Annotated in this window: 38 protein-coding genes; 26 read left to right on the top strand and 12 right to left on the bottom strand. The window is 62.6% G+C overall.

Going from position 1 to position 45106, the window contains the following annotated elements; translation table 11 throughout:
- Positions 1–91 precede the first annotated feature (91 nt).
- Genes AB1792_09380 through AB1792_09370 form a run of 3 tightly spaced genes read left to right on the top strand, consistent with a single transcriptional unit; the run spans position 92 to position 1721 of the window.
- Positions 92–895, top strand: coding sequence for an endonuclease domain-containing protein (locus tag AB1792_09380; GenBank protein ID MEW5702427.1), 804 nt, complete (start codon positions 92–94; stop codon positions 893–895).
- Positions 896–904: 9 nt separating this feature from the next.
- Positions 905–1306 (top strand): pentapeptide repeat-containing protein, encoded by a 402-nt coding sequence (locus AB1792_09375; GenBank protein ID MEW5702426.1) that lies wholly within the window; start codon positions 905–907, stop codon positions 1304–1306.
- Entirely contained in the window at positions 1257–1721 is a 465-nt protein-coding gene (locus AB1792_09370; GenBank protein ID MEW5702425.1) for a toll/interleukin-1 receptor domain-containing protein, read from the top strand. The genes AB1792_09375 and AB1792_09370 overlap by 50 nt, the downstream gene beginning before the upstream one ends.
- 4 nt (positions 1722–1725) lie before the next feature.
- Here AB1792_09370 and AB1792_09365 read toward each other — a convergent pair whose 3' ends face one another.
- A complete protein-coding gene (locus tag AB1792_09365; GenBank protein MEW5702424.1) occupies positions 1726–2946 on the bottom strand; it encodes an aminotransferase class I/II-fold pyridoxal phosphate-dependent enzyme in 1221 nt (406 codons plus the stop codon).
- 167 nt (positions 2947–3113) lie between these two features.
- On the opposite strand from AB1792_09365, the gene AB1792_09360 reads away from it, so the two are divergent.
- From AB1792_09360 to AB1792_09315, 10 genes are all read left to right on the top strand, one after another.
- Positions 3114–4127: an NAD-dependent epimerase/dehydratase family protein gene (locus AB1792_09360; GenBank protein ID MEW5702423.1), complete on the top strand. Its 1014-nt coding sequence runs from the start codon at positions 3114–3116 to the stop codon at positions 4125–4127.
- A 180-nt stretch (positions 4128–4307) separates the two neighbouring features.
- Positions 4308–4724 (top strand): hypothetical protein, encoded by a 417-nt coding sequence (locus AB1792_09355; GenBank protein MEW5702422.1) that lies wholly within the window; start codon positions 4308–4310, stop codon positions 4722–4724.
- Positions 4725–4945: 221 nt separating this feature from the next.
- Positions 4946–6118: an aminotransferase class V-fold PLP-dependent enzyme gene (locus tag AB1792_09350; protein ID MEW5702421.1), complete on the top strand. Its 1173-nt coding sequence runs from the start codon at positions 4946–4948 to the stop codon at positions 6116–6118.
- Positions 6119–6153: 35 nt separating this feature from the next.
- Positions 6154–7620, top strand: coding sequence for a hypothetical protein (locus AB1792_09345; GenBank protein MEW5702420.1), 1467 nt, complete (start codon positions 6154–6156; stop codon positions 7618–7620).
- Between the two features lie 203 nt (positions 7621–7823).
- Positions 7824–9356 (top strand): TlpA disulfide reductase family protein, encoded by a 1533-nt coding sequence (locus AB1792_09340; protein MEW5702419.1) that lies wholly within the window; start codon positions 7824–7826, stop codon positions 9354–9356.
- A 673-nt stretch (positions 9357–10029) separates the two neighbouring features.
- Positions 10030–11532: an RNA polymerase factor sigma-54 gene (rpoN, locus tag AB1792_09335; protein MEW5702418.1), complete on the top strand. Its 1503-nt coding sequence runs from the start codon at positions 10030–10032 to the stop codon at positions 11530–11532.
- A gap of 292 nt (positions 11533–11824) precedes the next feature.
- A complete protein-coding gene (glpX, locus tag AB1792_09330; GenBank protein ID MEW5702417.1) occupies positions 11825–12790 on the top strand; it encodes a class II fructose-bisphosphatase in 966 nt (321 codons plus the stop codon).
- Between the two features lie 66 nt (positions 12791–12856).
- Positions 12857–13216, top strand: a complete 360-nt coding sequence (raiA, locus tag AB1792_09325) for a ribosome-associated translation inhibitor RaiA (GenBank protein ID MEW5702416.1) — start codon at positions 12857–12859, stop codon at positions 13214–13216.
- Between the two features lie 49 nt (positions 13217–13265).
- A complete protein-coding gene (hprK, locus tag AB1792_09320; protein MEW5702415.1) occupies positions 13266–14234 on the top strand; it encodes an HPr(Ser) kinase/phosphatase in 969 nt (322 codons plus the stop codon).
- Positions 14235–14353: 119 nt separating this feature from the next.
- Entirely contained in the window at positions 14354–15256 is a 903-nt protein-coding gene (locus tag AB1792_09315; GenBank protein MEW5702414.1) for an MlaD family protein, read from the top strand.
- 67 nt (positions 15257–15323) lie between these two features.
- Here the strand turns inward: AB1792_09315 and AB1792_09310 are convergent, their stop codons facing one another.
- A complete protein-coding gene (locus AB1792_09310; protein MEW5702413.1) occupies positions 15324–15803 on the bottom strand; it encodes a Mut7-C RNAse domain-containing protein in 480 nt (159 codons plus the stop codon).
- A 330-nt stretch (positions 15804–16133) separates the two neighbouring features.
- On the opposite strand from AB1792_09310, the gene AB1792_09305 reads away from it, so the two are divergent.
- The 4 genes from AB1792_09305 to AB1792_09290 all read left to right on the top strand — a co-directional run bounded on the left by AB1792_09305 (position 16134) and on the right by AB1792_09290 (position 22545).
- Entirely contained in the window at positions 16134–17939 is a 1806-nt protein-coding gene (locus AB1792_09305) for an ABC transporter ATP-binding protein (GenBank protein MEW5702412.1), read from the top strand.
- 82 nt (positions 17940–18021) lie between these two features.
- Positions 18022–19863 (top strand): ABC transporter ATP-binding protein, encoded by a 1842-nt coding sequence (locus tag AB1792_09300; GenBank protein ID MEW5702411.1) that lies wholly within the window; start codon positions 18022–18024, stop codon positions 19861–19863.
- Between the two features lie 123 nt (positions 19864–19986).
- On the top strand, positions 19987–20805 hold the full coding sequence (locus AB1792_09295) for an inositol monophosphatase family protein (GenBank protein MEW5702410.1): 819 nt from the start codon (positions 19987–19989) through the stop codon (positions 20803–20805).
- Between the two features lie 12 nt (positions 20806–20817).
- The gene (locus AB1792_09290; GenBank protein ID MEW5702409.1) at positions 20818–22545 is read left to right on the top strand and encodes a cation:proton antiporter; all 1728 of its coding nucleotides are present in this window, start codon (positions 20818–20820) and stop codon (positions 22543–22545) included.
- A gap of 118 nt (positions 22546–22663) precedes the next feature.
- Here the strand turns inward: AB1792_09290 and AB1792_09285 are convergent, their stop codons facing one another.
- From AB1792_09285 to AB1792_09275, 3 genes are all read right to left on the bottom strand, one after another.
- A complete protein-coding gene (locus tag AB1792_09285) occupies positions 22664–22849 on the bottom strand; it encodes a hypothetical protein (GenBank protein ID MEW5702408.1) in 186 nt (61 codons plus the stop codon).
- 1104 nt (positions 22850–23953) lie between these two features.
- Positions 23954–24769: a response regulator gene (locus AB1792_09280; protein MEW5702407.1), complete on the bottom strand. Its 816-nt coding sequence runs from the start codon at positions 24767–24769 to the stop codon at positions 23954–23956.
- A gap of 14 nt (positions 24770–24783) precedes the next feature.
- Positions 24784–26184: a phosphomannomutase/phosphoglucomutase gene (locus AB1792_09275; protein MEW5702406.1), complete on the bottom strand. Its 1401-nt coding sequence runs from the start codon at positions 26182–26184 to the stop codon at positions 24784–24786.
- Positions 26185–26307: 123 nt separating this feature from the next.
- On the opposite strand from AB1792_09275, the gene AB1792_09270 reads away from it, so the two are divergent.
- Both AB1792_09270 and mutM read left to right on the top strand, forming a co-directional pair.
- On the top strand, positions 26308–27447 hold the full coding sequence (locus AB1792_09270; GenBank protein ID MEW5702405.1) for an ABC transporter ATP-binding protein: 1140 nt from the start codon (positions 26308–26310) through the stop codon (positions 27445–27447).
- An 8-nt stretch (positions 27448–27455) separates the two neighbouring features.
- The gene (gene mutM / locus AB1792_09265) at positions 27456–28322 is read left to right on the top strand and encodes a bifunctional DNA-formamidopyrimidine glycosylase/DNA-(apurinic or apyrimidinic site) lyase (GenBank protein ID MEW5702404.1); all 867 of its coding nucleotides are present in this window, start codon (positions 27456–27458) and stop codon (positions 28320–28322) included.
- Positions 28323–28611: 289 nt separating this feature from the next.
- Here mutM and AB1792_09260 read toward each other — a convergent pair whose 3' ends face one another.
- The 7 genes from AB1792_09260 to AB1792_09230 all read right to left on the bottom strand — a co-directional run bounded on the left by AB1792_09260 (position 28612) and on the right by AB1792_09230 (position 35593).
- Positions 28612–29145 carry a hypothetical protein gene (locus tag AB1792_09260; protein ID MEW5702403.1) on the bottom strand — a complete coding sequence of 178 codons (534 nt, stop codon included), beginning with the start codon at positions 29143–29145 and terminating at the stop codon, positions 28612–28614.
- A gap of 12 nt (positions 29146–29157) precedes the next feature.
- The gene (locus AB1792_09255; GenBank protein ID MEW5702402.1) at positions 29158–29709 is read right to left on the bottom strand and encodes a hypothetical protein; all 552 of its coding nucleotides are present in this window, start codon (positions 29707–29709) and stop codon (positions 29158–29160) included.
- A 162-nt stretch (positions 29710–29871) separates the two neighbouring features.
- On the bottom strand, positions 29872–30708 hold the full coding sequence (locus AB1792_09250) for a GAF domain-containing protein (protein MEW5702401.1): 837 nt from the start codon (positions 30706–30708) through the stop codon (positions 29872–29874).
- Between the two features lie 84 nt (positions 30709–30792).
- The gene (locus AB1792_09245; protein ID MEW5702400.1) at positions 30793–31704 is read right to left on the bottom strand and encodes a squalene/phytoene synthase family protein; all 912 of its coding nucleotides are present in this window, start codon (positions 31702–31704) and stop codon (positions 30793–30795) included.
- 25 nt (positions 31705–31729) lie between these two features.
- Positions 31730–31951 (bottom strand): SelT/SelW/SelH family (seleno)protein, encoded by a 222-nt coding sequence (locus AB1792_09240; protein MEW5702399.1) that lies wholly within the window; start codon positions 31949–31951, stop codon positions 31730–31732.
- 283 nt (positions 31952–32234) lie between these two features.
- On the bottom strand, positions 32235–33008 hold the full coding sequence (locus AB1792_09235; protein MEW5702398.1) for an SDR family oxidoreductase: 774 nt from the start codon (positions 33006–33008) through the stop codon (positions 32235–32237).
- A 26-nt stretch (positions 33009–33034) separates the two neighbouring features.
- Complete coding sequence (locus AB1792_09230) at positions 33035–35593, bottom strand: pitrilysin family protein (protein MEW5702397.1); 2559 nt, start codon at positions 35591–35593, stop codon at positions 33035–33037.
- 419 nt (positions 35594–36012) lie between these two features.
- On the opposite strand from AB1792_09230, the gene secD reads away from it, so the two are divergent.
- From secD to AB1792_09195, 7 genes are all read left to right on the top strand, one after another.
- Positions 36013–37710, top strand: a complete 1698-nt coding sequence (gene secD, locus AB1792_09225) for a protein translocase subunit SecD (protein MEW5702396.1) — start codon at positions 36013–36015, stop codon at positions 37708–37710.
- 29 nt (positions 37711–37739) lie between these two features.
- Positions 37740–38666, top strand: a complete 927-nt coding sequence (gene secF / locus AB1792_09220) for a protein translocase subunit SecF (GenBank protein ID MEW5702395.1) — start codon at positions 37740–37742, stop codon at positions 38664–38666.
- Between the two features lie 110 nt (positions 38667–38776).
- Entirely contained in the window at positions 38777–39265 is a 489-nt protein-coding gene (locus AB1792_09215; GenBank protein ID MEW5702394.1) for a cupin domain-containing protein, read from the top strand.
- A gap of 93 nt (positions 39266–39358) precedes the next feature.
- Positions 39359–40051, top strand: coding sequence for a DUF4159 domain-containing protein (locus AB1792_09210; protein ID MEW5702393.1), 693 nt, complete (start codon positions 39359–39361; stop codon positions 40049–40051).
- Between the two features lie 105 nt (positions 40052–40156).
- Positions 40157–40543, top strand: coding sequence for a VOC family protein (locus AB1792_09205; protein ID MEW5702392.1), 387 nt, complete (start codon positions 40157–40159; stop codon positions 40541–40543).
- 186 nt (positions 40544–40729) lie between these two features.
- Entirely contained in the window at positions 40730–44122 is a 3393-nt protein-coding gene (locus AB1792_09200; protein ID MEW5702391.1) for a DUF4175 family protein, read from the top strand.
- Positions 44123–44535: 413 nt separating this feature from the next.
- The gene (locus AB1792_09195) at positions 44536–44736 is read left to right on the top strand and encodes a hypothetical protein (GenBank protein ID MEW5702390.1); all 201 of its coding nucleotides are present in this window, start codon (positions 44536–44538) and stop codon (positions 44734–44736) included.
- Positions 44737–45106: the final 370 nt, after the last annotated feature.

The raw sequence follows: 45106 nt of genomic DNA, 5'->3' as shown, positions 1-45106 counted from the left end.
GAGAAGGCCCCCCCTCTAACTCCCCCGTCCACGGGGGGAGAACCATGCTCCCTCCCCGTTGACGGGGAGGGCCGGGGTGGGGGACAAGCCGATGCACGAGAGACCGCGCCTGATCCCCGTCCAAGACCTCGCCCCAGGTGGTTTCGTCTGCACCGCCGCTGGCACGGCCGCGACCGTCGCTCGCGTGACGAAGCGACGCTACCAGGGTCCTGTCATCGGTCTTCGCCACACTCTCTCTCCGACCACGCTCTGGCTTACGCCAGACCATCAGGTTCTCTGCCGTCCGGCGCCACGGACAATGGGCGGCCAGATGGATTGGAGCGGCTCGCCGTTGTCCAGTCTGGAGAGACGTCAACGACTCCGTCGCGAGATGACGCCGCCCGAACGGATTCTCTGGAAGCGCCTGCGTAGTGAGCAACTCGGTGTCAAGTTCCGGCGGCAGCATTCGGTCGGTCCGTACATCGCCGATTTCTACAGCCGTGCGGCGAACCTTGTGGTCGAAGTTGATGGCGCAGCCGTGCATTCCGGGGTTGGTCAGCAGGGGTACGATCGTGCCCGTGATGAATTCATGCGCGCCATCGGCTTGACGGTGATACGATTCAGTGCGTCACAAGTCGTCACTGATGCCAATGCCGTCGCCGAGGCGATCCGTGCAGCGTGCACTTGTCCGCCGGTCGCGCCGGATCAGATGCAGTGGATCAAAGCGGCGGATGTCCGTGAAGGCGATGTCGTACTATTCGGGATTGACCGAACAGCAGTGGTTCTGAGTGTTGTGGAGTCGAAGCAGGTCGAAGCCGAAGTGTCTGAAGTTGTGGTTGAGAATCGCGATTCACTGTCGACGGAAGTGTGCGCGGTGCAGGCGGGTGTTGAGCCGAAGCACCCCGGAAGAGTGTGAGGTCAGGCCATGGCGAATCCAGAGCATGTAAGGATTGTGAAGCAGGGGGAGGAGGCGATTGAGAAGTGGAAAAGACAAAACCCCGACGTGCTGTTCGATCTATCCGGTGCAGAGCTGTCCGGAATCCAAATTGCCGACTTGGGTTCCTGCCCGGCGTTTGTCAAAGCTGACCTCCGAAATGCAGTGCTGCGTGACGTCTTCTTGGGAACCACGTACATGACCGGGGCAGATCTACGCGGGGCATCTCTCGACTACGCCCGCGTCTATGATTGTGCTCTAGACCGTGCCAATCTTCGAGGTGCCCACTTGGGTGGTGCCCGCTTCGAGTACGCGGACTTCGTCGACTCCGATTTGAGTGAGAGTGATTGTCACTCAACGACCTTCATACACCTGCTTCATCTCATTCAATGACGCAGACGATACCTTCAGCGAACGGCTGTACGATGACCTCCAGGCCAAAGGCGTACGCTGCTGGCGGTGGAAGGAAGATGCGCCGTGGGGCAAGACGTTGATGCGGTCCGTGGACGAAGCGATTCGGCTCTACGATAAGCTGATCGTCATTTGCAGCGAGCATTCGCTGAAGGCGGAGCCGGTTGTTCGTGAGATCGAGCGGGCGTTGCAGAAGGAGCAGAGAGAGAACAAGGAAGTCCTCTTCCCCATTCGCGTAGACGATGCAGTCTTCTCGTGGAAACATGAGCTTCAAGCCGATGTTGCCCGAAAGTACATCGGTGATTTCACTCACTGGCACGAACCCAAAGCCTACACGAAGGCACTCGAACGCCTAATCCGCGATCTGCGGACTGTGACGATTCCGAGTCCGGCGTGACACTTCAGCCGATCACGCCGAGTTTCTTGCCGACTTTGGCGAAGGTGTCGAGCACGAACTCGAGCTGCTCGTCGGTGTGGGTGGCGGTGTAGGAGGTGCGGATCAGGGCCTGGCCCTTGGGAACGGCGGGGGAGACGATCGGATTGGCGAAGATGCCGCGGTCGGTGAGTTCCTTCCAGAATTGGAAGGTGAGGACATCCTCGCCGATGAGGATCGGAATGATCGGTGTCTGGGTGACGCCGATGTCGAAGCCGAGGTCTTTGAACCCGCGGTGCATGTAGTGGGTGATTTCCCAAAGCCGCGCACGCCGTTCCGGCTCGTTCTCGATGATGTCGAGCGCCGCCAGGCAGGCCGCCACCGACGCCGGCGGCATCGAGGCCGAGAAGATCAACTCGCGCGAGAAATGCTGGACATAGTGCAGCACATCCTCATCGCCGACGATGAACCCGCCGAGTGAGGCGAACGACTTCGAGAAGGTCCCCATCGTGATGTCGGTCTGATCGATCAGATCGAAATGCTCGGCGGTGCCGCGCCCGCCGGGGCCGAGAACGCCGATCGAGTGGGCGTCATCGACCATCACCCGGGCACTGCTTTGACGCGCCAGCCGAATGATCTCCGGCAGGTTCGAGATATCCCCTTCCATTGAGAAGACGCCGTCCACGACGACCAGCCGCCCGCCGCCGTTGCTTGTGGTCGACAGCGCCCGGTCCAAGTCGGCCATATCGTTGTGGGCGAACTTGATCGTGCGGCCGAATGACAACCGGCAGCCGTCGACGATGGAGGCATGGTTGGACCGGTCGGCAAAGATCGTATCGTTGCGCCCGACCAACGCCGAGATTGTGCCGAGATTGGTCTGAAACCCGGTCGAGAAGACGAGCGCGGCCGGTCGTTTCATGAACCGGGCGAGCCGGTTCTCCAGTTCGACATGCAGATCGAGCGTGCCGTTGAGGAAGCGCGACCCGGTGCAACCGGAGCCATAGCGGTGGGTTGCCTCGGCGGCGGCTTCGACCACCTTCGGATGATTGGTCAACCCGAGATAGTTGTTCGAGCCGATCATCAGCAATTGCTGGCCGCCGACGGTCACGACGGTGCCGGGAGCCGAGGTGATGACGCGGAAATAGGGGTAGATCCCCATCGCCATGAATTCCCGCGCGGCGGTGAATTCACGGCACTTGGCAAAAAGGTCGGCGGGAGAGACCTGGGTTTCGGTCTTCAACGTTGCCAAAGGGCGTATCCGTCTGTTGATTGCGGCCGCTATCGCTGCTCCGGTCGGCGGGCGCCGGCCCAGCCGCGCCCAACATCAGAATTTGGACCCATTCCACTCGGAAAGCAGTCCGGTCGAAAGAACCTCTGCCGCGCAATCGAGTCAAGCCCTTTTCCCGATTCCTTCCCATGAACACGGTCCCGCCGGCACAGAAGTCCTCACGCGTCGTCTTCTTGACGGGGGCCAATGGATTCGTGGGATCGCACTTGGCGGCGGCGCTGTTGGCACAGGGGCATCGCGTGCGAGCGCTGGTGCGTCGGAATGCCGATCGGAGCCGTGTCCGAGACTTGGACATCGCGTGGATCGAGGGCGATCTGAATGATCACGCCGCTTTGCGGCGTGGATGCGAAGGTGCTTCCTGGGTGATTCACTGCGCTGGGCGGGTGAAAGCGCCCGATCCCGAATCGTACATGCATGCCAATTGCACGGGGACGGCCAACCTCCTTGAGGCAGTGCGCGAAAGCAGCCCGAAGCTGGAGCGCTTCGTCTATGTCTCCTCATTGGCTGCAGGCGGACCGGCGCGCGATGGCCGACCGCGCACGGAAGACGATCCGGATGCACCGCTGACGCCATATGGAAAAAGCAAGCTGGCCGGCGAGCAGAAGGTGATGGAAACCGCCGGTGAATTGCCCGTCGTGTCGGTCCGACCGCCGGCGGTATATGGTCCCGGAGACACGGAGGTGCTGGGATTCTTCCAGGCGGTGCGCTGGCATATCAAGCCGCAGTTCGGTCGGCGCATGCAGCGGGTCTCGCTCGTCCACGTCGGCGATCTGGTGCGGGGAATTCTCCTGGCGTGTGAGTCACCGGAGTCCGTGGGCCACACATTCTATATCGCCGAGGACCGTCACTACACGTTGGCGGAGCTGGAGGACATGATCCAGGCGGGACTGGGGACATGGGCGTTGCGGGTGCGCATACCTCGCAGCGTGCTCTTGCCGATCGCCTGGTGTGCCCGGTGGGCCGGGACGATCGCCGGTTTCACGCCGAGACTGAATCCTGATAAGGCGCGTGACTTTCTCGTGACGGACTGGACGTGCTCCACCGCGAAGGCCAATCGGATTTTGAGATACCGATCGCAGATTCCATTCGAGCGCGGCGCCCGCGAGACGGCGGCGTGGTACCGCACGAACGGGTGGCTCTGAGGGGTTTGCTGGGAAGGATTGACCGATGTCATTCCGGGTCCCGCCGCTCTTGGGCGGGCGGGGAATCTGTGGTCCCCCGACAGGAACAACAGCAGATCCCTCAAGTCGTTCGGGATGACGGACGTAGGCAGATGATCACGTCCAGGTGTTGCAACACCGACTTCTCGGTAGGATGAGACAATGTCCGACGGCTTCCTCCACGGTATCTGGGTCATCCTCCCTCCATGGATTTGGGCGGTCGTCATCACCGCTCTGGGGCGATGGGGTGAGGGGCGCCTGTCACGTCTTCTCTCTCGTGATCGGGTGCCGATTGCCGATGCGCCCGGCAACCCGTGGTGGAGTGTGTTGATCACGAACCTCGTGTTTCTGTCGCTTCTGCCGACACTGGTCTTGTCGTTCTTTCAGTTCATGCTGCCCTTCGAGGGAGCCCGTGCCGGGCTGGCGGTCGGGATCGCGGCGTTCGTGTTCGGGATTGCACCGGTGCGGTTGATCGACCGCATTGAGATCGGCTGGGATCGGACGGCGTGGCGCCTGCTGGTGGATCTGCTGCGGGTCGGCGGGGCGCTGATGCTGGTCGGATGGCTGGTGGCGCCGTGAGGGGAGCGGTGTCGAATTCCGGTCCCCTCACCCTACCCTCTCCCCAGAGGGGAGAGGGGAAGAACGCGCCCCCCTCCCTCATCAGGGTGAGGGTTGGGGTGAGGGTGATACCGGAGCCATCATTCCATCCATTCAAAGGGATAGTGAGTCAGGTGCTCCGTGCCTTGCCACAAGCCGCTGACGACGATACCGTTCCGGCCAGCAAACGGCGCAAGTGAAGCATGCCATCGGCTATCCCCGATTCCACTGTGCGCTCCTGGCGTCGCGAGTTTGAGATCACCCGCGGCGTCACGTTCCTGAACCACGCCTCTTTCGGGCCGGTGCCGCGTAGGGGACGTCAGGCAGTGGAGCGGCTCCTCCATCGGCAGGGGTGCATTCCCCGCGACCCCAACGTTGACGACGAGACCTTTGCCACTGTGGCGGCCGCCAAGAGAGGCTTCGCGCGGCTTGTCGGTGAGCAAACCGCACGGGTGTCGTTTGCGCCCAATGCCTCGTATGGGCTCAACGCCGTCCTGTGGGGTACCAGACTGAAGCGCGGGGAACGCATACTGGTTCCGGAGAGTGAATTCCCCGCGGTCGTATATACCGTGCGTCATCTGGCCGAGCGATTGGACCTCACAGTCGTTCCGATTCCCTGCCCGGACGGGTACTTCACGGCAGGGGCGTTGCGGCGGCAACTGCGACGGAAGTCGGCGATCCTGGCCTGTTCCTGGGTGCAGTACTTCAATGGGTACCGCTATGATCTGAGGGAGCTCACTGGACTCTGCCATGCGCACGGGTGCCTGGTTCTCGTCGATGGGACGCAGGGGATCGGCGCGATTCCGATGCACATGCGCCGTGACGGATTCGATGCTGTTGTCTGCGGCGCACAGAAGTGGCTATTCGGTCAGACCGGTGCCGGGTTCTTTGCCATCGCTCCCGATCCGGTGCGCCGAGTCGAGCCGCTCTACTCCGGATGGTTGGCGTACGATTGGGGATATCGGTTCGAGGATCTGCAGCACTGGGACCGGCCCGCATACGACGATGGACGCCAATGGGAGGTCGGCACCTATCCCTTCTATTCGGTGCGTCTGGCCGAGGCCGGTGTGGCGCTGATCAACCGCTGCGGGATCGAGAATGTGTGGCGGCACCTCCAGGATTTGATCGGGCGGTTGGCCGAGGGGCTGTCCGGGACCCGTTACGAGGCAAGGCGGTTCCCCGAGCCGATTCATCGCTCCGCCATCGTGGCGGTCGGCGGTCCACAGACGGCGGGACTGTACCGGCACTTGTGGGGGCGCCGGATTTATGTTTCCCTGCGCGAGGGGAACATCCGCGTGTCACCACACCTATACAACACGAGGGCGGAGATCGACAGACTCGTGGAGGAGATCCGACGATACGATCGCGCGCGATAGGTCCGGGGCGGACTGCGTCGGTGGTCTGTGGCGCCGTGACATGTCTGGTCTTCTCGGTGTGGACGCATCACGCTCTGGCCGATCCTGATCCCCGCTACCGGCCCGGGGATTGGCGGGGCTACACCACGGTGCGCTATGTCACGTCGGTGGCCTTCACACCCGACTGGCTCTACTTCGGTACCCGCGGCGGCATCGCCCGCTACGATCGCAACCTCGACCGCTGGGTGGTGCCGTTTACGATCTCAGAGGGACTTCCCGCCAACGCCGTTGTCCGCTTGGCCTATGATCCGCTCACGGATGAATTGTACGCCGAGACCACGCGCGGATACTCGCGGCTCAGTCCGATCTGGCATGAATGGCGCGACGTCTCAACGTTCCCCGATTCGCTGGTGCAGGGCTGGCAGTCGGTCGACCTGACGCGCTATCAATTGCCCGTCGGCTTCGACGCCCTCGATCCGGGGTACCTCACCGATCCGCATCTGCGCGCCTATCGGATCATCGGCGGGGAAGAGGACTCGCGCGGGACGCTGTGGCTGGGGACCTGGGGGGAGTTTGTCTGGAAGCTCCCCTGGGGCGTTATCACGGTCGAGCCGCAGTCCTGGGGTCTGTTTCACGACAACGTCGAGGCGATCTTCGTCGATTCCAGTCGCGTGTATTTCGGGGGAACCAACTACTACGCCAACGAGGGCGCGTTGAGCATCTATGACACCGTGGCGTCGCGCTGGACATATGCCGAAGCACGGTTCACGTCGGGTTTCACCTCCGATCACATCCACCAGTTCGCGGGTGAACCCAACGGGCGGTTTCTTTGGATGGCGACCGATGCCGGTGTCGTGCGCCTGGACCGGCGCACCATGCAATTTCGCACCTTTGGGCAGCGTGAAGGGTTGACAGACGAGCGCGTCTGGTCCCTCTGCGTCGACGGCGACATCGTCTGGGTGGGGACGGAAACCGGCGTCGAGGGGATCTACATTCCCTCCGATTCCGTCTTCTTTGCCACGACCGCCCCGGTGGTCAACGCGCGTGTGGCGGCGATCGATGTCACCGGCGACGTTGTCTGGCTGGGCACTGACCGGGGGTTGTTTCGCCTCGTCAAGCCGGTCCCGGAATGGCAGTTCTTCTCGTTGCCGACCGGGCCGCTCTCGGGACGGGTCCGGGCGATCCGCCACGACGATCACCAGGTGTATGTCGGGACCGAACGCGGCATCGTCGTGATCGATCGGCTCGGCACGCACCTGCCGGTGGGATATGATCGGAGCGAAGGACTCCCGGATGACAATGTCTTTGATCTGGCGGTGACAGACAGCATACTGTGGGCGGCGACGCGGAGCGGACTCGTGCGCTTCGTCCCGGCCACCCGTGAACGACGGGTGATCACCGCCGCCGATGGACTGTTGGACCCGCTGGTACAGACGATCGTCGTCGATGGGGATTACCTCTGGCTGGGGACCGAACACGGGGCCAGTCGGTTCCGGTGGAACAACCCTGAGCGCATCGACTGACGCGCGGGTCGAATGCCACGGCTGAGAGTCTGTAACAAATGGGATTTGGTCAGAAGAGGCAGACCCCTCGCTGCGCTCGGGGTGACAGGGGTATGTCTGATTCTCACTGCGAAGTTGCCCTTCCGAGCGGAGCGAGGAAACCGCTTCTTCGCATATGATAGTGCTCAGTCTGGAGTTGTTCGAAGCCCCAAGGAGGATCTGCGATGATCATTCGGAGAGTGACCGGTTCGGCATTGTTGCTGGTGGTGCTCGGTGCCGCCGGTTGCGCGCAGAAGGTCGAGACGCCGGCCGTGTCGGCGGTGAGTATCCCCGCGGTGACGTTCTATGACCCCCAACTTGTAGGTTTGTACACGGCGGTGGGTGACTCGGGGCATGCGCGGTGCGTTGACGGGAAAAACCTGGAGGCGGTCCCCTACTTCCGTCGACAAATGGAACTAATCCCGGCGGGGAAGTGGGGTGCCTACAACGTGGCCTGTGCACTGGCGCGGGCGCAAGAGGATGATTCCGCCTGGGCGTGGCTGACAAGAGTCGTCGATGCGGGCTGGGATGATCCCGACCAGCTTCTCTATGATACCGACCTCGATTCATTGCGGGGCGACCCGCGCTTTGCCCCGCTGGTGCAGCGGACCCGGGCGTCGCGTGATCGCCAGGAGGCGCCTTTTGCCCAGGGTTTGCCTCGTTATGACAAAGCGCCGGTGACTTTCTTAAGCTTGGACAGTCTGGATGATTGGAGCAAGTCCCGCCTGGATGCGATGCGAAAGAACCGGGGCATCTGGTATGGCTGGCAGGCGACCGCCGTGCGCATCGAGTTCGAAGGCCAACGTCTGGCGGCTTTGCGTGAATTGAAGCGGGACGATCCCACCTTCGACTACGGTCTGGAACGTGTCCGCGCTTTGGCGAAAGTCAAATCGATCTGGGGTCCGTGGGGTTCGGTCGCCGACGGCGTCCACCGGGAGGCGCAGGATTACCTGGCGGCCAATCCATCCCCGGAGGGCCGGAGCGAGGCACACTACTGGGCGGCCGTGGCGGGGTTCTGCCGGACCAGGCCCGAAGGAGCGGAGGATTCACTCTGGGCGGCGGCGGTCGGGGCGGCGCGACCGGACTTCCGTCAGGTCGACAGCGCCACGACATACTACGGCGCCGCGCAGGCATGGCTCTTGATGATGGACCTCGCCGAAGCGGGCGACAACAAGACTGCGCTGTTGCCACGCGTCCGCCACTTTGCCGAGGCCTTCGGTTCTGATGAGAAGGCCAAATCAATTGCCGGCTCCTTTTTCCAGGGCGAGATGGTCGCGGCGATGTGGCCGATCCCGGTGGATGGCGTCGATCTGGATAACAAGCCGGTGTCGCTGGCCGACTACAAGGGCAGAGTCGTTCTCGTGGATTTCTGGGCGACTTGGTGCGGTCCGTGCCGGGGCGAGTTGCCGCACATTCTCGCGGCCTATGAGAAGTACCATCCGGACGGATTTGACGTTCTGTCGATCTCGCTCGACTACGCCGACAAGACCACGACCGATGACTATCGCAAGTGGATCGCTGAGAAGGGCATGAACTGGCGGCACATCTACGACCAGCAGAACTGGGAGGGGCCGTTGGTGAGCGCCTTCATGGTGCAGGGAATACCGAGTCCCTTCCTCGTTGGACGCGACGGCAGTCTCGTGGCCTCCGGTGATGATTGCCGCGGTGACAACCTCGCGAAGCTGGTCGAGGGCGCCCTCAAGGCCAAGGGCGCATAGGCACCGTAATCCACATGGCATTCGATTTCTGTGACGAACGTAGGGGCGTATGGCCATACGCCCCTACCGTCTAATCCCGCCATCCGCCATCCTGTAGGGGCGACCCGCCGGGTCGCCCTTTCCACATGCAAGCGAAGGGCGAGGCGCCGCCTCACCCCTATACCAAACGTGGCCATTCTGCACCGACGTAGGGGCGCATCGCGATGCGTCCGTCTGTCTCGTCACAGGTCGGGCCGTTCGCGAACGGCCCCTACACCCGCTGTTGTGTGCCCGTGACCTTGGGCACGGCCGATCAGGACAAACCCGGCGCCACAGGGAGCCAACAAAACCTGACAGGGGGTTCTTGGGACGGCGGCGTCGGCTTGGGAATCGACAGCGGGCTGTTCGCGAACGGCCCCTACAACAGGTTCGCAGCGCGGTCAAACACAGTCGCGTTTCTTCCGATACTACCTTTGGGTGGACGCCGCTGTGAGGCGTTTGCGCCGGACCAGCCACGGGGGATATAACGCATTGATTGGGATGGAGTTGGAGCGACGCTCTTTTGTCTTGCCCGCGACGGCACAGAGGGTATATTTTTGTGGAAACCCGTTGTGGCGGTTTCCGATGCTTGCGGCCAACTTGCTGGCTGCCAGCGGTATAGGGTCAAGAGTCCGGCCCGGCAGAGGATGATGCCTTGAAGCTTGAGCTCCGATTGGGTCTCCGTCAGGTTCTGGCACCGCAGCTTATTCAATCGCTGAAGATGCTGCAGATGCCGGTGCTCAAGCTGGAGCAGACCCTCCGGCAGGAGTTGGCGACCAATCCTCTGCTGGAGGAGATCGAAGCGGTCGAGACCGAGGAGATGTCGGAAGAGCGGGAGCTCATCGACGAGAGCACGGCTGGCGAGACGCCGAAGACTGAGGCGGCCGCCGAGCAGCAGTTCGACTGGGAGTCGTATTTCGAGGAGGGCTCGGAGTTCGTCCCCCGACGCGTCACCGAGCAGACGGACGAGACGCTGGAGCGGACCCCGGTGGCGGAAACCTCGCTCTACGATCACCTGATTGAGCAGTTGCAGTTGGCCAAGATGCCCGACGACGAGCTGGAAATCGGCGAGTACATCATTGGGAACATCAACGACGACGGTTTGCTGCCGATCAGCGTCGAGGAAATGGCGGCCGATCTCAAGGTTCCGATCGAGAAGGTGGCGACTGTCCTGAAGCTTGTGCAGACGTTCGACCCGCCCGGTGTCGGCGCGCGTGACCTGAAGGAATCGCTTCTCATCCAACTGTCCCAGAAGGATCAGGGCGAGTCGCTGGCGGCGCGGATCGTGCGTGAGCACTGGCATGAGCTGGACCGCAAGACGCACATGCAACTGGCGCAGGCGCTGGGGGTCCCGCACGAACGGATTCAGCAGGCGATGGAGGACTTGCGGACACTCTCCCCGCGTCCGGCACAGGGGCGGTTCACCGTCGGAGCCCGTCCCGTTGTCCCTGATCTGATCGTGGACCGGATCGACGAGGAATATGCCGTCTATCACAATGACCGGAATGTTCCCCGTCTACGGATCAACAACGCATACAAGGACCTGCTCCGACGCGGGCAGAGCGTGCCGACCGAGACCAAACAATATGTCCGCGAGAAGCTCGAGCAAGCGCGCTGGCTGCTCAATGCGATCAATCAGAGGCGCTCGACGATGATCCGGGTCATGGAAGCGATCGTCGAGGAGCAAAAGGACTTCTTCGAGAAGGGGCCGGCGTTTTTGAAACCGTTGATCATGGAGGACGTGGCCCGGAAGGTCGGTGTCAATGTCGCGACGGTCTCGCGTGTGGCCAACGACAAGTATGTGCAGACCCCGCAGGGAGTCCGCGAGATCAAGTTCTTCTTCAACTCCGGGGTGGCGCGTACCGACGGTGAGCAGATGACCAAGCCGACGGTGAAGCAACGCATCAGCGCGATCATTGATGGGGAGGATCCGGGCCGCCCGCTGTCGGATCAGGAAATCTACCAGAGACTCCAAGCGGAAGGGATCAAGTTGGCCCGGCGGACCGTGACGAAGTACCGCGAGGAGCTGCATCTTCCCGCGGCTCGATTCCGCAAGCGCGTCTTTGACAAGCCGGCCAAGCCGGCTGCCACCGACCGGGATTCCGCCGAGTCCCCATCGAATTCCCCCGCGCCGGCGGCGACGGGGCTCTGGAGTTGAGAGTTATCGAGGCGGTATGGCCATGTCTGCGCGCGGGGATGGCGCGGTACACGGGACGGACGTATCATGGCGTTCGTCCCGTTGCTTTTCGGGTTTGCTGATCACATGACGACAGCATCTGCCAGCAGAACGAGGGGATGGGCCGCGGTCGTGGAAAAGCAGGTTCCTCGCTTCGCTCGGAACGACAACTCCACCTTGAAAGTCGGGGGGACCTCCTGTCACCCCGAGCGGAGCGAGGGGTCTGCTTTTCTTGGGATGAACGAAGTGTAATCGATGCCACAAGGACACAGCGATGGATCGCAACCTGGCCCTGGAAATGGTCCGAGTGACGGAGGCCGCGGCGCTGGCCAGCGCGCAGTGGCTGGGCAAGGGTGACAAGAATGCCGCCGACCTGGCGGCGGTACGCGCCATGCGCTCGGTCTTCAACGATGTGGACGTGGACGGCACGGTCGTGATCGGTGAGGGGGAACGGGATGAGGCGCCGATGCTCTACATCGGCGAACGGGTGGGAACGGGTCACCCACCGGAGATCGACATCGCCCTCGATCCGCTCGAATGCACCAACTCGGTCGCGTATGCACGGCCGAACGCGCTGGCGGTGATCGCGGTGGGTCGGCGGGGGCATTTCCTGCATGCCCCAGACACCTACATGGAGAAGATCGCGGTCGGTGAGGCGGCGCGGGAGGCCATCGATCTGCGAGTGTCTCCAGCCGAAAACCTCCGTCGCATCGCCAAGACCCTGGGGCGGTCGCTGGAAAACCTGACCGTAGTGATTCTCGACCGCGAGCGGCATGAGTCGTTGATCGACGAGGTGCGGCAAACCGGGTGCCGGATCCAGCTGATCCCCGACGGCGACGTGTCGGCGGCGATCGCCACGGCGCTGCCGAACACCGGCGTCGACGTCCTGATGGGGACCGGCGGCGCGCCGGAGGGTGTCTTGGCCGCCGCGGCCCTGCGCTGTGTCGGCGGCGCGATGCAGGCCCGACTGCGGCCGCGCAACCAGCAGGAGATCGATCGCGCGCACGCCATGGGGATCCGCGATCTCGACCACATCTACACGGAACAGGATCTGGCCCGGGGCGAGAACATCATGTTCGCCGCCACCGGGGTGACCAACGGCGACATGCTGCGCGGCGTGCAGTTCACACACGACGGCGCGGTCACGCACTCGATCGTGATGCGTTCCTTGACGCGCACGGTGCGCTTCATTGAGACACACCATTCCTTCGTCAACCAGACGGCCTTCGCGCCGTCATGAACCCACGGCTCCAAGAGGCGAATGAACCTGTCCCTTCGCGGGACGACAGTGGGAAAGGACCCAGCGATGCCCGTACGGATGACCGCCCGTCACTGCGAGCTGACCAGCGATGACAAGCGCCAGGTCGAGACCCGCTCCCGGCAGTTCGAGCGATTCTTCGACAACATCATCGACCTCCATTGGGTTCTGGAAGTGGACAAGCATCGCCATGTGGCCGAGACCTCGGCCAAGGTGCATGGCACCGTGCTGACCGGACGCGGCGAGGCGACAGACATGCGTTCCGCCATCGATGAGGCGGCCGGCCGGATGGAGGCGCAACTGAAGAAATATAAGGACCGATTGAAGAGTAAGGATGCCCGTGCGATCGCGGGCGCGAAGGGCACCGTTTCCCGGCCGGAGACGGTTTCTTCCGACGAGGAGTATTGAGTCGTCGACCCAGACGACCCGTGGTCGACGACCGGAGGTCAGCAACGCCATGGAAGTCGTGACCGTCGAGAAACTCCTGGAGGATCGACGACAGCAGTTCGAGCTCCATGTCGTCGGGGGTCGTGCCGGCATCAAGCGGCGCCTCCAGAACACCGAGATCCACCGGCCCGGTCTGGCGCTCTCCGGCTATGTGGACCGCTACCCGCACGAGCGGACCCAGGTCATCGGCGAAACCGAGATGACCTATCTCAATTCGCTGTCTCCTGAGCGCCGGCGCATCGTTCTGGAGTCGATCTACCGGCTGGGGCTGCCGATGGTCGTCATCACCAAGAATCTCCCCGCCCCTCCCGAGATGGAAGCGCTGGCCGATCAGTACCAGACGCCGCTTCTCAGCACGCGCCTGTCAACGACGGAGTTCATCAACCGTCTGGCCGTCTACCTCGACGTCCGTTTTGCACCCACGACGCAGCTCCACGGCACGCTGGTCGACGTCTATGGTGTTGGCCTGCTCTACACGGGGAAGTCGGGAGTCGGCAAGTCGGAGGTGGCGCTCGATCTGGTGGAGCGCGGCCACCGGTTGGTCGCCGATGACGTCGTCAAGATCACGCGGCGGGCGCCGCGAGTGATTATCGGCTCGCCCGGCGAGCATCTCGGACATCACATGGAGATTCGCGGCGTCGGGATCATCAACATTGAGAAGCTCTTCGGCATCCGCTCCGTGCGGCTGCAGAAGCGCGTCGAGGTGGAGGTGCGCCTGGAGTTGTGGCGCGAGGACGCCGAGTATGAACGCCTTGGGTTGGAGGATAAGTTCACGACGATTCTCGGCGCGGAGATTCCCCTGGTGACGATCCCGTTGTCGCCCGGCAAGAACATCACGGTCATCTCGGAAGTGATCGCCATGAATCACATGCTCAAGATCTACGGCGTGCACACGCCGCGGGAGTTCTCCCGTTCCCTGGCCGAGGAGATGATGCGCCGTCATGCCACGTCGCAGTACCTCGAATCGGATACCGAGTAGCGGGCGGGGACCGGCACGATCCCTTGCGGCACGGGGCCCATCCTGTCGATACAAAGAACATGACGTGACCCCCCCGACTGCCGCGGGATGGAGTAGTCGGGGCGGGTAGAAGACCGCACATGGACAGCTCCCGGGCCGAGTTGAAAGTGGGCGCCACGGTCCTCGTGGCGTTGGTCGTCTTGGTGGCGGGACTCTTCTGGCTCAAGGGGTTCCGGTTGGAGAAGAGCCGCTACCGTCAGGATGTCTGGTTCCCGAATGTCGGTGCCCTCAATGTCGGCGATCCGGTCTCGGTCTCCGGAGTCACCAAGGGGAAGGTGGCCTCGATCGCCTTGGATGGCGGCGGCGTACGCGTCGGGCTGTATCTGGCCAACGACGTGGCCTTACGGCGCGACGCCTTGTTCACGATCAAGAACGTCGGCCTCATGGGGGAGCGGTTTGTCGACGTGCAGACGGGCACGGCGGCGGAGTTTCTGCCGCGCGATTCGCCGGCCCGCGGCGAGTACGACACGGGCATTCCCGAAGTGATGGGTTTGATGGGGCGGATGACGCAGGAGGTCCGTGATCTCGTGCGCGCCGTCCGTACTTCCGTCGGCTCCGACTCGGCGCTGGCGCGTCTGAATGCCATTGCCGCCAGTCTCGAAAAGGTCTCGGCGCAGACTGCCGACCTGGTGGAACAGCAGCGCGGCGATGTCTCGCAGGCTGTGACCGATCTCGGCGCGGCGGCCGCCGGATTGCGGCGCACCGTGGAACAAAACGAAGCGACCGCCGCCCGCGCCGTCGAGCGGGTCGACTCCGCCGCCACGGTGATCATGGCCTTTGCCAATCGCCTGGACTCGATTTCCGATGATGTGCAGCACGTCGTCACCGAGATGCGCACCGGCGCGGGCTCATTGCCCCGGCTGATCCACGACGATCAACTGCTGCGTCGTTGGGAAGAAACCGCCAGTGAGATCGATGCCTTGGTGAGTGACATCCGCGCCAATCCGCGCAAATACCTCTCTGTGCACGTCTCGCTGTTCTGAAGGCAGCTTACAATCGTTGCCATTGTTGTGATGTCCCTCGCGGGGAGGGGGGCATTGCAATACGCCCCTACGCCCAGGGGATGATCCCCGTCGCCTGTAACCGCTTGAGCATTCGCTGCACGTGGGTGCCGCGCCAGAAGACGCGGCCACAAGATGGGCACAGGCGGAACGTCGTCTGCGTCTTCTGGACGTAGGGTGGAACACGGTCGATGACCGCGGCGAGTTCGGTCGGATCGGTTGGCTGGTTGCAGAGGGTGCAGCGGGTAAAGAGACGGCCGTCATCGACAGTGGTTCGCGTGTCTTGCAGGACCTGGACCACCTGCTTCAGAGGGTCGGGGGAATCCAGTAGAATGCGACGGCGGGCCAACGTCCGTTCCGCGAGGCGAGCGTCCCGTGTGAGAATGATGCGCTCTTCGGCCAGCGCCGCCGTCAACAAGGCGGCATCGGTGATCGTCTGATCGTGGGTGCAGTCGAAGCCGAGGATGCGCAGCCAGCGCGCCAGGCGACCGCAATGGTCATCGCAGGCGAATTTCGGTTCCGAGCCCATGGGACAGCTCTCCACACGAGTCTGTCAAACTACATACGTCCGTCATTCCGAATCCGCCGCGGCGGATGAGGAATCTGCTGTATCCGAGATCCGGAGGACGAACGACAACAGCAGATCCCTCTCGTCACCCTGCCGCCAAAGGCGGCAGAATTCGCTCGGGATGACATGGGTACGGTCATGCGGGGCGTTGGGGTGACGCTGACGCACGTCGATGGGATGAGACTGGTATGAAATACCTCCAACGATGAGCGTCCCGCCACGTTAAATTCATTCTGCCACGTGGATGTCACAAGACAGACACACGGCAGCCCGGGCGTGGGCAGGAGTCGCATGTACCGCTACTTGTATCTGATCCGGCCGTATCTGGTCCGTTACCAGAGATATTTCTGGTGGGGTCTGGTATCGATTGCCATCACCAATGCCCTGACGATGGTGGCGCCGTTGATCTTGCGCCGGGCCATTAATCGGATCGAACATGGCGGCGACGCTCGTCTTCTGGTCTGGGACGCCGCGCTGGTCGTGGCGCTGGCGGTCGTGGCGGGCATCTTTCGCTTCCTGATGCGACGCACGGTGATTTGGGCCTCGCGTAAGATCGAGTATGATCTGCGCGGCGATCTCTTCGCACACATCCTGAAGCAGGATGGCGGCTTTTTCGACCGCACGCCGACCGGCGACATCATCACGCGGGCGACCTCGGACGTCGAGCAGGTGAGGATGCTGGTCGGCCCCGGCGTGATGCAGGGGGCGAACACGATCATGGTGGCGCTGGTCGCGGTGCCGCTCTTGTTACACCTGGATGTCCACCTGGCGCTCTGGGCCCTTCTGCCCCTGCCCATACTGGCGATCCTGACGAACCTTCTCGGGGGCGTGGCGCACCGTCGCTACCTGGCGATCCAGGAGTCGTTTTCCCGATTGTCGGCCTCGGCGCAGGAGTCGCTGGCGGGGATTCGCGTCATCAAGGCCTTTGCCACCGAGCCGGACCGCAGTCGGCGCTTTCGCGACGAGAACCGCGATTACTTCCGCAGCAACATGCGCCTGATCCAGATGTGGGGCGCCTTTCTGCCGCTGATGAGCTTGATCTCCGGCTCGGCGATTATCGTGGTGCTCTACATCGGCGGCCGCTCCGTCATCGACGGTCGCATCGATCTCGGCACGCTGGTGGCGTTCACGGTCTACATGGGGATGTTGATCTGGCCGATGATCGCCCTTGGCTGGGTGGTGTCGCTCTATCAGCGCGGTTTGGTCTCATTGCGGCGGCTGGCGACGATCTTCGAGACCAAGCCCGCTGTAGCCGACCCGACCGCTGACCGTGCCGTCACCACGATTCCGCGTGGATCATTGGAATTCCGGCATTTGTCGTTCACGTATTCGGGGAACGGCAGGGGAAACGGCAACGGTTCCGGGGACGTCGCCGCCGGAACCGACAGTGGCGCCGGGCGCGTGACCTTGGCCGATATTTCGTTTGCCATTGTCCCAGGCGAGACGGTGGCTTTGGCAGGGCCCACGGGTAGCGGCAAGTCGACGGTCGCGCACTTGATATGGCGACGCTATCCGGTGCCCGATGGCACCCTGATCATGGGCGGCGTGGATGCCAACACCGTTCCCGTGAGTGTCTGGCGCTCCCAAGTCGCGCTGGTGGGGCAGGAGCCGTTCCTCTTCTCCGACACGTTGCGTGCCAACATCGCCGTGGGGAAAGCCGGGCTGTCTTCGGAAGGGCTGCACGAGATCGCGGAGCGGGCGGCACTGGCGAAGGATGTGACGGAGTTCCCGGAGACCTATGAGACGATCGTCGGTGAGCGCGGCATCACCCTTTCGGGGGGGCAGAAGCAGCGTGTGACGCTCGCTCGGGCCTTGGCCTCCGATGCCCCGATCCTCATCCTCGATGACGCCTTCAGTGCGGTCGATGCGGAGACGGAGCAGGAAATCACCGCGCGCGTCGGCGCACTCTTCGGTACCAGGATTCTCATTCTGATCACGCATCGCCTATCCACCCTGCGGCGGGTCGACCGGATCCTGTTCTTCGACCGGGGTGAGTTGGTTGATTCGGGGACGCATGAGGAGATGCTGGCGCGCGGCGGCGCCTATGCCCGCTGGGTGGCGAAGGAGGCGCTGCGGGAGGAGCTGGAGCGGTTGTAGCACGTCGCGTCTCGTACCGGCAAACAAGGAGCTTAAGCCCCTTGCCAGCGGGCCTTGAGCGAAAGGCATACGAACAGATACAATGACTGAGCAGTTCTTCGAAGACGAAGCCCTCGGGAAGGCGTACGACCACCGGCTGATGCGCCGGTTGCTGGGGTATCTGCGTCCCTACCGTGCCGTGGTGGCGTCCGCGTTTCTGCTGCTTTTGGTCATGTCGGCGCTGCAGATCGCCGGGCCGTGGGTGATCAAGCGGGTCATCGACGGTCCGATTGCGCAGCGCGACCTGCATGGGCTGGTGGTCTGGATCGCCGTCTATGTCGGCATTCTCGCCCTCGAGTTCGCGGTGCAGTATGCGCATATGGTCATGACGCAGTGGATCGGGCAGAAGGGGATGCTCGACCTGCGAACCCAGGTGTTTGATCATCTCATGCGCATGGATATGCGGTTCTACGACCGCAATCCGGTAGGGCGGCTCTTGACCCGTGTGACCGGAGACGTCAACGCGCTCAATGAGCTCTTCGCCTCCGGCGTCGTGACGATCTTCGGCGATGTCTTCACGCTTCTGGCCATTGTCGTGGCGATGATTCTCCTGAACGCGAAGATGGCATTGGTGACATTCATCGTGCTGCCGCTGCTCTTCGCCGCCACCTGGATCTTCAAGCAGCATGTCCGCCTCACCTATCGCGAGGTGCGCCGTCTCGTGGCCCGCATGAACGCCTACTGGCAGGAACGCGTGACCGGAGTGGCGGTCGTGCAGGGATTCAATCAGGAGGAGGCCACCCAGGCCAAACACCAGGCGATCAACGCCGAACTGCGCGGGGCGCACCAACGTTCGGTCTTGCAGTATGCGGTCTTCTTCCCGGTGGTGGAGTTGATCGGGGCGATCTCGCTGGCGCTGATCATCTGGTACGGCGGCGGTAAGGTCGTGACCGGGGCGATGACGTTCGGCGCGCTCGCCGCGTTCATTCAATACGCGGAGCGGTTCTATTCTCCCATCCGCGACCTGGCGGAGAAATACAACATCCTGCAAGGCGCGATGGCGTCGGCGGAACGCGTATTCAAACTGCTCGACACGACTCCGGCGATCGGTAGCCCGGCGAATGCGCATCCGGGGCCGGTGCCCTCCGGTCCTGCGGTGGTTCGTCCGTCCGCGGGTGAGGGAACGGTTGTCTTCGACCATGTGTGGTTTGCCTATAATCACGAAGATTGGGTGCTGGAGGATGTTTCATTCACGGTCGCGCCGGGGGAGATGCTGGCATTGGTCGGCGCCACCGGGGCGGGAAAGTCATCGATCGCCGGACTGATGACGCGACTCTATGAGTTCCAGCGCGGGTCGATCAGCGTCGATGGCGTCGACATCCGCGCCTGGGACATCCGGGCGTTGCGGCGGCGAGTCGGTCTCATTGCTCAAGATGTCTTCCTGTTCTCCGGTGATGTGAAGGACAACATCCGACTGGACGTCGCCACTCACGACGATGAGACAATCGCGGCGGCAGCGCAGCGGGTGGGACTGGGACGTCTGGCGGGAAACGGCGGCAGCGCGCTTGCGCGTGCCGTGGGCGAGCGCGGCTCCGGTCTCTCGGTCGGGGAGAAGCAACTGGTGGCGTTCGCCCGGGCGGTGGCATTCGATCCGGGGATTCTCATTCTCGACGAGGCCACTTCTTCGGTGGACCATGAAACTGAGGCGCGGATTCAGGCGGCACTCTCCGCCGTGTTTGCCGGACGGACCAACATCGTGGTCGCGCACCGTCTCTCCACGATCCGTGCCGCCGACCGGATCATCGTTCTGCACCATGGGCGCGTGCGGGAGATCGGCAGCCACGATGAGTTGCTGGCCCTTGACGGGATCTACGCGCGGTTGTATCGTCTGCAGGAAGAGCCGGAGGAGGCAGTTGAAACTGCTGCCCCGCGCGTGACGGTGTGAATTCGGGGTGCGTTGCATGGTGCCCCACAGCTTGCTGTGGGAATCGCCGCCATGCAACGTACCCCACGGCAAGCCGTGGGGCACCGGAGGTTATCGTCTCTGTTCAAGGGGAAGGTTGAGTTGATGCGCGACGGTCCGATGACATCCGATCCGGTCTGGCATGAATATCTGCAGGCCGCGCTGCCGATTGCCCGCGCTGCGGGCGATCTGTTGGCCGAGCACTTTGGACGTCGGCGCACCGTGGAACTCAAGGGCCAGATCAATCTGGTCACGGAGATGGATCGGCGGGCCGAGGAGTTGATCGTTTCACGGCTGGCGGCGGCATTCCCTGAATTCGCCATTATCGCCGAGGAGGGATCGCGGCAGAATGCGTCCGGCGAGTATGCCTGGTATGTCGACCCGCTCGATGGCACGACGAACTATGCCCACGGGCTGCCGATCTTCTGTGTCTCGTTGGGCCTGTGGCGCGGCGACGAGCCGATCTGCGGGATCGTCCATCATCCGCTGGGCGGGGAGATGTTCACCGCCGTGCGCGGCGCCGGGGCATACCTTGGGGAGAAGAAACTGTCGGTCTCGACGACCGCCGAGCTCGGCTCGGCGATCCTGGCGACCGGGTTCCCCTACGACATTCGTGAAACCAATATCGACAATCTCGATCATTTCGCCCGCTTCGCCAAGTCGGCGCGTGCGATTCGCCGCATGGGCGCGGCCGCGCTCGATCTGGCCTGGACCGCCGCCGGGCGGTTCGATGGCTTCTGGGAGATGAAGCTCTCGCCGTGGGACTTTGCCGCCGCAACGCTGTTGTGTCTGGAGGCGGGTGCACTGGTGACCGATTTCACCGGGGCGCCGTTCACACTGAAGCATGGGCAGGCGGTCGCGGCCAATGCGGCTTTGCATCGGCAGATGCTGGCGGTCATCCGCGCAGGCCGATGCCCTACCTAAGCGGGGCGGCTGATGCACGACCTCGTCATTCTCCGTGACTTGGCGGTCATTCTGACGGCCGCGGTCCTCGTCGTCTCTTTGCTGCGCCATCTTGGCATCCCGGCGATCGCCGGGTTCATTCTCGTGGGGACTCTGGTCGGTCCGCGCGGTCTGGGCCTGATCGGAGACGTAGACCAGGTGACTCTGATGGCCGACATCGGGGTCGCGCTCCTGCTGTTTGGGATCGGTCTGGAGTTGTCGTTGGACCGGTTTCGCCGGTTGTGGCGGGTGATTCTCATCGGGGGAACGCTGCAAGTCGGGATCACGGTCGTCGCCGTCCTGCTTTCCGCCCCGCTGCAGGGAATCTCCTTCCAGCAGGCATTCTTGCTGGGCATCATCGTTTCTCTGTCCAGCACGGCGATCATCCTGCGCGGACTGCAGCAACAGGATGAGTTGGATGCTCCCCATGGGCGTCTGGCCATCGGCATCTGCTTCTTCCAGGACCTGTTGTTGGTACCGGTGATGCTGGCGATCCCGTTTCTAGCCGGGACGACGGCGGCCGGATCGTGGTTTTGGATGGCCGCCGTCATCAGCATCGGCGCCCTGCTTCTGATCCTGGCGGCCGCGCACCTGGTTGTGCCGCGCTTACTGCACTGGGTCGCCGGGACGCGTCAGCGTGAGTTGTTCATTCTGACCGCGCTTCTGGTTTGCATCGGCACCGCTTGGCTGGCCACGCTGGCGGGAGTGTCACTCGCGCTCGGGGCGTTTCTGGCGGGGCTGATCGTCGCCGGGAGCGACTATCGCCATCAGGCCATGGCCGAACTCGTCCCGTTTCGTGACGTGCTGTCCAGTGTCTTCTTCATCTCCGTCGGGATGTTGTTGGATCCCCGTCTGGCCGCCCGTGATTTTGGGGCGATCGTCGCCCTACTGGCGATGATCCTCTGCGGGAAGTTCGTGATCGTGATGCTCACATCGTGGGTGATGCGTCTGCCTTTGCGCACGTCCGTGATGGCCGGAATCACGCTGGCCCAAGTGGGCGAATTCTCCTTTGTCCTCTACCGGGCGGCGGAAGGCACCGACCTGGTGGCGCTCAGGTTCCGGGAGCCGTTTCTGATGGCCATCATCCTGTCGATGATCGTGACGCCGTTCCTGATGCGACTGGCACCGCGTTTGGCGGAGTCTGCCGCACGTGTTGGTCTTCTCCGCCGGATGTTTCGTGGCACGCAGATACCGGGGTCCTCTGGGGCAGCGGATGCGCGCCACGACCACATCATCATTGCCGGATGGGGTGTCGCCGGCCAGGAACTCGGTGCCGCATTGAAGGCCGCCGGCATTCCATATGTCGTCGCCGATCTGAATCCGCAGACCGTGCGCACGGCCGCGCCGGCCGGCGAGCCGATTATCTACGGGGACGTCACCAGCCTGGAGCTTCTGGAACATCTGGGGATTCACTCGGCGCGCATGATGGTCTTGCTTGTCAATGACCCGGCGGCGGCGGCCACAGCCATCCGTCGGGCACGGCAAGCGACCCCCACGCTGCCCATTCTGGTGCGCACGCGCTATCTGGCTGAGATCGATGCGCTTTTGCAGGCGGGGGCGACCGATGTTGTCCCCGCGGAACTCGAGGCGGCGGTCGAAGTGGCCGCGCGTGTCTTGTCCGCTTGTGGCGCGGATACGCGCGTGATCGCCGATGAGCGCGCACGCATCCGTTGCCGCCGCGAAGACAACGAGTGCGCCCCGAACGGCGGAGAAAAGGCGTAATCTGTCTTGTGGATACCATCAGCCGCAGGGGGCTGGAAACTCCCGCCCGCAGGGGGCACGTCGACACGTGAGGTACTGAGAAGGCGAACGGGCAGGTGACCCACCTTCCGATCTCATGTCATTGCGTTACGCACGGATTGCACAGCACCGGATAGCCGGTCTGGACATGGAATGCCAGAATCACGATGTCGACAATTGTCTCACGTCCATCGCAATCCACATCGCCGCGTGAGTAGTGAAAACAGGTGGAATCCGCAGGAAGCGAGGACCCGCCCCGGTACAGGTAGTTCACGAGTCCCCGCACATCTGCCGTCGTGATGTTCCCATCGCTGTTGATGTCCCCTTGATGGGAACAGTCGCAGGCGGGGCAAGTGGCCGTCCCGTAGCACGTCTCCCAGGGGGAACAGGTGGGTCGACCGCACGTCGCAGCGTACGCGCAGGTGGGTCCGGAGCCGCAGGTGGAGAGTCCTGTACACGTTGTCCAATTGCAGGTCGGAGCATAGGAACACGTGGGATAGCAGGTTGGTGCCGGTGGGCAAGTGTTGCCCCAACATGTCTCTTGAGGGGAGCAGGTTGGGGTGCCGCACGACATTGTCGGCTGCCAGTAACCCGGACACGAGATTCCACCCGCGCAGGTCGAGTTCCGGCAGGTGGCTGCGTTGCACGTTGCCATGCCGGGCATTGTACACACCGAATCGTTGCAGAACCCAGAGCTCTCTCCGACCGGTATCCGGGGAAGGTCCGTTTGTCCACATTCAACGTACTGCCAGATTAGGCATACTGACGCCAGCTTGACTTCCCAATGCCTGACGCAGTCGTAGTAGTCGAAGTTGCAGTTCAAGCCTCTCCGGCGCATGCCGACTTGGAAACCCAAGCTGGCCAGTGTATCTGGGTCGCCTGAGGCGCAGATCAATTCATATATGCAGCAGACGCATGTGTCGCCTTCTTGGCTTTCCGTCACCACGGCCGGCATCACGACATGACTATTGGGTACCGCTGGTGCCTGAGCGCCATTCCGCTGCTCGAAGCCCTGAATCGAGGCCGTGAGCGATTGCTTGAACAGAGGCGACGGATCGGGATCAGTTGTTGCCCACGACGCTGGCGGGAGAAGCAACACGAGGCAGCAGACGTGTGCGGAAGTGAGAATGATTCGTCCGCAAGGGTGGGTATTGTGGGTGTCCGCAGGCATCGCGCACTCCACAATGGACAGCCATCGCCATACAACGGGATAGCGCCTCCAATCACAATATAGTCCTCCGGCAGAGTTTGAGAAGCGGGAAACAAGGCGCGTAGGGCGGGCTTTGCCCCCCCATGGGGCTGAAAGCCCCCTGTTCTCAATAGGTTCGGCTGCATGCAGCAAGGGGCTGAACCCCCTTGTTTACCACATGGAGTTGGAGTGGAGATGGAGCTACGCCGTCGGCGGGGCTTCCAGCGACTTGAGGATATCGCCGATGCGGTCGATGCGGAACGGCTTCATGAGAAAGGCATCGGCGGCACCGTCGGCAAACTCCTTCCCGGACAGCGAAGGGGCATAGCCGGTAATCAGAATCACGGGGAGGTCGGGACGGGTGGACTTGATGGTCTGCAGAAGGTCTTCCCCGCTCATACCCGGGAGTTTGTAGTCGGCGATCACGGCGTCGGGGCGGTGTTGCGCGATTCGCTCCAGCGCGGTTTCCGCCGTGGCGACACTTTGGACGTTGTAACCCATCGCCTGCATGACCTCTTCCATGATGACGCGAAACTCGGCGTCGTCGTCGACGATGAGTACATTGCGGATGGCGCGCGGCGCAGGGGTCGCACTGTCGTCGGCGGGTCGAGCGAGGACACGCGTGAGGACGTCCTCGATCTTTGCCAGACGGAACGGTTTCATCAGGAAGCCATCGGCGCCGGCGTCGGCGGCCTCGGCCTTGTGCTGCTGGAAGGCAAAGCCGGTGATCATGACGACCGGGAGTTGGGGACGCTCGGATTTGAGATGGTGCAGGAGGGTGAGCCCATCGATCTCCGGCATCTTGATGTCGGCGATCACGCAGTCGACGTTCTCGCGGCGGGCAATACCGAGGGCCTCGCGGCCATTGGCGGCCTCGATTGTGTGGTAGCCCAGTGCGTCGAGCGCCTGGGTCAACAGCCCGCGGATGCGGGGATCGTCATCGACGATCAACAGTGTCTTGATGCCAGCGTCCACTTCCGGTCCCCCCGGCAGAATGGAAAACGACGCGTCCGGCATCAGGCCCAGGGTGATCAGCGCGATTTGGGCTTGGCTGATGCTGTGCGCTTCCGGCCGCGGATCACCCGCAGGAGCTCCGCGGTCTTCTCTTCCAGTAGTTCGGCGGAATCGGCCTCAACATTAAGCCGCAACAGCGGTTCGGTGTTGGAGGGGCGGGCATTGAACCACCAGTCTTCATAGGTCACGGTCAGTCCATCGGTGCGGTCGATCACCCGGTCAGGAAAGGCCGCACTGATTCTCTCCAGCGTCTTGGGGATGCTGGCGACCTTCGTGTTGATCTCGCCGGAGCGGACGTACGGGTCAACGGAGCGCACGAGCTCCGAGAGAGGGGCTTGGGATTCAGACAGGACCTCCATGGCCATCAACATGGCGATCAGCCCGGAGTCGGCATACCAGTTTCTCTGGAAATAGAAGTGTCCGGAATGTTCACCGCCGAAGAGGGCGTTGTCTTTCTTCATCAGGGGCTTGATGATCGCATGACCGACCGGAGTGCGGACCGCCCGTCCGCCGGCAGCCGCGATGGCCTGAGGTACCGCCCGGGAGCAGATCAGGTTGTACAGAATCGTCGCCCCAGGGTTCTTCGCCAGGATGCTGCGAGCCACCAGCAGGGTGACGATGTCGCCTCCCAGGGCCCGACCCTGCTCATCGACCAGGAACATCCGATCGGCGTCACCGTCGAAGGCGACACCGAAGTCCGCCTTCTCCACCAGGATGCGTTGTTGCAGATCCTTGAGATTCTCCGGCTCGATCGGATTGGGTGGATGATTCGGAAAACTGCCATCGGGGTCGAAGTACATGGGAATCAGACGGCAAGGGAGATGCTCAAAGACAAGGGGTAGCACCGTTCCCGCCATGCCGTTGCCCGCATCGACGACGACCGTGAAGTTCCGCAGTTTGGTTACGTCGACAAACGAGAGAACGTGTTCGGCGAAGGCGGGGAGGATCGACTGGCCCTCGCGTGAGCCGGGAGCTTCCGCGGCGTCGAAATCGCCGAGGGCGATCGTCTCCTGCATCCGCGCGATGCCATCGGCGCGCGACAACGGCTCCGCGTTCTTGCGGCACAGCTTGAAACCGTTGTATTCGGGCGGGTTGTGCGAGGCGGTGACCATAATGCCGCCATCGGTCGCCAGATGTCCGACCGTGAAGTACAGGGCATCGGTCGGGACCTGTCCGACATCGATCACGCGGCGGCCGCTGTCGACGAGACCATCACACAGGGCCGACGTCAGTTCATCGGATGACAGCCGCATGTCGCGTCCGACGGCCACGGCCGACCCCGGCACCTCGTGCGCGAAGGCCCGGCCGACGCGGTAGGCGACATCGGCGTTGATCTGTTCGGGCGTGATGCCCCTTATGTCGTAACTCTTGAAGATATCGGGATCGACCGGTGTTCCCACCGGGGCGCGCTTCTTCACGGTTTGCATCAGTTCGTCGCTCCATCTGCCCGGGCATCCGACCCCGGCAAGTCCTCAAAATCGTCAGTCGACGGGGGAGAAATCAAAGACTATTGCGATTTTTCGCGCCGACGGGGCCGCGCCTTGACCCTCGCCGCTTTTCGGGCGACCTTGGCGGCGGTCGGTGTCACCGATCGGGATCATGTCATGGCGGCCGTGGAGTTCATCTCAGTAGACAAATCATTCGACGGCGTCGCGGCGCTGCTCGCGGTCAGTTTCCGGGCTGCCGAGGGGGAGTTTCTGGTGATTGTCGGACCCTCGGGATGCGGGAAATCGACGATTCTGCGTCTGATCGCCGGGCTGGAGATCCCGGATTCGGGGAGCATTCTCATTGACGGCGAGGATGTGGCGGGGCGACCGCCCAGGGCCCGTGGGTGCGCCATGGTGTTTCAGTCTTACGCATTGTATCCCCATTGGAGCGTGTTCGACAATCTGGCGTTTCCCCTGAGAATTCGCCGCGTGGGAAGGTCGGAGATTGCGCGCCGGGTGCGCGAGATCGCCGCGTCGCTGCGCCTGACCGATCAACTGGCCAAGCGTCCTAGGGCGCTCTCGGGCGGCCAGCGGCAACGCATCGCCCTGGGACGCGCCATCGCCGCCGATCCACGCATCCTTCTTTTTGATGAGCCGCTCTCGAATCTCGATGCGCCTCTGCGCGCCGAGATGCGACAAGAGATCGTCGCCCGACAGAAGGCGCTGGGCCGGACCGCGCTGTACGTCACGCATGATCAGACCGAGGCGCTGACCATGGGGGATCGGGTCCTTGTCCTGAATGGCGGGATCACGATGGGGTGCGGCACGCCGACGCAGCTCTATGATGATCCTCCGAATCGCTTTGTCGCTGCATTCCTGGGACGTCCGACGATCAACCTGCTGGCCGGTGGACTGCAGTCCGAGGGCGACGCGTTGGTGTTTGCTCCGCTGGGATCGGCTGTTCCCCCGGAGTTGACGGCGAAGCTCGGATCGAGTGATTCGCGCCATGTGGAAGTGGGCATCCGTCCCGAGCACGTTCGACTCGTCAGCGTGGCCCCCGAATCGCCATGGCGGGTTCTCGCGCACGAGTTCCTCGGTGACCGGACGCACTACAGCGTAGGCGATGGTCGCTTCACGCTGACGGCGACCGGCAGCCGGGAGGCCGTTATTCCCATCGACACACCGGTTCGACTCGACATAGCGCGCGGGCGCATGTTGTTCTTTGATCCCGTCGACGGGCGACGGTTGGCGTGATGTTTTTGGTGGGCGAAGAGCACCCACCCTTGAATCTCCCGATGCCGGAACTCCCCGAAGTCGAAACCGTCGTCCGGGCCTTGCGCGCGGCGGCCACCGGAGCGCGGATCGAAGGGATTGTCCATGCCTCCCGTCGTGTCGCGCTCGGCAATCGTCCCGGCTGGCGACGACAGATCGTCGCGCGGACAATCGCAGCGGTCTCGCGTCGCGGCAAGTACATCATCATCCGAATGACCGGCGGATGCCACCTGGTCATTCACCTGCGTATGACCGGGCATCTGCGATTGCGTTCGAACCGGATCGGTCGTGGCCCGCACGACCGGCTGATCCTGACGCTGCGTGGCCCCGGTTCACGGAGATCACGGCAACTGGTGCTGGTTGACACCCGGCAGTTTGCCCGTGCCGACTACTGTCCCCCGGGAGGACTGTTGCAGCACCAAGGTCTGTCGAGACTGGGACCGGAGGCGACCGACATCGGCGACGAGGAGCTCCACGGCATCGCGGCGCGTTCACGGCGCTCGATCAAGGCGCTTCTTCTCGATCAACATGTGATGGCGGGGTTGGGGAACATCTATGCAGACGAGGCACTCTTTGCCGCCGGGATACACCCCGCCGCGTTGTGCCATCGGCTGGGCCGAACGCGCCTGATCCGGCTGCGGACTGAGATGGAGCGGATTCTGGCCGCGGCGATTGCGGCCTGCGGGACGACATTCGACACATTCTCCGATCTGACGGGGCAGGCGGGGGGATTTGCGCCGAAGCTCATGGTCTATGGGCGGACGGGTGAGCCGTGCCGAGTCTGTGGCCATTCGATCAAGCGCATGGTCATCGTCGGCCGGGGGACGCACTACTGTCCGGGGTGCCAGCGCAGATAGGCACTTGCGTCATCGTGTCCTGACCGCTGGGAAAACAAGGGGCTTAAGGGCGTGTTGAAAAAGCCACCGTTTCCGTGGCGCCGGGTGCCCACACCCGGCGCAAGTGGCTGTACATCAACGGTCGGGTGTGGGCATCCGACCGCACATGTGCGGAATTGGGAGGTTCTTCAACAAGCCCTTAAGCCCCTTGTCCTCTTACGGGGGAGGTGTTCCCGTAATGACCTCCACAGAAGACCGGCCCCGTAAACGCGCACGGGGCCGTTGTCGTCTCGACTCTGTCTCGCGCCGGTCAACCGGCGGAGAAGGTGACCATCAGCCGGGCACCGGGACGGATCGTGATCGAGAAGGGGGTCTCCGCAATCCCGTAGACGTAGAACGTCCCGGTCTCAAGCAGATCGAGGACGCCCGGACTGAGTTCCGGCATGTAATCGGCCGATTCCGTGAAGGTGATCTGGACGCTGTCGTTGCCGGGGATGAGAATTCCGCTGAGCACGCGGAAGGCGCTGTCGCGGACTTCCTGCGGCGTCGTGTACTCCCGCGCGGCAAAGAAGACTTCGCCGTAGGCCGAGTCTTCGAGGTTGTTGAGAATCGTCGCTTCGAACTTCACATCGACGATGTTCTGGATGTCCTCTTCGTGGTCCTTCCAGGTGTCGTTGTCGGTCAGATCAATGTACGCCGAATTCAATGCCTGATGCGTCGACACAATGGCATTGTCGATGTTGAGAACGATGATGAACTGGCCGGAGACGATGCAACCGGTGACGATGACCGCCAGAACCGCCGGCAGAGCGGAGAGGCGGATGATCCCTGGTCTTGTCTTCATGATTCCCTCCGCCTATCGGATGCCGAAGTAGTAGTTCAGACCGCCACGAATGTGTGCCCACTTGCGGGAACCGCCGCCGTCGAGAGGCAGGACCTCACCGGAGGCACGGATGTCGATGCCGAGCGATCCGGCGCCGATTTCCAGCCCCATGCCGGCACACCAGCCGATGTGCGAGTCGCTGAAGTCGCGGAAGTCGTTCTTCTCATTGTAGTACTTGGCACCGGCGAATGGGAAAAACCGGAACCCGGTAACCGGTCCAGCGGCGCCGAGGATCAGGTTGACGCCGACCGACGTGAACTTCGAGCCGTCGAATGTCTCACCGGGGGCATCATCGATCTCCCAATCGCCGTTCTTGAAATAGATGAAGTTGGGTTCGATCCCGAGCATTCCACCGATGGAGAGCCGCAGGTGGGCGCCATACAGGGTCCCGCGCGTGGCATCGTCCTGAACCAGCGGGATCGTGACACCGCCGAACCCACCCACGCCCCATCCGGTCGCATTGGCGACGCCAGCCGTTCCCAGGATCAAGACGGCTACCGTCGCGATCATCCTCGCCTGTTTCATTCCCGCTCCTTTGCGTGTTGGCTGAAAGCAGACCTTCCCATTCCCAATGAGGACAGGGAGGTGGAAAGCGTCAATGGAAAAAAGACGCGGTGAGATGTCTCCGCGCTCGCCGCGCGCGTAGAGCCGCCGCCCGTGCGGCCGGTATCGGAGGTCGATATTGCCTTAGATGGGGACCTGGCTGGCCAGGCAGTGGGGACAGAGGACATGTCGCGCGGGTCGAACTGACCAGGAGGTCCCCTGTAAGTCCCGGTGTGCTCGATCTTCCCAGCCGCCGCGGACGCGAAGCCGTCCGCACATCGGGCAGGATGCCGGTGATTCCGCTGCGCCCGATGGTGTCCACGGTGATGGCCAAATCGAGTCGAAGAACAGGGCGCGACCGATTTCCCCGGCCATCGCTTCCAGGATCGCGATGCGCGCAGGATGGAAGTGGTGGGGCCGGGGATCGGCGCAGTGAATCAGACCGAGTGGGAATCCGGCGCCACGAACCGGAACCAACGCCATCGAGGCGAAATCGGGATCGGGGCAGAACAGGTGCGCGGGCTGATCGGGAAGGTGACTGTGCGCGAATCGGAGTTCAGCGGCGGTGCCGAAGACCAGCGAACCGCTGGGAGTCCTCCCGGGGCACTCCGGATCGACCGTCTCCGTCAGGACTTGGGTGCACAGACACCGGTCGCGGGAGAGACTGAGGAGATTGCGACGTGAGCAGAAGTGCTCCGGGAATCCGAGATCGACCTCGAAGGGCGCGTGCCCTTCCTGATCGATGAGTCGAATGGCGACGGCCCGGCATTGCACGCATTGGCGCACGACATCAATGACTGCACCCAAACCGGACCGGCAACGAAGGTCGGCCGACTGCATGGTCACGGCGAGCCGGGCTCTGATGTCGTGCAACTGAAGGGCGGCTCCCGGGGTGTGCGTCACGCGGGAAACGCGATCATCGGCTGCGTCGAACTCAGTTTCCCGCACCGGCCATGGCGCTGTCGCGATCTCTGTCGGCATCTACATGTTATGTCGGCAACGAAGTGCGGCTTTGATTAGCCGAACTGCGACACCCAGCGAGGATTCCGTCGATTTGGGGGATCGTCAGGTCGTAGCGGTGGCGAAGACATCGAAGTCGATGTCGACAAGGCCCTGCAAGACAGCGACATAGGTGTCCACGAGCCGGGTCAGCGCCTGTGCGTTGCCTGCAGGGGCGACTGCGAGAAGCTCGGGTAAATGGGCGCGACCCCGTCGGAGGTGGTCTCTGGCTCGCTCCGCCTCATACCGGGCCAGTTGTCGGTACGATTCGGTCGCCGCGTTGGCGGCGCGCATGCGATGCAGATCGGCAACCGACAGGCCGAATCGTCGGAGGTCATCTTGTGGGAGATACACCAGGCCGCTGCCGCCTTGTGTCAGATCGGTGGCGACATCGCGCAGGATGTGGACCCAGTAACAGAAGATGGCCAGGTCCTCAGCGGCGTCGACGACGCGCTCGTAGGGCCAGGGGGAGCGAAAGCGGCCATCGGTGTGATCGATCTGCGGCTGCATGAGCACCAGGTGCATGAATACGACGGCCGGTGCCACCGAGGCTCCGGCCATGTATCCGCGCAGATGGTCCCAGTCACGAAACGCCGGTGTTGTCAGGTCGCTGCGCATCGCCCGGCCGAGTTCCTCCCACGGTGTCATCGGCAATTCGAAGCGCCCGAATGTGTCAGCGAGCGCCGCCCAAATGCCCGGAGAGTCGTGCGTCCCGGATTGGGCCTGCCGGACCCGCGCCAGCCAATCATCGAGGTACCGGGCGGCCCCAGCACGTGAGGATGCGGCGATTGTGGCACGGTGCGGGATGTCATCGATGAAGTCGTCAATGACGCGCATCGAGGCATAGGTGGCGGCGAAGGCGCGGCGTGTCTCGGGCCAGGCGAACGACTGGGCCGCCGCGTACAGGTGCGGCTTGTCGCGGCCTGCAACCTCCTCGCACAGATTGTAGGCGTCGACGAGTTGCGCGTTGGTACTCACGGTCGGCATGCTGATGGGCGCACCCTCATTTGATAGCGTCCAGAATCTCCGCCGTTTCCGGGAATCGTCCGGCCACGGCCTTGGAGAAGATCAGCCGGCCGTCGACTTTGACGTCAAAAACCCCTCCGGAACCGGGAATCAACTCGGGATCGATCTGGAGCCGGTCCTTGATCTCGGCCGCCAGACTGGCAGCCCGGGGCTGATAGTTTCACTCGTTGCAGTACTTTATGGTGATCTTCTTGGCCATGCGGTTCCTCCTATGGACGTGTGACGGTTCAACCTTTCATGGTATCGGGAGGGCGAGGCTCCCGCCGAGCCGCCGTGTCCTGTCTACGAAGACGAACAACGGCTCAGCAGGAGCTTCGCCCTGCCACGCTTGGCGTCTCTTGCCTGTCACCCCGAACGAAGTGAGGGGTCTGCTGTTTTGCAGGTCCCGGTGGGGGAAAAAGCAGATGTCTCGCTTCCCTCGGCTTCGCTCGGGACAAGTCGCTCGACATGACATCACCACGCTTGCGTTCGACTACAGGTACTCATGTCTCCCGATACAGCAGCCCGGTCGAACGCTGCACGGTCGGCAGGATGAGCATCTCGGCGATGTTGACGTGCGCCGGTCGATTGGCGGCCCAGACAATGGCTTCGGCAACATCGTCGCCGGTCAACGGTGTCGTCCCTTTGTAGACCTTGGCAGCGCGCTCGCGGTCGCCGTGAAAGCGGACCAGACTGAACTCCGTCTCCACCATCCCCGGATCGATCGATGTCACACGGATCGGCGTCCCAAACAGATCGAGCATCATCCCCTTGGTCAGTGCCCGGACGGCGAACTTGGTGGCACAATAGACATTGCCGTTGGGATAGACTTCGTGCCCGGCGATCGAGCCGAGGTTGATCACGTGCCCGCTGCCGCGCTTGACCATCCAGGGAATCACCGCGCGGCTGACCGCCAGGAGCCCCCGGATGTTCACGTCGATCATCTCATCCCAATCGTCCGGATTCCCTCCGTGCAACTTGTCCAACCCGCGCGACAGGCCGCCGTTGTTGACCAGGATATCGATGCCGCGCCAATTGTCCGGTAGCTTGTCCAGCTCGCTTCCGACCGACTTGTGCTGCCGCAAATCGAGACGCAAGCAGATGGCCTCCGTGTCGTGGGACTGTTTCAATTCCTCGGCGAGTCCCTGTAATCGATCCATGCGTCTTGCGGCCAGGATCAGACGCGCTCCCTCGCGCGCGAAGGCATGTGCGGTCGCCGCACCGATGCCCGCCGAGGCGCCGGTAATGAGGATGGTCTTGTCTTTGAGCGGTGTCATTGTCTGGGCGCTCCCGAATCTGTGCTCTACTCCAACTTCCCCACGGTGGCCAAGATGTGGTTCTCGGTGCTGAAGTGGTTCTTGGCCACGCGCAGCACATCCGGGACCGTCACTTGGCGCACATGCTCGGCCATGTAGTCGCTGTCGTCGTAGCCGCGACCGAGAAACTCATCGACGCCCATATAATACGCCTGATTGACGCGCGACAGCCGCGCCGTCAGCGATGACCCCCACAGCGTGTTCTGTGCGGTCTCCAGCTCGGCGGTGCTGACCGGCTCAGTTTGCAGGCGGCGAATCTGTGCCACAATCCCGGCTTGAGCAGAGTCGTAGTTGGCTTTCCCTGTGCCCATCGTGCAGACATACCAGCCGAAGTCGCGATCGAAGCCGACGGCGGCGCCCACGGAGTACGCCCACCCCTTCTTTTCCCGCAGTTCATCCCCCAGGCGGGCCGAGAGAATCTGAGCCGCGACCATGATCGCCGCGGCATCCGGATCGGCCGCGCCCGGCAGGGGGCCGCCCATGTAGATGTAAACCTGCTCCTTCTGCATCGGTTTGTGCTGCTTGACGACACCGGTCGGCGGTGTCGGCGCGGGAATGCCGCTGATGGATGGCGGTGTCCCCGCCGGGAGCCGGCCAAATGTCGAGTCCAGGAGTGCGAACGCGGCGGTGGGAGTCAGGTTGGTTGCGCATGTCAAAAGGATGTTCGCCGGTGCGTACAGAGTGCCGCGATGCTGCTGCAAGTCCTCGGAAGTGAACGTGCCGACCGTCTGCGGGGAGCCGAGGATCGTGTGCCCATACGGGCCATCGCCAAACAACGTCTTGTAGAACAACGCCCGGCAGCTCTGGCCGGTCGACCCCTGTTCCATGCCCAGAATCCCCATCACCTGGCGCTTGGTCAGTTCGACTTCTTCGGGCGGGAACGATGCATGTCCGACGAGGTCGGCCAGCAACGCCGCCCCCTTGGCGGCGTAATCATCGATCGTGGCAAACTTGATGAAAGTGAACTGCGGCGTCGTGTAGCGGTCATCGTACGGGATGTACGGGTTGTCGTTCGTGGTCAACTCCGCGCCGATGGCGGTGAGCGCGCGTCCGATCTGATCCTTGCTCATCGTCGGGGTTCCGCTGACCAGCATGCGGTTGACGAAGTCCGAGATCCCCGTCTCCCCTTCCGGCTCCAACGCCGACCGATACTGGCCCAGGATGTTGACGGCGAAGACACGCGAGTCGGGATTGCTCTTCACGATGGCGGTCAGGCCGTTGCCCAATACGCGTTTCTCGTAGATCGAGCGTTGTGATGGTTTCTGTGCGTCCGTTCTGGCGGCGGTCGTGTCCGGCGGCGTCACGATGGTGATCACCGAGTTGTCGCCGGTGAGGTGCTTGGCGGCGGCCTGCTGCAGCGCCGCTGGCGTGACCTGGGCCATGCGCGTGGGCAACTGGTCCATGAAATCATAGCCCGTGACCGCCAGCATCGGTGCCTTCATGATCGCGTAGTAGTGCAGTTTCTCCCGCAGGAAGACGTCCTCGACCACCAGACGGGTCGTCAACACGTGGATATCATCGGCTGTGATGGCGAACTGCGGGAGACGGCGCATGGTCTCATCGATTGCGGAGACGATGCGGTCGGCATTGGCCGGTTGGTCGGTGGCGACGCTGATGCGCAGCGCCGAGAACTCGGCTTGTGTCTCCAAGGCGGTACTGACGCTGGTCGCCGGCGCATCTTTCCCCTCGACGAGGGCCTTTTGCAGGGGCGAGAGCGTCCGGTCATTGAGGATTTCGGTCCAGAGTGCCAGAGGACAGTAGGCCGGATCGGAATAGACCGGGAGCCGCAGGTGCACGTCGACCCGCGTTTCGCCGACATCGGCGGTCGTGCGCTGGACGGTGCGTCCCACGATCGGCGGGACGGTGATCGCCGCCCGCGGCGGAATCTGTCGAGCCGGGTGTTGACCGTATGTCTGCTCCAACAGCGTCTGCATCGCCGGGGTGTCGAAGTCGCCGATCACCAGAAGGATCATGTTCCCCGGCTGGTAGTACGTATGGTAATAGTCGATCACTTCCGCGCGGGGAATGGTGGCGATGAGATTCTCGTAGCCGATCACCGGACGGGCGTAGGGACTGCCGGCGTAGGCCCAGCGGTCGTAGAACGCCTCCACGATGTTGTCGGGGGAGTCGTTGTCCTTGCGCATCTCCTCGATGACGATGTTGCGTTCCTTGGGAAAGCGGTCTTCCGGAAAGATCGAATGGAACAGCATGTCCTGCTGGATGTCGAGCGCCTCGGCGATGTACTCGGCCGGGATTAGCGACATGTAGGCGGTCACCTCCTTGCGCGTGAAGGCGTTGATGTAGCCGCCGAGGTTCTTGATGCGGTCGGAGATCTCCTCCTGGGTGCGGCGCGCGGTACCGTCGAACAACAGGTGCTCGAGGAAATGCGTGACGCCGTTGTTGAATTCGGTCTCATACTTCGCACCGGAGCGCACGAAGACGATCGAAGCGATCATCGGGCTGGAGTGGTTCTCCTTGAGGATCACTTCCAGTCCGTTGGGCATGCGGTAGCCGGTGGTCGGCGCTACCGGCGGACTGGTCGCCATCGTTGGGATTGTCCATATCGATCCCACGAGCATTGCCAGCGACACCCACAAGCCCCTCACACGGTGACAGACATTCGGCATTGGTCCTCCTTGGGAAGCATCGGGTCCCAATTAGCAGGGAAGGAATATACGCCGGGACGGCGGGTCGTTGAAGCGCTTTGACGGACGGGGAACGCGATTCTATAGACCCTCTTGACCAAGCGCCAGTTCATTGTCAGATAAGCAGTTGGGGTCCGTCCCAAGCGGCTCGCGGTCGACTGCGGTAGGCCGGTGTGGCCGCTCGGCCATCGGGCCTAAAGGTTTGACAATGTGGGAATCGGTCGTATATTGCGCGTCTGTTTTTCCGGCAGAAGCGACCGTGGAGCCGCCAGCCGGAAGCGTCTCACTCTACAAGAGTTGAAGGAAGACAGGATACGGCGATGGCACGAGGACAAGCCTGGAAGATCGGTCTGACGGCGTTTCTCATGGTGGGGTCGCTCTGGTACATGTACCCCACCATTCGTTTCTGGCAGATGGCTCCGTCGGAACGTGACGAGATGGCCCGGTACGACCCGAAGGGATGGGTCAATCTTCAGAAGAAGGTCATGAAGCTGGGGCTCGACCTCAAGGGCGGCATGCGCGTTGTCCTCCAGGTCGATCGCTCGAAGTTGAACCCCGATGAGGCGAAGGACGCGGTCGATCGGGCCAAAGAGATCCTGCGCAACCGGGTCGACCAATTCGGCGTGACAGAGCCGGTGATCCAAGTGCAGGGGCAGGATCGGATTGTCGTCGAGTTGCCGGGGATCAGTGATGTCGAGCGCGCCCAGGAGCTGATCGGGCGCACCGCCCAACTCGAGTTCAAACTCACCGAGTCGCCGGAGCAGGCGCAGTTGATTCTGGATCGTATCGACCGCACGCTGGAGGCCGCTGCCGGTGTCGACACGACAACGGAGCCCGCTCTCATGACCGATACGGCGGGGGAGAAAAAGGATGTCCTCGAGGAGCTCTTCAAGGCCGACACGACCCGTAAGAGCACCGAGTCACCTCAGACCGCGGAGGCCGGGAAGGACACCGGCGAGATCCTGCCGCCGCAGATTCCCAGGGAGAGTCCGCTGAGTTCCCTGTTGGACCCGGCGGGCGGGATGGGGTGGACCGTCCTGAAGGATGAAGTGCCGCTGGTGCAGAACATTCTCGCCCGCTCCGACGTCACCAAGCTGATTCCGCCCGACGTCGAGTTTGCGTGGGGAACCCGGACGTCTTACATGGGCGGCAGTGAGGTGGAGCATCTCTACATCCTCAAACGCCAGGTGGAGATGTCGGGGAAATACCTCACCGATGCCAAGCCGTCGTTCGACCAGTTCCGCAAGCCGATCGTCAACTTCCAATTGACACGTGAAGGGGGGCGAATCTTCGCCCGGGTCACCGGCGCCAATCTCAAGAAGCCGTTGGCGATCGTCCTCGACGGACGGGTCGAATCGGCCCCCGAGATTCAGTCGCGGATTCAGGATCGCGGTCAGATCACGATGGGGACCGGTTCATCCTACGAAGACGCCAACGACCTGTCGATCGTGTTGCGGGCGGGAGCGTTGCCGGCACCGGTCACGATCATCGAGAACAATGTCATCGGGCCCTCGCTGGGGCAGGACTCGATCAACCGCGGCATGTCGGCCTCACTGTTCGGCCTGATCGCGGTCTTCCTGATCATGGTGGTCTACTACAAGCTCTCCGGACTGATTGCCAATCTGGGCCTGATGTTGAACGGCGTGTTTCTGCTCGGCGTGATGGCGGTCCTCCATGCCACGCTGACGATGCCGGGGATCGCGGGGTTCATCCTGTCGCTGGGAATGTCGGTCGATGCCAACGTGCTGATCTTCGAGCGCATCCGCGAGGAAATGCGGGCGGGGAAGTCGATCCGGCATTCGATCGATGCCGGGTATGCGCGCGCGATGTCGGCGATCATCGACTCGCATGTCACCACGTTGATCACCTCTCTGGCGTTGTTCATCTTCGGCACCGGGCCGGTCAAGGGATTCGCCGTGACGCTCTTCTGGGGCGTGGCGATCAGTCTGTACACCGCCGTGGTCGTGACCCGGACGGTGTTTGATTTTCGCAAGAACTACCAGACGCTGTCGATCTGACATCGTCGCGCGGGAAAGGATAGCGGGCCATGCCCATCCAGATCATTGGTGAGACGAATATCGATTTCATCGGCAAGCGCAAGATTGCGCTCACGATCTCCGCGTTGCTGGCGCTCCTGGGCGTGTTTGCGATCGTGATGATCACGATGGGCCGGGCCAATCTCGGGATTCAATTCACCGGTGGGACGATGGTCGAGGGGTACTTCGCGCAGGCCGTCGACATCGGGGATCTGCGGGAGGCGTTGTCGCGGGGCGGCATTTCCGACGTGGAGATCGTGCAGATCACAGGGCGGCCCCAGCCGCACACGTTTCTGATCCGTTGCAAGGCGGAGGAGGGCACGGCCCGCAAGGCCCAGACGGTGCTCGATCTGATCCGCCAGTACTTCCCCGACAACGCATTCACCATGGATTCCGTCCACGAGGTTGGACCCGCGGTCGGCAAGACCCTGCAGGCGCAGACCCGTTGGGCGGTGCTGATTTCGCTTGTGGGCATCCTCCTCTATATCACCCTGCGCTTTGATTTTCGGTTCGGCGTCGGCGCCACGATCGCCACGTTCCATGATGTGCTGGTTGTGATCGGGGTCTTCTACCTGATGAACATCGAGTTCAACATCCTCTTGATCTCCGCCATCCTGACTTTGGCGGGCTACTCGCTGACCGATAAGGTCACGGTGTACGACCGCATCCGCGAGAATCTCAAGAAGTTCCACCGTAAGGCCGATTTCGTGCCGATGATCAACCGGTCGATCAACGAGGTGTTGTCGCGCACCATCATGACCGGAACCACGGTGCTGGCGGTGCTGATCATCCTGTGGCTGGTCGGCGGCCCCGTGTTGCGTGATTTTGCGATGGCGCTGATCCTCGGGATTCTGGTCGGCACCTATTCTTCGATCTTCGTGGCCTCGCCGATCTACGTGGAGTGGGAGAACCGCAGCCCGAAGCGCTTCCGCTCCTGATCGGGCTATGACCCCCGTTGATTTCTCTTGCCGCCGGGAATCCGGCGGGGTATAAGCGCCTGTGGAGCGGCGATTGAATGGCCGGGCCGCCCGTGAGGAAAGGAGGTCGAATGCGTAGACAGGCATTGTGTGCGGCTGTCGTGTTGTCGGGCGTAGTGTCCGCCTTGCTCGGGTCGTATTCCCAGGCGGCGACTGTCACGGTCGGGAGCCCGGGGGCGGCGGTTGTGGATATCGATTCGCTGTTGGCGATGAACCCGCTCGGAAGCGACCAGCCGTACCGTTCCGATGTGATTGCTTGGGATTCGGCGTCCAGCATGCACTTGACCCAAGTGCAAGGGGTGATGGAGAGCCATCGCCACTTGAACCATGAAGAGAATGTCTGGATCATCCGCGGCGCCGGACGGCTGACGTTGGGCACAGAGAAAATCCGCGTGATGGCGGGGCAGGTGATCCACATTCCCCGCAATACGCCGCACGCGTTTGCCAATCTGGGATCGTCACCGGCGGTCGTGATCTCGGTCTTTGCGCCGGCCTTCGACGGGAAGGACCGCGTGTACGACACCACACCGAAGACGGATGGCTCTGCGCCGGTGAAATGAGTGCTGTTGATGTTGTGGTCGCGAAGCCGCGGTTCTAGAACGACGGTGGGCGGAGCCCACCCTACAACGCGCGTAGGGTGGGCTTTGCCCACCATGCTGCTGATTCTGATTGCGCCGGCAATCGGTTCTTCCTCGGTCACCGCCCAACCCTTGCGGCGTCCGGCTCAGGCAGAGACCGCGCCGGTCGATCCTTCGCATTTCACGGTCGCACGATTGCAGTATCCCGGCGGCGGGGACTGGTACTGGGGATCGTCGGCGATTCCCAATTTGCTCGACTTCATCGATGACAACACTGACATCCTGATCGATCACGATGAAGTCCGAGTCAAGGTCTCTGATGACATGTTGTTCTTCCAGCCGTTCATCTTCAGCACGGGACACGGGAATATCCGGTTCTCCGATGATGAACTGGTCACGATGCGCCGCTATCTGACCGGCGGCGGCTTCTGGTTGATCAATGATTCGTATGGGATGGATGCGGCGGTGCGTCGCGAACTCAAGCGCATCTTCCCCGATCGCGAATTGGTGGAACTCCCCTATTCGCATCCGATCTACCAGACGCCCTATCAGTTTCCCGATGGTCCGCCGAAGATCCACCTCCATGACGGCAAACCGGCGCGCGGGTATGCGATTCTCGATGGCGATCGCGTCGTGGTCTACTATGTGGTCGAGTGCGACATTGGCGACGGCTGGGAAGATCCGCAAGTCCACAAAGACCCACCGGAAAAGCGCCTGGCCGCCCTGCGCATGGGAACCAACATCGCCGTGTATGCGCTGACGCATTGAAAAGGGAGGGCGGCCACATCGGGCCGCCCCTACAAGACAAAGCGTGATTCCGTAGGGGCAGGCCTGTGTGCCTGCCCAATTGTCTGGACACAGCAGGGGGTATCCATGCAGATCACGTTTGTCAGCCTCTTGGTCAATGATCAAGAAGCGGCGCTGCGTTTCTACACGACCATGCTGGGATTCGTCAAGATGGCCGATATCCCGATGGGTGAATACCGATGGCTGACGGTCTCGTCGCCGGAAGGTATCGCGGGTGCCGAGCTGGTCCTGGAGCCGTCGGCTTTCCCTCCGGCACAGGTCTATCAGAAGGCGCTGTATGATGCCGGGATTCCGGCGACCGCGTTCATCACCAGCGACATCCAGGCCGAGTACCGGGGTCTGAAGGAACGTGGTGTCCGTTTCCGGGGGGAGCCACAGAGCATGGGTCCCGTCACCTTGGTGCTCTTTGAGGACACCTGCGGGAATCTCATCAGTCTGGTTCAGCCAGACTGAGACATCGATGTCCCTCCCGCCCTTCGGGTGGGGCACAGAAGTACAATGCCGAAAACGAGATCAGGCGGCAGATTTCGGTGCCGTCGATTGCGCGGTTTCTGCGTAGAAAGTGTTGAGTTGTCGCGGCCAGCTGGCCGCTTGTACGTATCTGCAGTCACCTGAGCCGTTTCGAGGAGCCGACAGACGATGACACCGATGCCGGGTTTGGATGCGCTGTTGACACGGTTGCGGCGAATGCGCCGTACAGCGATTGCCTTTGAGTGGCTGACACACCTGGGCTGGGTCGTCGCCCTGGCTTCGGTCGTGTTCGTGCTCCTGGCGCTGACGGCGGCGGTCCTGATTCCGCCGTCGGCGATCCGTGTCACCGTTGTTGTCGGTTTTCTGGGTTGTATCGCCGCTCTGATTCTCTGGGCGGCGGCGAAAGCGACAATCTGGTCGCCACGGCATGAGCGGCTGGCGCTGGTCGTTGAAAAGCAGCATCCCGAATTGGCCAACCGGCTCATCGCCTCCCTGCAATTGGCCGACCGGGTGCGCTCCAATCCTGAGCAGTACTCGCTGGCGTTGATCGATTTGACCATCCGTCAGGCGACACAGATGGGCGACGCCATCGATTTCGCGGCGGCTTTGGATCGGTCCCGCCTACGCCGTTCGGCGCGTTGGGCGGGAGTCAGTCTGGGTGCGGCGCTGCTGTTGGCGATCCTGTTTCCCGGCTTGGCACAACGGTCATGGGAGGCATACTCCCGTCCACTGACCGATTACTCGGCACCGATCCCGTACACGCTGACCGTGGAGCCGGGATCAGCCGAAGCGGTCAAGTTCGATGATTTCCGTATCGCGGCGCGGGTGACCGGCACCGATCTGCCGCACGACGTTCGCATCCTGCAGCGTTCCGAGGGCGGTCAGTGGCGGACATATGGCCCGCTGACTGCGGCGGTTTCGGAGACTCCCACCGGCGCGAGTGCGCCTTCGTTCCGCGAGTTCCGCCACACGATCCCCCAGGTGAAGCGCGACTTCGAGTACTATGTGATCGCCGGTGAGCGGACATCACCGGTATACACGGTCACAGCGGTTGATCGACCACGCGTCAACCGACTGCGTCTGGAGATCTTTCCTCCCGCCTACACGGGATTGGCCGCCAGCGCCATCGATGAGAATGACGGGGCGGTCACGGCCCCCGTTGGGACAACGGTCAAGATGCGCGTCGAGTCGAACCGCGATTTGAGTTCAGCGCAGATCGTCTTCTCCGGCAGCGCCGCGCGGCCGATGGAGGTGCGCGGGATGTCGGCAACGGCCGAGCTCAAAGTGGAGCAGAACCGCTCCTACCATCTGGCCTTGGTCGATGAATCCGGGCGCACCAATCCGCATCCGATCGAGTACATGATCACGGCGATTCCCGATCGCGACCCGGCGGTCGAGATCGTCCTGCCGGGGCACAACAGCGACCTGAACGACAACATGGCGGTCAATCTCAAGATCGTCGCGCGCGACGACTATGGGTTCTCGCGGCTGACGTTGCACACGCGGTGGGTCTCGGAGGGGCGCGAACGCGCGGTGCGGGACTTCGCGATTCCCAACAGCCGGGTGCAGGGGGAACGGTTGGAGTCGGCGTACTTCTGGGATCTGGCGGGATGGGGATTGATGCCGGAGGATGTCGTCTACTATTACGTGGAGGTCGCCGACAACGATGCGATCGCCGGGCCCAAGACCGCCTCGAGCAAGATGTTCGCCGTGCGGCTCCCCTCGCTCGATGAGATGATGGCCGAGTTCGAGGCCGAGCGTGAGGCCGACATCAATACCCTCGACCGGGTGATGGAAGGCGAGCGGGAGATGGCGCGCCGGATCGAGGAGTTGCGCCGCGAGTTGGCCGCCAAGCCCGAGGTCGACTGGGACAAACAGCAGAAGCTCGGCGATTTGGCCCATCAGGGGCAGGAATTGGAAAAGCAACTCGATCAGATCGCACAGAACATGCAGAAGCAGGTCGCCGAGGCGCAGCAGAAAAAGCTGGCCTCCATCGAAATGATCCAGAAGATGATGGAGGCGCAGCAGCTCTTCAATGAAGTCGCCACCGACGAGATGAAGGAGGCAATGCGCAAGCTGGCGGAGGCGATGCAGAAGCTCGATCCCAAGGAGATCGAGCAGGCGCTGGCGAACATGAATCTCTCACAGGAAGAGATGATCAAACGCCTGGATCGCACCATCGCCTACCTGAAGAAGCTGCAGGCGGAGCAGAAGGTCGATGCGATGATCAAGCGGCTGGAGCAGATGCTGGCCCAGCAGGAACAGATCAACAAAGAGGCCGCCGAGAGCAAGAAGGACGAGCTTCCCGATCTGGCCCCCACTCAGGAGAAGCTGAAGTCGGACTTTGAGCAGTTCGCCGCTGATCTGGCCGCCGCCGAGTCGCTGTTGACGACGGCGCAGATCGCCCCGCCCGAGCAGGTCTCCGAGTTCTGCCGGTCGGCGCAGAAATCCCCCGCACCGGACCAGATGGATAAGACCGCCACGAGCATGAAGCAACGCAATGAGCGCGGTTCCAAAGAGGGTGGCGAGCAATGCGCCGCCTCGCTGAAAGCGCTCCTGGAACAAATGAAGAAGATGCAGGAGCAGATGGACTCGCGTCAACGCGAGGAGATGGCCAAGGAGCTGCGCGAGGCGCTCGACAAGGTGCTCTATCTGTCGGACAAGCAGGAGGACATGATCAAGCGCACCGATGAGCTCGATCCGAATTCGCTGTCGTTGCGCGACATGGCCGCCGAGCAGGAGGCGCTGCGCACCGCCACCGATAATGTCGCCAAGCAGATGGCGGAGATGGCCAAGAAGTCGACCTGCATGTCGAGCAAGGCGGGGCAGATGCTCGATGCGGCGATGGACAAGATGCAAAGCTCGGGGCAGTGCCTCTCGGATCGTCGCGGTTCGGCGGCCGGGGGGAACCAGCGCGACGCTATGTTCAGTCTCAATCAGGTCGCCGGGCAACTGGCCGAGGGGATGGAGAAGAACTCCGGGCAGTGCAAGAACCCCGGCTCGTGCGACAACCCCGGCGGCTCCGGCGGCGAGAAGATGATGCAGTTGAGCCAGAAGCAGGGACGGTTGAACCAGCAGATGCCGGGGCCGAATGACCAGGATGGCGGCATGTCCGAATCGGAGCGGGAAACCCTCAAACGTCTCCGTGGGGAGCAGGAGGCGATCAAGCGCGGCGTCGAGGACCTCAACTCCGAGATCGGCAGCAAGGAGAAGACCCTCGGACGACTCGACAAGCTGGCGGAGGAGATGCAGAAGGTGATCGAGGACATGGAGCGCTCCGAGGTCACCAACCAGACGCTCGATCGGCAGCGGCGCATCTACACGCGCATGCTCGACTTCCAGAACTCGCTGGAACGGCAGGACTACAAAGAGGAACGCAAGGCGCAGTTCGGCACCGACATCCGTCACGCTTCGCCCGCGGTGCTGGAAGAGGCCGCCGGTCTCACCGACGAAGAATACGAACGCCTCCTGACCCGCTACCAGGAAGAGGGTTACCCCAAGGAGTACGAAGAGACGATCAAGGCGTATTTCCGCGCGCTGGTGGAGGCGCGGGGGAAATAGACAACAACCTCAACGAAGTTCGATGAAGGGGCGGCTGCAGGACTGCCCCTTGTGTTTTTGGGCTTTCCCAACATGTCAGAGAGGTGGGAATACTCTGCTGTCCTACGGGTAGTGTTCTCGTGCAAAGGCGCAGAGACCAGATCATCAAGAAATGTGTTGCGGCCCAGTTCATCGCAGTTACGCTCACGGGGTGCGGGACATCAGATGGCAGCAATTCCCCTGCACCGCTAGGCTGCCCTCTTCGCGTTCGAGTCGCGGAGGTTGACAAACCGTATCACTCGGGAGTACTTGATCCGATCATCCAATTGACAACCGTGTGGGCGTACTCCGGATGCGATTGTGAGATTGTCCTGTCTTACCGACGTCGCTCGCAGGGGACGCTGCATTGTCGCGTTTTGGGCGTTAGTTGCGACATGGTGTTCGAGGGCTGCAACCATCCTGCAGAGGGCACATTTCCCCTGCCGCAGATTCCCCTCGAGTACGACGTCACGATCTCCTATCAGGGATTCCTCGACCGCTACCACGTCCACATTGACGACACGCTGATCCGCCTCACCCCTTTGGAGCGGCACTTCACCATTCTGACTGACTCCGTTTACCATCGCGGGCACTGACCGGATTTCACTCCGACCGCATCTGAACTTCGTGAGCCACACACAGGCTGTTTGTGCGCGTGTGGCAGTCGACAGGGCATGCACAAGGGGCCCGATCCCAAGGGATCGGGCCCTTTGTGCATGGCACCCTGTGCGTGTCGTGATGCCTCATGAGAAAAGGTAACCGAAGGTGAGTGGGGTTTGCGGGGTTGGGTTCATGCTTCATGTGACCGGAGTTGATGAAAGAGAGAGCGGAGCCTGTGGTCAATCTCCTTTTTCAGTTGGAAGGGATTGAGCGTTTGGTGAACGGCGGCGAGTGTCTGTTTGGCGCTCGGGGAGAGGTGCGGGGAAGCGAGCAGGCGGCGATAGGGGGTTGTGGGGACATCGTATG

Source organism: Candidatus Zixiibacteriota bacterium (genome assembly GCA_040752595.1).
Taxonomy (GTDB): Bacteria; Zixibacteria; MSB-5A5; order WJJR01; family WJJR01; genus JACQFV01.
Note: the sequence above shows the minus strand (reverse complement) of the source record. Positions and strands in the feature narration are given on the sequence as shown.

Excerpts from the sequence above, each read along its gene's own strand:
- secD (MEW5702396.1), top strand. The coding sequence starts at position 36,013 with ATGGCACGAGGACAAGCCTGGAAGATCGGTCTGACGGCGTTTCTCATG.
- AB1792_09380 (MEW5702427.1), top strand. The coding sequence starts at position 92 with ATGCACGAGAGACCGCGCCTGATCCCCGTCCAAGACCTCGCCCCAGGT.
- AB1792_09280 (MEW5702407.1), bottom strand. The coding sequence starts at position 24,769 with ATGCCGGACGCGTCGTTTTCCATTCTGCCGGGGGGACCGGAAGTGGAC.
- AB1792_09290 (MEW5702409.1), top strand. The coding sequence starts at position 20,818 with ATGCACGACCTCGTCATTCTCCGTGACTTGGCGGTCATTCTGACGGCC.
- AB1792_09305 (MEW5702412.1), top strand. The coding sequence starts at position 16,134 with ATGTACCGCTACTTGTATCTGATCCGGCCGTATCTGGTCCGTTACCAG.
- glpX (MEW5702417.1), top strand. The coding sequence starts at position 11,825 with ATGGATCGCAACCTGGCCCTGGAAATGGTCCGAGTGACGGAGGCCGCG.
- AB1792_09215 (MEW5702394.1), top strand. The coding sequence starts at position 38,777 with ATGCGTAGACAGGCATTGTGTGCGGCTGTCGTGTTGTCGGGCGTAGTG.
- AB1792_09310 (MEW5702413.1), bottom strand. The coding sequence starts at position 15,803 with ATGGGCTCGGAACCGAAATTCGCCTGCGATGACCATTGCGGTCGCCTG.
- raiA (MEW5702416.1), top strand. The coding sequence starts at position 12,857 with ATGCCCGTACGGATGACCGCCCGTCACTGCGAGCTGACCAGCGATGAC.
- AB1792_09295 (MEW5702410.1), top strand. The coding sequence starts at position 19,987 with ATGCGCGACGGTCCGATGACATCCGATCCGGTCTGGCATGAATATCTG.
- AB1792_09350 (MEW5702421.1), top strand. The coding sequence starts at position 4,946 with ATGCCATCGGCTATCCCCGATTCCACTGTGCGCTCCTGGCGTCGCGAG.
- hprK (MEW5702415.1), top strand. The coding sequence starts at position 13,266 with ATGGAAGTCGTGACCGTCGAGAAACTCCTGGAGGATCGACGACAGCAG.
- AB1792_09355 (MEW5702422.1), top strand. The coding sequence starts at position 4,308 with ATGTCCGACGGCTTCCTCCACGGTATCTGGGTCATCCTCCCTCCATGG.
- AB1792_09200 (MEW5702391.1), top strand. The coding sequence starts at position 40,730 with ATGACACCGATGCCGGGTTTGGATGCGCTGTTGACACGGTTGCGGCGA.
- AB1792_09195 (MEW5702390.1), top strand. The coding sequence starts at position 44,536 with ATGGTGTTCGAGGGCTGCAACCATCCTGCAGAGGGCACATTTCCCCTG.
- AB1792_09255 (MEW5702402.1), bottom strand. The coding sequence starts at position 29,709 with ATGAAACAGGCGAGGATGATCGCGACGGTAGCCGTCTTGATCCTGGGA.
- AB1792_09230 (MEW5702397.1), bottom strand. The coding sequence starts at position 35,593 with ATGGCGACCAGTCCGCCGGTAGCGCCGACCACCGGCTACCGCATGCCC.
- AB1792_09300 (MEW5702411.1), top strand. The coding sequence starts at position 18,022 with ATGACTGAGCAGTTCTTCGAAGACGAAGCCCTCGGGAAGGCGTACGAC.
- AB1792_09250 (MEW5702401.1), bottom strand. The coding sequence starts at position 30,708 with ATGCCGACAGAGATCGCGACAGCGCCATGGCCGGTGCGGGAAACTGAG.
- AB1792_09360 (MEW5702423.1), top strand. The coding sequence starts at position 3,114 with ATGAACACGGTCCCGCCGGCACAGAAGTCCTCACGCGTCGTCTTCTTG.
- AB1792_09315 (MEW5702414.1), top strand. The coding sequence starts at position 14,354 with ATGGACAGCTCCCGGGCCGAGTTGAAAGTGGGCGCCACGGTCCTCGTG.
- AB1792_09205 (MEW5702392.1), top strand. The coding sequence starts at position 40,157 with ATGCAGATCACGTTTGTCAGCCTCTTGGTCAATGATCAAGAAGCGGCG.
- AB1792_09260 (MEW5702403.1), bottom strand. The coding sequence starts at position 29,145 with ATGAAGACAAGACCAGGGATCATCCGCCTCTCCGCTCTGCCGGCGGTT.
- secF (MEW5702395.1), top strand. The coding sequence starts at position 37,740 with ATGCCCATCCAGATCATTGGTGAGACGAATATCGATTTCATCGGCAAG.
- AB1792_09235 (MEW5702398.1), bottom strand. The coding sequence starts at position 33,008 with ATGACACCGCTCAAAGACAAGACCATCCTCATTACCGGCGCCTCGGCG.
- AB1792_09340 (MEW5702419.1), top strand. The coding sequence starts at position 7,824 with ATGATCATTCGGAGAGTGACCGGTTCGGCATTGTTGCTGGTGGTGCTC.
- AB1792_09375 (MEW5702426.1), top strand. The coding sequence starts at position 905 with ATGGCGAATCCAGAGCATGTAAGGATTGTGAAGCAGGGGGAGGAGGCG.
- AB1792_09210 (MEW5702393.1), top strand. The coding sequence starts at position 39,359 with ATGCTGCTGATTCTGATTGCGCCGGCAATCGGTTCTTCCTCGGTCACC.